Source organism: Streptomyces sp. NPDC107454 (genome assembly GCF_055582885.1).
Genome location: NZ_JBVJPA010000021.1, coordinates 145,229 through 195,629, shown reverse-complemented (window position 1 = coordinate 195,629; position 50,401 = coordinate 145,229). Strand labels below are relative to the sequence as shown.

Below are 50,401 nucleotides of genomic sequence, written 5' to 3'. Positions count from 1 at the left end.
AGGGGGGACCCTGTGGGAGAGTAGGACGCCGCCGAACTAATTGTAGGGAGAACCCCCGTACCGGGAAATCGGTACGGGGGTTTTCTGCGTTCAGGATCATCTTTTTGGGGCCTCTCGGGTCGAGAGGCCCCCTTTTTTGTACCCGTTTACAGCCGTCCCGCCGCTTTGAGCGCCAGATACGCATCCGCGAGGGCCGGCGCCAGGTTGTCCGGAATCGCGTCGACGACGGTTACTCCATGGCGCTGGAGTTGTTCGGCCGTGCGATGGCGTTCTGTCTGGGCCTGGGCCGCGGCTGCCGCTTCGTACACCGCCTCGGCGCTTCCCCGAGCCGTAGCCATGTGCGCGATATGGGGGTCGGCCACTGAGGCCACGAGAACTGTGTGGCGGTGGGTGAGACCGGAGAGTACGGGGAGCAGGCCCTCTTCGATGGGGGCCGCGTCGAGGCTGGTCAGCAACACGATCAGGGAACGGCGAGGGGCCGTACGGAGGGCCGTGGCGGTGAGGCCGCGGGCGTCCGTTTCGACGAGCTCCGGCTCCAGGGTCGCCATCGCGTTGACCAGGGAAGGGAGCACGTCGCCGGCCGAGCGGCCCTGGACCAGGGCGCGTACTCGGCGGTCATAGGCGAGGAGGTCCACGCGGTCGCCGGCCCGGGAGGCCAGAGCAGCCAGGAGGAGTGCCGCGTCCATGGAAGCGTCGAGACGCGGGGCGTCGCCCACGCGACCGGCGGAGGTTCGGCCCGTGTCGAGGACCAGGAGGATGTGGCGGTCGCGCTCGGGACGCCAGGTGCGTACGGCGACCGTGGTCTGGCGGGCCGTGGCGCGCCAGTCGATGGAACGGGTGTCGTCGCCGGGGACGTACTCGCGCAGGCTGTCGAATTCCGTGCCCTCGCCGCGGGTCAGGACGCTGGTGCGGCCGTCGAGTTCGCGGAGGCGGGCCAGTTTGGAGGGGAGGTGCTTGCGGCTGGTGAAGGGTGGCAGGACTCGTACGGTCCAGGGCACCTGGTGGCTGCCTTGGCGGGAGAAGAGACCGAGGGGGCCGTACGAGCGGATGGTGACGCGGTCGGCCTGGCGGTCGCCTCGGCGGGTGGGGCGCAGGCGGGTGGTCAGGCGTCGTCGCTCGCCGGCGGGGACCGTCAGGCGGTGGCGGGAGGCGGCCACCTCGGTGCCCGGCTCCCAGCTGCTCGGAGGCCAGGCGTCACGGAGGCGGGCGCGCAGGAGGCGGCCGGAGGGGTTGGTGACGGTCAGCGTGACATCGGCGGTTTCGCCCAGGCGTACGGAAGTGTCGCCGGAGCGGGTCAGGCCGAGGCGGCGTACGGGTGCGGCCAGGGCGGCGTCGCAGGCGCAGGCCAGGGCCAGGGGAGCGTTCACGGCGAGGATGCCCGCCCAGCTCGGCTCCCAGATGCCGACGGGGAGTGTGCCGAGGGCCGCGAGCAGGGCGGCGCGTCCGGTGAGTGCCATCAGCGGGGGACGGGGACGTGGGCGAGGATCGCGTTGATGACCGAGTCGGCCGTCACGCCCTCCATCTCGGCCTCGGGGCGGAGCTGGATGCGGTGGCGGAGGGTGGGCAGGGCCAGGGCCTTCACGTCGTCGGGGATGACGTAGTCGCGGCCGGTCAGCCAGGCCCAGGCACGGGCGGTGGCGAGGAGGGCGGTCGCGCCGCGCGGGGAGACGCCGAGGGTGAGGGACGGCGATTCGCGGGTGGCGCGGCAGATGTCGACGACGTATCCGGTGATTTCAGGGGAGACCGAGGTCTTGGCCACGGCGGCTCGGGCGGCTTCCAGGTCGGCCGCGCCCGCCACGGGACGTACGCCGGCGGCGCGCAGGTCGCGCGGGTTGAAGCCCTCGGCGTGGCGGGTGAGGACGTCGATCTCGTCCTGACGGGACGGCAGAGGGATCGTCAGTTTCAGGAGGAAGCGGTCCAGTTGGGCTTCGGGCAGAGGATACGTTCCCTCGTACTCGACAGGGTTCTGGGTCGCGGCGACCAGGAAGGGTTCCGGGAGCGGGCGGGGAGTGCCGTCGACCGTGACTTGACGCTCCTCCATCGCTTCGAGGAGGGACGACTGGGTCTTGGGCGGGGTGCGGTTGATCTCGTCGGCCAGCAGGAGGTTCGTGAAGACCGGGCCGGGCTGGAAGGAGAACTCGGCCGTGCGGGCGTCGTAGACGAGTGAGCCGGTGATGTCGCTCGGCATCAGGTCGGGAGTGAACTGGACGCGCTTGGTGTCGAGTTCGAGCGCGGATGCGAGCGCGCGGACGAGCAACGTTTTGGCGACTCCGGGGACTCCTTCTAGTAGAACGTGTCCGCGGCAGAGGAGAGCGACGACGAGGCCGGTCACGGCGGGGTCCTGGCCGACCACGGCTTTGGCGATCTCGGTGCGCAGGGCTTCCAGGGAGGAGCGGGCGGTGCCCGAATCCCCGGTGTACCCGGCGTTGTCAGTGGTCGGGGCCATCATGAACGGCGTACCTCTCTTTCGAGGGCGTCGAGTTGGTCGGCGAGGGAGATGAGGGCCGCGTCGTCGCTGGGCGGCGGGCCGAAGAGGAGGGTGTGCAGGGACTGTCCGTCGCGGTTGAGGCGGGCGGACAGGGCGGGGAGCAGTGCCTCGGGCGCGTGCGCCTGAGCGGGGGATACGCCGATGAGGGGGGCGAGTCGGGTGCGGGTGGTGGAGCGCAGAGCGGCGGCCGCGCGGTCGCGGGCGTTGGCCTTGCGGTAGAGGCGGGCGCGGCCTTCGACGGTTTCGGAGGCGCGGATCGCGACGGGGAGGCGTTCGGGTACGAGGGGGCCGAGTCGGCGTGCCCGCCAGAGGGCGGCCAGGCCTGCCGCGATGAAGAGCTGAAGGGTGCCCCAGAGCCAGCCCGAGGGGAGCAGGTCGAGGAAGGTCTTTTTGCCCGCGTCGGTGGCCGAGGTGTCGGAGAGGGAGGGGAGGTACCAGACCAAGTGGGGGCGGGAACCGAGCAGTTGGAGGGCGAGCGAGGCGTTGCCCTGCTTGTCGAGACGTTTGTTGTAGAGGATGTCGGGGGCGCCGATGACTACGGTGTCGCCGTTCCCGGTGGCCGCCGGGATGCGCAGCAGGGTGGGCAGGCCGTCGCTGGGGTAGCAGAGATCGGCGCCGGGGTCGTTGGTGCTGTAGCGGATGCCGCCGGTGTCGGCGCTGCCCGCCCGGCGGGCGGCGGCCAGGTCGCAGCCGGGGGAGAGCGTCGAGCGGAAGCTGATCGCGGGATCGGCGGTGACTCCGGGGGCGAGGGTGCCGAGGGAGGGCGAGTCGGGGGCGATCAGGATCGTGCGGCCGCCGGAGTTCTTGGTCGCCGCGCGGAGGCCGGCCTGCTGATGGTCGGTCAGCAGGTCCGGGGCGGCGACGAGGAGAGTGGTGTCGGCGCCGGCCGCGGCGCGGGCCTCGTCCAGGGTGGTGACCACGCGTGTGGAGACCCCGCGGTCGCCGAGGAGTTCGGCGGTGGCGCGGCTGCCGTAGGGGTCTGCGGAGCGTGGGTCGAGGCGGCCGTGCTGGGCGCCGGAGCGGATCGCGGCGATCGCGACGGCGGCCGCGAGCAGGATCACGACGGCGAGAACGATGCCTCGGGTGCGGGTCCACACCTGGCGGGCGGTGGGCGAGGCCGAGGTGGATGTGAGGGTGGCCTCGGTCATGAGGCGGCCCCCTGGCGGCTGTTGTGGTCCGTGCTCTGGGCGTTGCTGGTGAGTACGGGTTTGGTGCGCTCGAGGTCCCGGTCGAGTTCGGTGAGGCGGTGGTATGTGTCGGAGCCCGCGGACCGGCCGCCGTATGTGACCTCGTCGAAGTCCCGGGCGGCGGCGCGCAGTCGGTCCGTGTGGGAGGGCAGTGTGCGGCCCGCTTCGGCGGCGGCCTCGTCCGCGGTGCGGCCGGGGCGTGGGTCGAGCAGGGCGCGCTCCTCGAGGGAGCGCACGACGGCGCGCATGCGTTCCTGGACGGCTTGGTTCCAGTGGGCCTGGGCGGCGTGCGCTTCGGCGGCCGCGCGGTGTTCGGCGGCGCTGCGGGGGCGGTCGTCGAAGAGTGCGGCGGAGGAGGTGGGGGTGCGGTGCGGGGTGCCGAGGCGCCACCAGAGGGCGGCCACGACCGCCAGCACCGCCACCACGATGACGACAAGTCCGAGCGTGCCGCCGGGAGTCGCCGTGGAGGCGGCGCTGAACAGTTTGTCGACCCAGTCCCAGAAGGCGTTCAGCGCGCGTTGCACCGGGCTGGGGTCGTTCTCGTGGTACATCCGTTTGGACAGTTCGCGCTTGGCCGCCTCCCGCGCGGGGTCGCGCGGGATCGTCACCGGTGGTTCGTCGTCGCGCGGCAGCGCGAGTACGGCCGTGATGCCGGTGCGCGGCAGTGCCAGTACCGCTGTGAGAACTCCCCCCGCCGGACTCACCGCATCAGCTCCCCGGAGTGGTGCCGGGGGTGCTGGAGCCGTAGTCCTGGACACCGGCGGCGCGTGCCAGGTCGAGGTCGAGGGCCTCGCGGCGGATGCGCTGGTCGATGTAGAGGAGCACGGTGACGCCCGCGGAGATCGGGAAGGTGATCATGGAGCCGATCACCGCACCGATTCCGCTGACGATGAGGAACGTCCAGCCGGAGCTGCCGCCGCTGCCGAGGAAGCCGGCGACGCCGTCGCCGCTCAGGGCGGAGGCGATGAGCGCGAAGGGGATCACGATGATCGACGCCACGATGTTGGCGATGATCGTGGCGAGCAGCTGGATGCCGAAGACTCGCCACCAGGAGCCGCGGACGAGCTTCGCGGAGCGGCTCATCGACTTCAGGACGCCTTGCTTCTCCAGCATCAGGGCGGGCGAGGCGAGCGAGAAGCGGATCATCAGCCAGAGGGCGACGACGCCCGCGCCGAGTCCGCCGAGGACTGCGAGTGCGGCGCCCGCGCTGCTCGAGCCGGCGAGGGCGATGAGGAGGCCGGGAAGAGTACCGACGGTGATGATCGCGACGGCGATGAGCGGCAGCAGGAAGGTCAGGGCGAACAGCTTCGGCAGCCGGGGTCTGGCGTCGCGCCAGGCCTCGGCGGTGGTCACCGACTTGCCGAGCACCGCGCGGCTGGTCACGGAGGTGAGCAGGGCCGTGGCGACGATGGTGCCGAGCAGGCCGATGAGCACGACGACCCCGGAGCTCAGCAGGGTGTCGCCCAGGGCGCGGCTCAGCTCGCCGGCGGTGGCGCTCGGGTCGTTGAGGACGTCCGTGCTCGTGCTGTCGTCCAGGACCAGGCCCTGGAGCAGGATGATCGCGATCTGTGTGACGACGGCGACGGTGAGCGAGATGCCCAGGACAGTGCGCCAGTAGGTCCGCATGGTGGAGACCGCGCCGTCGAGGATCTCGCCGACGCCGAGCGGGCGCAGAGGGATCACGCCGGGCTTGGCGGCGGGCGGCGGGCCGCCCCAGTTGCCGCCCCAGCCACCGGGACCTCCTGGGCCTCCGTAGCCACGGCCGGGTCCTCCCCAGCCGCCGTAGCCGCCGCCCTGGCCTCCGTAGCCGCCCGCGCCAGGGGGCTGCTGGCCGCCCCAGCCGGGGCCGGGGGGCGGTGGCGGCGGGGCCTGGCCGGGGCCCTGTGGGCTGGGAGCGGACCACTGGCCGGGCGGGGGCTGCTCCTTGGACCACTTCGAGGGCGGCTCCGGCTGGTTCGCGCCACCTCGGTCCGCGGGCTGCTCCGGGGGCTCGGGGGCGCCGGAGTTGTCCGGCTCCTGCCCGTCGGAGGGGGCAGATCCGGGCGAGGCCCAGCCCGGAGTGTCTTTCATCGTCGCTCCTTCACGGTGCCCGTCCGCGGTCGCGGTGGCAGGTTGGCAGCCATCGTGCCACGGTGTGCCTGGCATGGGACCGGCCCCCGTATGGGGTGGACACCTTCAATTGTCCGCCTGCTACGGGGCAGACTGGGCGGATGGCTGATCAGTACGCGCAATTCCGCGAGGGCGACGGGCTACTGGAGATACCGGCGATCCGCTGGGACGAGCCGCCGGAAGGGCCGGTGCTGGTCCTTCTCGACCAGACACGGTTGCCGGCCGAGGAAGTCGAGTTGGTGTGCACGGACGCCCCCGCACTGGTGGAGGCGATTCGCACGCTGGCCGTGCGAGGGGCGCCGTTGCTGGGTATCGCCGGGGCGTACGGAGTCGCGCTCGCCGCCGTGCGCGGCTTCGACGTGGACGATGCCGCCCGGGCGCTGGCGGGCGCCCGGCCCACCGCGGTGAACCTCGCTGTCGGTGTGCGCCGGGCGCAGACGGCGTATCGTGCCGCGCTCTCCGGCGGCGGTGATCAGCGGCAGGCCGCCGGGGCGGCGCTTGAAGCGGCGCGGGCGTTGCACCGGGAGGATGCCGCGGCCAGTGCTCGGATGGCCGAGCACGGGTTGGCGCTGCTCGACGAGCTGTTGCCGGGTGGCGGGCACCGGATTCTGACGCATTGCAACACCGGAGCGCTGGTGTCCGGCGGGGAGGGCACGGCCTTCGCGGTGGCTCTCGCGGCGCATCGGGCGGGGCAGCTGCGGAGGCTCTGGGTGGACGAAACGCGTCCGTTGCTGCAAGGTGCTCGCCTGACGGCTTACGAGGCGGCGCGCAACGGAATGGCGTACACCTTGCTCACGGACAACGCGGCGGGATCACTGTTCGCGGCGGGGGAGGTGGACGCGGTGCTCATCGGGGCCGATCGGATCGCTGCCGACGGTTCGGTGGCGAACAAGGTGGGGAGCTATCCGCTCGCGGTGCTGGCCCGGTATCACCATGTGCCATTCATCGTGGTGGCGCCGGTGACGACGGTGGACCCGGACACCCCGGACGGAGCATCCATCGAGGTCGAGCAGCGTCCCGGTCACGAAGTGACCGAGGTCACAGCACCCCAGGTGCCTGTGGCAGGAGTGGAAGCGGGAGGCGGGATACCGGTGGCACCCCTGGGGACCCAGGCGTACAACCCGGCATTCGATGTGACGCCGCCCGAGTTGGTGACGGCGATCGTGACCGAAGAGGGCGCTGTGTCGCCCGTGACAGCAGAGGCACTCGCTGAGCTGTGTGGCAGGTCACGCCAGGTAACGATTTAGTTAATGGGATGATGTCGTTTATGAAGGGACGAGTCCTTGTCGTCGATGACGACACCGCACTGGCCGAGATGCTCGGCATTGTGTTGCGTGGTGAAGGTTTTGAGCCGTCTTTCGTAGCCGACGGCGACAAGGCGCTGGCCGCTTTCCGTGAGACCAAGCCCGATCTGGTGCTCCTGGACCTGATGCTTCCCGGCCGGGACGGTATCGAGGTGTGCCGCCTGATCAGGGCGGAATCCGGAGTGCCGATCGTGATGCTCACCGCGAAGAGCGACACCGTCGATGTCGTGGTCGGCCTCGAGTCCGGCGCCGACGACTACATCGTGAAGCCGTTCAAGCCAAAGGAGCTGGTGGCGCGGATCAGGGCGCGGCTGCGTCGTTCCGAGGAACCGGCGCCCGAGCAGCTGGCCATCGGCGATCTTGTGATCGATGTGGCCGGTCACTCTGTGAAGCGGGACGGGCAGTCGATCGCCCTGACGCCGCTGGAGTTCGATCTGCTCGTGGCACTGGCCCGCAAGCCGTGGCAGGTGTTCACGCGTGAGGTGCTCCTCGAGCAGGTGTGGGGCTACCGGCACGCGGCGGACACCCGACTGGTCAACGTCCATGTCCAGCGGTTGCGCTCCAAGGTCGAGAAGGACCCGGAGCGGCCGGAGATCGTGGTGACCGTCCGTGGTGTCGGTTACAAGGCCGGACCGAGCTGACATGTCCCGGGACAGTGCCGCTTCGGCGCCCGGTGAGTCGGGGGTCCGTTCGGGGCGGCCTGTCGGCCGGAAGGTGACGGGCTCCCGCTGGGGACGTTTCTTGGAGGGCGGGCTGCTGCAGGGCGGAGTCCAGGGCAGCCCGGTGCTTCGGTTGTTCATGCGCTGGGTGCGCCGCCCGTTGCTGCCCGTGATGCGGCTGTGGCGGCGCAACATCCAGCTCAAGATCGTCGTCACGACGCTGCTGATGTCGCTGGGTGTCGTGCTGCTGCTCGGCTTCGTGGTCATCGGGCAGGTGCGCAACGGTCTGCTGGACGCCAAGGTCAAGGCCTCGCAGAGTCAGGCCACGGGTGGCTTCTCGGTGGCCAAGCAGAAGGCGGACGCGGCTGCCACGGCCAATGGCGACGACGGTTCGAGTGCGGACGGCCGTCCGTCCAAGAACGTCAGCCAGTGGATGAACGACCTCGTCGTCTCCCTTTCCAGTGGCGGCCAGGGCGCCTTCGACGTGGTGACGCTCAGCTCCACCGTGGCCGGCAACGGCGGTGCCGGGCGGGGTCCGCGTTCCTCGGGTGACGTCGATCCGACAGTGAGCATCCCGGAGGACCTGCGCGCCCGCGTCGACAGCAACACCATGGCGGCCCAGAGCTACACCAGGGTCGTCTACAAGGACGGCACGGAGTCGCAGGCCGCGCTGGTCATCGGCAAGCAGGTCCTCGACCCCAATGGAGACGCGTACCAGCTCTACTACCTCTTCCCGCTGACGCAGGAGGAGAAGTCGCTGAGCCTGGTCAAGGGGACGCTCGCCACGGCCGGACTGTTCGTCGTGGTGCTTCTGGGGGCCATCGCCTGGCTCGTGGTGCGCCAGGTCGTCACTCCGGTGCGGATGGCGGCCGGGATCGCCGAGCGGCTCTCCGCCGGGCGCCTGCAGGAACGGATGAAGGTCACCGGCGAGGACGACATCGCGCGGCTCGGCGAGGCTTTCAACAAGATGGCGCAGAACCTTCAGCTGAAGATCCAGCAGCTGGAGGACCTGTCGCGGATGCAGCGACGGTTCGTGTCCGACGTGTCGCACGAGCTGCGTACGCCGCTCACGACCGTCCGGATGGCGGCCGACGTCATCCATGACGCGCGCGTGGACTTCGATCCGGTGACCGCTCGGTCGGCCGAGCTGCTCGCCGATCAGCTGGACCGGTTCGAGACGCTGCTCGCGGACCTGCTGGAGATCAGCCGGTTCGACGCGGGTGCGGCGGCGCTGGAGGCCGAGGCGATAGACCTCCGGGAAGTCGTACGGCGTGTCGTCAGCGGCGCCGAGCCGCTCGCCGAGCGCAAGGGCTCGCAGATACGTGTCGTCGGCGATCAGCAGCCGGTGGTCGCCGAGGCGGATGCCCGGCGGGTGGAGCGGGTGCTGCGCAATCTCGTCGTCAACGCCGTGGAGCACGGCGACGGCAAGGAAGTGGTGGTCAAGCTCGCCTCAGCGGGCGGGGCGGTCGCCATTGCGGTGCGTGACTACGGCGTCGGCCTCAAGCCCGGAGAGGCGACCCGGGTCTTCAGCCGCTTCTGGCGTGCCGACCCGGCACGAGCGCGTACCACCGGTGGTACGGGGCTCGGGCTGTCCATCGCCCTGGAGGACGCCCGGCTGCACGGCGGCTGGCTGCAGGCGTGGGGTGAGCCGGGCGGCGGTTCGCAGTTCCGGCTGACGCTGCCGCGTACCGCGGACGAGCCGCTGCGTGGGTCTCCGATACCTCTGGAGCCCATGGACTCGCGGCGTAATCGTGGACTTAATGACGCGGGACTGCCCTCCGGCGGCGGCGACAAGCTCGCCACGGTGCCGATGCAGGCCGCGGGTGGGAAGGCGGCACCGCCCATGCAGCGGACGTCCGTGGTGCCGCGACTGGCCGGGGCGTCGCCCACGGCCGATCCGACGGCGCTGCCGGGCAACGGTGCGCGTGTGGTGCCGAGGCCCTCCGGGGCCGTGCGGCGGCCGGACGACATGCCCGTCGCGGGTGGGGAGCGGAGCGTGCAGGAGCGTGGCCGGGACGGCGGCGGGCCTGAAGAACTCGGACAAGCAGAGCCCGAGGAACTCGGGCAAGGGGAGGCATTTCGTGGTCGCTGACCGCGAGGGGAGCGGCCGTCGGCGTCCCGCGCGCGTGGGGGTGTACATCGGCTGCGGCGCACTGCTGCTGACCGGGTGTGCCTCGATGCCGGACAGCGGGGATCTGCGCGGGGTCGAGTCCACGCCGAGGCAGGACTCGCAGGTCCGCGTCTTCGCGCTGCCGCCCCGCGAGGACGCCCCGCCGGCGGAGATCGTGCAGGGCTTCCTGGAGGCACTGACCAGTGACGACGCGCAGTACGAGACGGCGCGCAAATATCTGACGGCGGGCGCCCGCAAAACGTGGGATCCGTACCGCTCCACGACCGTCCTCGCGGACGGGCCCAACCCCGAGTCGGAGCACTCGGGCACCAGGGAGGGCGACGACTCGTACACGCTCTCCGGCAGCAAGGTCGCCACGGTGGACGAGCAGCACGCGTACGCGCCGGACGCCGGTTCGTACCGGACGACGGTGCACCTCACGCTGCAGAAGGACACCAAGCAGTGGCGCATCGACGCGCTGCCGCAGGGCGTGGTGATGGGCAACTCCGACTTCCAGCGCAACTACGTGTCCGTCAACAAGTACTACTTTGCCTCGAATGTGCCCTCCGGTTCGGGCGGACCGCTCGGGACCGTCGCCGATCCCGTCTATGTGCGGGACAAGGTGGACCCGATGACGGAGATGGTCCGGTCGCTCCTGAAGGGGCCCACACGCTGGCTGGATCCGGTGGTGACGTCGAGCTTCCCGTCCGACACGGAGCTGAAGAAGGGCGTCACGTCGCTGTCGCCCGACGACCGCAACAGGGTGACGGTCCCGCTGAGCAAGAAGGCCGACCGGGTCGGAGAGACCCAGTGCAACAAGATGGCCACCCAACTCCTCTTCACGCTCCAGGACCTGACGCCCACGGGCGTCGACGAGGTGGAGCTGCAGCGGTCGAACGGTTCGCAGTTGTGCGTGGTCACCGAGAACCGGGCGGAGACCGTCGCTTCGCACGGCACGGCCAAGCGCCCTGAGTACGAGTACTTCATCGATGCCAAGCAGCGGCTCGTGCGGCTGCCCAGCGGCAATAGTGACAAGCAGCCCGAGCCGGTACCCGGTGCGCTGGGAGTGGGCGACAAGAAGCTGCGGTCGGCCGCGGTGTCGCGGACCGAGGACAGCGCGGCCGGCGTGTCGGCCGACGGGAGTTCGCTGTACGTCGGATCGCTGGTGTCGGGCGCCTCGCTGGGGGACGCGGTGCTGCACAGCCAGGGGACGAAGGCGGACGACCGGCTGACGACGCCCAGTTGGGACGGACAGGGCGACCTGTGGGTGGCCGACCGCGACCCGAAGAACCCGCGACTGCTCCTGCTGGAGAAGGGCGCGGGTACTCCGCTGGCGGTCACCGCGCCGGGTATCGACGGGCGTGTCCAGGCGGTGCGGGTGGCCGCCGACGGGGCGCGGATTGCGCTGATCGTCCAGAAGGACGGCAAGAGCTCGCTGCAGATCGGGCGCATCCAGCGCGACACCAAGACCGGCGGGCGGCCCCTCATCTCGATCCTCGAGCTGCGCTCCGCGGCGCCGCAGCTGGAGGAGGTCACCGCCATGTCGTGGGCCGGCGACAGCCGGCTCGTCGTCGTCGGGCGCGAGTCCGGCGGGGTGCAGCAGATGCGCTACGTCCAGGTCGACGGCTCCACTCCGGTGGGCGCCGCGCCCTCCGCGCTGACGGGGGTGAAGGAGGTCGCCGCGTCCGAGGACGAACGGCTGCCGCTGGTGGCGCACTCGGAGGAGGACGGGATCGTGCGGCTGTCCTCCGGGGAGCAGTGGCAGAAGATCGTCAAGGACGGCACGGCACCGGTTTATCCCGGATAGCGGCCTCTTTCTTCCGGTTTCCTCCGGGTACCGACTTGCCGGGCCTCCCTTTTCGGGCAGGCCCGGCTGCCGTATGGGGTGGATCTGGCCATCGTACGAGGCGGACCTGGCCGTTGTACGGGGTGGATCTGGCCGCCATTGCGGGCTGGGTCACCCGGACGGGTGATGGCCGTGGAGTTGTCCACAGGCGGTTGTCCACAGGGGTGGCCGGTCGGCCCGCGCATTGGCACAGTGGTGGGCATGCGGGGGTGGTGGCAGGACCTCACCGATCTGGTGCTGCCGGCCGAGTGCGGAGGCTGCGGAATGCCTCGCACGGTGCTCTGCCCGGAGTGCCGTGCCGCCCTGAGCGGGGCCGCACCGCGCCGGGTGCGACCGGATCCGGAGCCGCCCGGGCTGCCGGTCGTGCACGCGGCGGCCCCATACGAGGACGAGGTGCGCGCGACGCTCCTCGCCCACAAGGAACGGGGGGTACTGACACTTGCGAGACCTTTGGGGACGGCCCTGGCGGGGGCTGTACGGGCAGGGCTGGGGCACCTGTGCCTCCCGGTCCCGGAGGAGCTGTCCACGGCCCGGGACGGGTGCCTGAGGGGCGGCAACGGGCAGCTGCGGCTCGGGGGTGGTCCGGGGCGCGTGCCGCTTTCCGGCACAGGTTCTCTGCTGCTTGTTCCCCTGCCGTCCTCGCGGCAGGCGGTGCGGGCGCGGGGCCAGGATCCGGCGCGGCGGATCGCGCTCGCGGCGGCGGGGGAGTTGCGGCGCACGGGGACACCGGCCCGGGTGCTGGCCGTGCTGCGGCAGCGGCGCGCCGTGGCCGACCAGGCGGGGCTCAACTCGCGGCAGCGACTGGACAATCTCGCGGGCGCCCTGGAGGTGGCGGCCGGAGGTGCCCGGCTGTTGGCGAGCGGGGGCCGGGTCGTACTCGTAGACGACCTGATGACGACGGGCGCCTCGATGACGGAGGCGGCCCGTGCCGTACGGGCGGCGGTGGCGGGGATCGATCCATACCTGGACGTCGATGCATGCGTCGCGGAAGCGGGGGAAGCAACGGGGGAACGGATGACCGAGGCAACGTCAGTGGATAGCGACCGGACACAAGGAGCCCGGCGAATGGCGGGTATGAGCGGAGTCGACGACGTGGTCTGCGCGGCTGTGGTCGCGGCCTCGCCGGACTCTTTCGAAATAAACCGGAACTGACTGGGAACTTCCATCGTTGCAGGTAATGACCAGGTCAATTCACCTGAACGGAGGTACGCCGCAGTAGAGGGTGACGACATCCGTCCAGGCGAGATATGTTCGGTTGTGAGGCAATGGCGCAGGCCGTACCTCGCCCATCCGAATGTTGTGCTGCGGGTTTCTGAATCACCCGTAGCGATGGGGTGTAGATCTTGCCCATGGGGGAGGAGGAGGTGAAAGTCACCAAGTCCGAGGTTCCGGCACTCACCGGGGCCTGGTGCAAAAGGGAGACGCTCCGCCAGTGCAGCGGAGCGATCCGGGAACGGAGTTCTGCGTGGACATCGTCGTCAAGGGCCGCAAGACCGAGGTGCCCGAGCGGTTCCGCAAGCACGTGGCCGAGAAGCTGAAGCTGGAGAAGATCCAGAAGCTCGATGGCAAGGTGATCAGCCTCGACGTGGAGGTGTCCAAGGAGCCCAACCCCCGGCAGGCCGACCGTTGCGACCGAGTGGAGATCACGCTCCACTCCCGCGGTCCGGTGATCCGGGCGGAGGCGGCGGCAAGTGACCCGTATGCGGCACTCGACCTGGCGGCGGACAAACTCGAAGCCCGTCTGCGCAAGCAGCACGACAAGCGCTACACCCGCCGCGGCAACGGCCGGCTCTCGGCCGCGGAGGTCGCCGACCACGTCCCCGGCGCCGCGACGCTCAACGGGAACGGGACCGTCGTCCACGAGGACGACGCGGACAGCGTGCCGACGAAGAAGATCGGCTCCCTCGAGGTCATGGGCGAAGGCCCCCTCATCGTTCGCGAGAAGACCCACGTGGCCGCCCCGATGACGCTCGACCAGGCGCTCTACGAGATGGAGCTGGTCGGGCACGACTTCTATCTCTTCGTCGACTCCGAGACGAAGGAACCCAGTGTCGTCTACCGGCGGCACGCATATGACTACGGCGTCATCCACCTCAGCACGGACCCCATGGTCACCCAGGCCGGACCTGACGCGCCGGGCGGTGCGCTCGGCGGCTGACCCGCCCCGATGACGGCTGAGCCGGTGCCCCTGGAGCGCGCGTGCGCCCCCAGGGGCACCGGTGTGCGACCACTTCGCGACCCGCTCTGTCACCGCACTGTCGTCCGGGCATGGAATCATGGCCGAACCGGCCCCAACCGGTGGGTCGTTGCCTTGGATTGGCGATGGCACTAGAACGCAGGCCACGGCCTTCAGGGGGAGGAACGATGGCGGACAGCTTCGGACCGATGCGTGACGGGGATGCCGACGGCGGCGTCGTCGGCATAGGCCCGGACGCGGGCTCTCCACGCAAGGAGCCCATCCGGGTCCTCGTCGTGGACGACCATGCCCTCTTCCGCCGCGGCCTGGAGATCGTGCTCGCGGCCGAGGAGGACATCCAGGTCGTCGGCGAGGCGGGTGACGGGGCGGAGGCGGTCGACAAGGCGGCCGACCTGCTGCCCGACATCGTGCTGATGGACGTACGTATGCCGAAGCGGGGCGGCATCGAGGCGTGCACCTCCATCAAGGAGGTCGCTCCGAGCGCGAAGATCATCATGCTGACGATCAGCGACGAGGAAGCCGATCTCTACGACGCGATCAAGGCGGGCGCCACCGGCTATCTCCTCAAGGAGATCTCCACGGACGAGGTGGCCACGGCCATTCGCGCGGTGGCGGACGGGCAGTCGCAGATCAGCCCGTCGATGGCGTCGAAACTTCTCACCGAGTTCAAGTCGATGATTCAGCGGACGGACGAGCGCCGGCTCGTGCCCGCGCCGCGGCTCACGGATCGCGAGCTGGAGGTTCTCAAGCTCGTCGCGACCGGGATGAACAACCGGGATATCGCCAAGGAGTTGTTCATCTCCGAGAACACCGTGAAGAACCATGTACGCAACATCCTGGAGAAGCTGCAACTGCACTCCAGGATGGAGGCGGTGGTCTACGCGATGCGGGAGAAGATCCTCGAGATCCGGTGAGTCTGCGTTGCGTCTGCGTAAGGCTGGTCAGGTTGGCCGGTCGGGTCAGGCCAGTGCGCGGGTGAGTTCCTTCGCGAGGGGCTCGCGGAGGTCCGGGGCGTCCACCCGTTCCACCCGTACGTTTGTGCAGTCCACCCAGCTCGCTGCCTCCAGGAGGGCCTGGGCCACGGCAGGGACCGCCTTGGCGCCGTCCAGCGTGACCTGTTTGGCGACCAGGGTGCGGCCCTCGCGGGCGGGGTCCACGCGGCCGACGAGCCGGCCCCCGGCGAGGACCGGCATCGCGAAGTAGCCGTACACCCGCTTCGGCTTGGGCGTGTACGCCTCCAGACGGTGGGTGAAGCCGAAGATCCGCTCCGTGCGGGCCCGCTCCCAGATGAGCGAGTCGAACGGGGACAGCAGCGTCGTACGGTGGCGGCCGCGTGGCGGTGTCTCCAGGGCCGCCGGGTCCGCCCACGCGGGCTTGCCCCAGCCCTCCACCGTCACCGGGACCAGGCCCGAGTCCGCGATCACCGCGTCGACCTGCTCGCCCTTGAGACGGTGATAGTCGGCGATGTCCGCGCGCGTGCCGACGCCCAGGGACTTGCCGGCCAGGCCGACCAGGCGGCGCAGGCACTCCGTGTCGTCCAGCTCGTCATGGAGCAGGGCCTCGGGGACGGCGCGCTCGGCGAGGTCGTACACACGCTTCCAGCCGCGGCGCTCCGTGCACACCACTTCGCCGTACATCAGCGCGCGCTCCACGGCCACCTTGGTGCCCGACCAGTCCCACCACTCGCTGGTTTTCTTCGCGCCGCCCAACTCCGTGGCCGTGAGGGGGCCTTCCGTACGGAGCTGCTTGATGACCTGGTCGTAGGTGCCGTCCGGCAGGTCGTGGTTCCAGTGCGGGCGGGAGCGGTAGGCGCGGCGGCGGAAGGCGAAGTGGGGCCATTCCTCCACGGGGAGGATGCAGGCGGCGTGGGACCAGTACTCGAAGGCGTGGGTGTCGGTCCAGTAGGCCTGGTCGACGGTTGTGCGGCCTACCGCGCCCAGGCGGGCGTACGGGATGAGTTCGTGGGAGCGGGCCAGGACGGAGATCGTGTCGAGCTGGACCGCGCCGAGGTGTCGCAGGATTCCGCGGACGCCGGCCCTGCGGTCGGGGGTGCCCAGGAAGCCCTGGGCCCGTAGGGCGATGCGGCGGGCTTCTTCGGCGGAGAGGTCGGTGGTGGGACGCGGGAGGCTCGTCATGTTCCACACGGTAGGCGGTGCCACTGACAGTGGACTCGCCCCCGCCGCCCCTACCCATCCCATCCCAGGGGCTCCGCCCCAGCCCCCGCCAGGGGCTCCGCCCCCGGACCCCCGGCGGGGCTGCGCCCCTGCACCCCGCGTGGGGCTCCGCCCCTGGACCCCCGGCGGGGCTGCGCCCCTGCACCCCGCGTGGGGCTCCGCCCCTGGACCCCCGGCGGGGCTGCACCCCTGCACCCCGCGAGGGGCTCCGCCCCTGGACCTCGGTGGGGCTGCGACCCCGGACCCGGTGGGGTTGCGCCCCTGGACCCCCGGTGGGGTTGTACCCCTGCACCCTGACGGGGCTGCGCCCCTGGACTTCCGGCAGGACTGTGCCCCCGGACCCGGCAGGGCTGCGCCCCCGGACCCGGCGGGGCTGCGCCCCCGGACCCTGGCGGGGCTGCGCCCCTGCACTCCGGTGAGGCTGCACCCCTGGACCTCGGTGGGGCTCCGCCCCCGGACCCCCGGCGGGGCTCCGCCCCTGGACCTCGGTGGGGCTGTGCCCCCGGACCCGGTGGGGTTGCGCCCCTGCACCCCGGAGGGGCTCTGTCTCCGGAGCCCGGCGGGCTGCACCTCCGGACCTCGGCCGGACTGTCTCCTGCATCCCTGGAACGCCCGTGGGGCTTTGCCTTCGGGCCCCGGCTGGGGGTGTGCTTTGCGGTTGTGGCGGGGCTGCCGACTCAGGGCGCCGTGGGGTTTCGCCCTGGCCGGGCCGGGGCAGCCGCCCCCGCTCCTGCGCCCTCGGGGGCGGCAGCCCCAGGTCTCTGGGGAGCTGGATCGGGGTGAGGGGGACTGGATTTTAGTGTCGGGCGGGGCTTTATGGGGTGGAGGGCGGGGCGGGCAAGTACGGGGCCGTTGAGGCGAGGCCCAGGTCCGAGGGGAGTAGGGAGCCGATCCAGCAGTCTCGGCGTACGCCCTTGTTGTTGAGGGCGGAGCGGAGGGTGCCTTCCAGGGTGAAGCCGGCGCGTTCGGCGACCGCGCGGGAACCCTTGTTGCCGACCTCGGCGCGCCATTCCAGGCGGTCGACGGCGAGGCTCGTGAAGGCCCAGCGGGCGGCGGTGAGGGTGGCCTCGGTGATGTAGCCGTTGCCGCGGTGCTCCTTGGCCGCCCAGAAGCCGACCTCACCGACCCCCAGGGAACGCATGCTGATGGAGAGCATGCCCGTCAGGTCCCCCGACAGGAGGAAGGCGCCGAAGGTGAACATGGAGCCGTCCGCCCAGCCGTCCGGCACCATCTGATCCGTGAAGCCCGTCGCGTGCTCGCGGAGATAGGGCGAGGGGATCGTGGTCCAGCGCTGGATGTCGGGGTCCTGGACGGCTTCGTACACCGAGTCGGTGTCGTGCGAGTCCACGGCGCGCAGGAGCAGCCGGTCGGTGGTCAGCGTGACGGGGTCCATCGGCCGATTCTGCTAGGGCCACCGAAAGGGCGCCATTCCTTTGCGGCGAGTGACGGTTCGGTTACTTTTCGCAGCGCGGGCGCGGCACCTTCCGCCACCCCTGTCCGTTGTCCTAGTGGCTGTCACTGGCAGACCTCCCGGCGCGGTGGGGTCCTCGCTTACGATGGCCGTTGCTCAAGCTGTGATTTGAATCTGACATTGAACCCGACCGTCCCAGGCCCGACCGGCAAGGAGACAAACCCCCGTGTCCGTCCTCTCGAAGATCATGCGTGCAGGCGAAGGCAAGATCCTGCGCAAGCTGCACCGCATCGCGGACCAGGTCAACTCCATCGAAGAGGACTTCGTCGACCTCTCCGACGCCGAGCTGCGCGCCCTCACTGATGAGTACAAGCAGCGGTATGCGGATGGGGAGAGCCTGGACGACCTACTCCCCGAGGCCTTCGCCACCGTGCGCGAGGCCGCCAAGCGCGTCCTCGGACAGCGTCACTACGACGTGCAGATGATGGGTGGCGCCGCGCTCCACCTCGGCTACGTCGCGGAGATGAAGACCGGCGAGGGCAAGACCCTCGTCGGCACGCTGCCCGCGTATCTGAACGCCCTCTCCGGAGACGGCGTGCACCTGATCACGGTCAACGACTATCTGGCCGAGCGCGACTCCGAGATGATGGGTCGCGTCCACAAGTTCCTGGGTCTGACCGTCGGCTGCATCCTCGCCAACATGACGCCGGCCCAGCGCCGCGAGCAGTACGCGTGCGACATCACGTACGGCACGAACAACGAGTTCGGCTTCGACTACCTGCGCGACAACATGGCCTGGTCGCAGGACGAACTCGTCCAGCGAGGCCACAACTTCGCGATCGTCGACGAGGTCGACTCGATCCTCGTCGACGAGGCCCGTACGCCGCTCATCATCTCCGGCCCGGCCGACCAGGCCACCAAGTGGTACGGCGACTTCGCCAAGCTGGTCACCAGGCTGAAGAAGGGCGAGGCCGGCAACCCCCTCAAGGGCCTCGAGGAGACCGGGGACTACGAGGTCGACGAGAAGAAGCGCACCGTCGCCATCCACGAGCCCGGCGTCTCCAAGGTCGAGGACTGGCTGGGCATCGACAACCTGTACGAGTCGGTGAACACGCCGCTGGTGGGCTACCTGAACAACGCCATCAAGGCCAAGGAGCTCTTCAAGAAGGACAAGGACTACGTCGTCATCGACGGCGAAGTCATGATCGTCGACGAGCACACCGGCCGTATCCTCGCCGGCCGCCGCTACAACGAGGGCATGCACCAGGCGATCGAGGCGAAGGAAGGGGTGGACATCAAGGACGAGAACCAGACGCTCGCCACGATCACCCTGCAGAACTTCTTCCGCCTCTACGGCAAGCTCTCCGGCATGACCGGTACGGCGATGACCGAGGCCGCCGAGTTCCACCAGATCTACAAGCTCGGCGTCGTCCCGATCCCGACCAACAAGCCGATGGTCCGCAAGGACCAGTCGGACCTGATCTACCGCACCGAGGTCGCCAAGTTCGACGCGGTGGTCGACGACATCGCCGAGAAGCACGAGAAGGGCCAGCCGATCCTCGTCGGTACGACGTCGGTCGAGAAGTCCGAGTACCTTTCGCAGCAGCTCTCGAAGCGGGGCATCCAGCACGAGGTGCTGAACGCGAAGCAGCACGACCGTGAGGCCCCGATCATCGCCCAGGCCGGCCGCCGGGGCGCTGTGACCGTCGCCACGAACATGGCCGGTCGAGGCACGGACATCAAGCTCGGCGGCAACCCCGATGACCTCGCCGAGGCGGAGCTGCGTCAGCGTGGCCTCGACCCCGAGGAGCACATCGAGGAGTGGGCCGCGGCCCTCCCCGCCGCCCTGGAGAAGGCCGAGCAGGCCGTCAAGGCGGAGTTCGAAGAGGTCAAGGAGCTCGGCGGGCTCTATGTGCTGGGCACCGAGCGCCACGAGTCGCGTCGTATCGACAACCAGCTGCGCGGTCGTTCCGGCCGTCAGGGCGACCCGGGCGAGTCCCGCTTCTACCTGTCGCTCGGTGACGACCTGATGCGGCTGTTCAAGGCCCAGATGGTCGAGCGCGTGATGTCGATGGCCAACGTGCCGGACGACGTGCCGATCGAGAACAAGATGGTCACGCGCGCGATCGCCTCCGCCCAGTCGCAGGTCGAGCAGCAGAACTTCGAGACGCGCAAGAACGTTCTGAAGTACGACGAGGTGCTCAACCGGCAGCGCGAGGTCATCTACGGCGAGCGCCGCCGCGTCCTGGAGGGCGAGGACCTCCAGGAGCAGATCCAGCACTTCATGGACGACACGATCGACGCCTACATCGCGGCCGAGACCGCCGAGGGCTTCGCCGAGGAGTGGGACCTGGACCGGCTGTGGAGCGCCTTCAAGCAGCTCTACCCGGTGAAGGTCACCGTCGACGAGCTGGAGGAGGCGGCCGGTGACCGTGCCGGTCTGACCGCCGAGTTCATCTCCGAGTCCATCAAGGACGACATCCACGAGCAGTACGCGGCCCGTGAGGAGCAGCTCGGCTCCGAGATCATGCGGGAGCTGGAGCGGCGGGTCGTCCTGTCGGTCCTCGACCGCAAGTGGCGCGAGCACCTCTACGAGATGGACTATCTCCAGGAGGGCATCGGCCTGCGCGCCATGGCGCAGAAGGACCCGCTGGTCGAGTACCAGCGCGAGGGCTTCGACATGTTCTCCGCCATGATGGACGGCATCAAGGAGGAGTCCGTCGGCTACCTGTTCAACCTGGAGGTTCAGGTCGAGCAGCAGGTCGAGGAGGTCCCGGTCGAGGACGCCGCGCCGTCGCTGGAGAAGAAGGAGGACGTCGTGCCCGCGGGTGCGCGTCCCGAGATCCGCGCCAAGGGGCTCGACGCCCCGCAGCGTCCCGACCGGCTGCACTTCTCCGCGCCGACCGTGGACGGTGAGGGCGGCATCGTCGAGGGCGACTTCGCCAACGACGACGACGAGCCCGTGCGATCCGAGGCGGACGGCCTCACGCGCGCGGAGCGCCGCAAGCAGCAGAAGAGCAACGGGCGGCGCCGCAAGAAGTGACCGATCGGCTCGCGAGAGCCGATGAGAGCTGAGAAGCGGTGAAGGGCCGGACACCTGTGGGTGTCCGGCCCTTTGCGTTGCTCAGGGGGGTTCAGGGGCCCGTAGGAGTTGCCGGCGAGGTGTTCACGGATTCGGGGGGGCTCAGTCGTCGTCCGGGCGGGGCATGCGGGGGCCGCCCAGTTCCACCGCCGTGCAGCGCCAGCGGAGATCGGGGCCCTGTTCCAGACGGAAGGCCATCGCGCGCAGCCGGTCACCCGCGCCGATGCGGGCGAAGGCCTCGATCGCGCCGGGCCGTGGCACGTAGTAGCCGATGTCGCGGACGACCGGGCGGGTGCCACGGGTGCGCAGGGGGCCGCGCTCGGCGAGCCAGGCCAGCTCGTCGTAGGCCCGGCCCGCGGTGTGGCGCAGCATGCAGTGGACCGGGCGTTGGCCGCTGAGCACGGCGAGGAGGCGGTCGGCGAAGAGGTCGGTGGGACGGGGCTGCGGCGGCGCTGAGGACGGCGCTGAGGGCGGTGGCGACGCCCGTGGGGGGTCGGCCGGTGGGGGCAGGAGGAGGGTGCGGGATGCGTCCTCCGCCGGGGGCGTTTGCGGTGCGGGCGCCTGAGGCGGGCTGTCTCCCGGGGCCGGGCGGGGTGCGCCCGCGCCCGGGGTGCGCGGTGGGGTGGTGCCGGGGCGGCGGGTGTCGTGGCGGCCGGGTGGGCGGGTGCCCGGGCGGCGCTTCGTCCTGGTCATCACCTTGTTCATGCGTCGTCCCCGTTCAGCGTCGTCCCCGCTCGCCGCGACCGGTCGATACCGGGCGGTAACTTCGTGTTGGGGATCTTCTACGAGGCGGGAGCGGGTCCCCGCAAGGACGCAGGGCGCGCGCCGCGGCGGCGGGAAGGTTCACCTATCAGAGTGAGCGGGAGAGGCGGTGGGCCCGGCGGGGAAGGGATGTTCCGGGTGAATCGCGGGACGTGGGTTGACGCCGTACGGGGGAGGGACCGGGACCCGAAAGGGGACGCCCGCACGTATCCTGAAGGCCTTCCCGGGAGGCGCGGGACCGCCCCTTTCAGGAGCCCTCCGACCCGGGAAACCCACCCGACTACGAAAGCGGCCAGCCATGCGCGTCTACGTCCCCCTGACCCTCTCCGGTCTCGCCGAGGCGTACAAGACGGGGGAGCTGGCGGCGGGACCGGTCGTCGCGTACGCCGTCACGCCCGCGTTGCGCGAGTGGTACCTCTCCGACGACATCGAGGAGCTCGAGTACGCGGCGCTGAACCGGGCCGCGCTGGCCTCGCTGCGGCTGCTCGCGGGGGAGCCGGGGGCCGTGCGGCGGCGGGTGGTCGTCGCGGTCGACGTTCCCGACCGGGCCGCGGTCGCCGATCCCGACCGGGGGCTCGATCCGGTGGCGCTCGGTGAGGTGCGGGTGTCGGGGCCCGTGGCCCTGTCCAAGGCGGCCGCGGTGCACGTCGACGCCGATGACGCCAGGGAGGACGTCTCGGCCGCCGTGGACGCGCTCGGGGCGGCCGACCACGGGGACGACGACGCGCAGTTCATCGTGGACGGGGCCGAGGACCACGAGTTGTTGTGGTTCGCGACGCAGGAGATTCCCAACCTGGTGGGGCTGGAGGACTGAGCCTGCCCCGAGGGGCGTTGTCAGTGCGGACGGGTAGTTTCTTGGTATGGGGAAGCAGGGCGCAGCAGCGCACATCGTGTGGGACTGGAACGGGACGCTGTTCCACGACAACGCCGCGATCATCGGGGCGACGAACGCGGCATTCGCCGAGTTGGGGCTGGCGCCGCTCACGCTCGAGCGGTACCGGGAGTTGTACTGCGTGCCGGTGCCGAAGTTCTACGAGCGGCTGATGGGGCGGCTGCCGACCGATGCCGAGTGGGAGGTCATGGACGACACCTTCCATCGGTACTACGCGGAGCACCGTGTGACGTGCGAGCTCACCGAGGGGGCGTCGACGTTGCTCGCGGACTGGCGGTCGGCGGGGCGCAGCCAGTCGCTGTTGAGCATGTATGTGCACGAGGAACTGGTGCCGCTGGTCAGGGGGTTCGGGATCGAGCCGCACTTCGTGCGAGTGGAGGGGCGGGTCGGGCCGTCCGGCGGCAGCAAGGCCGAGCACATGGTGCGGCACATAGGCTCGCTCGCGGGCGTGGACCCGGAGCGCACGGTGGTGATCGGGGACGCCGCCGACGACGCGGTGGCCGCGCTGCACGTGGGGGCGCGGGCCGTGCTCTACACCGGCGGTTCGCACAGTCGCGCCAGCCTCGAAGGGGTCGGCGTGCCCGTGGTGGACAGCCTGGAGGAGGCGGTCGAGGAGGCCGAGCGACTGATGGCGGCGTAGGCCTGTCGTCCGAGCTCGCCGCGCGGAGTGTGCGGCGACGCGCGGGGTGTGCGACGGCGCCCTGGATGCGCGGTGGCCCTCGTCGGCGGGGCAGCCGCGTACCCGGCTCACACCTCCCACGTCACCGCCCCCGCGTCGTTCAGCCCACCGGCGCCTTCGCCCTCAGCACCCTGAGGAACTCGCGCATCCAGGCCGGGTGGTCCGGCCAGGCGCGGGCGGACACGAGGGTGCCGTCGACCACGGCCTCCGCGTCCTGGAAGGTCGCTCCGGCGGCCTGCATGTCCAGTTCCAGTGCCGGGTAGGCGGTGACGCGGCGGCCGCTCAGGGCGTCGGCGGCGGCCGTGAGGAGCGGGCCGTGGCAGATCTGGGCCACGGGCTTGTCGGCGTCGAAGAAGGACTTGAGGATCTTGCGGAGTTCGGGGTCGTTGCGGAGGTACTCGGGCGCGCGGCCGCCCGGGATCACCACCGCGGCGTACTGACCGGGGTCGACCTCCGAGAACGCGAGGTCGGCGGGCCAGGTGTAGCCGGGCTTCTCCGTGTACGTGTCGAAACCGGGTTCGAAGTCGTGGACCACGAAGCGGAGCTGCTTGCGGGTGGGGGCCGCGATATGGACCTCGTAGCCCTCCTCGCGCAGGCGCTGGTAGGGGTACAGGACCTCCAGTGATTCCGCCGCGTCGCCGGTGACCATCAGGATCTTCGGTGTCATGTCGGTGCCGCTCCCTTCGGTGGAGCTTCGGTGGAGCTTCAGCGGGCCCCAGCTCTATTCCGCCTCTGCCCCACCGTCCTCGTCAACGTGGTGCCGCAGGAGAGGGTTACCGGAGGACTGCACGTTCCCGTCCCTTTCGTCCCTGTGCATACTGTCAAAGTTCCACCCCCGGTTTTGTACACATACGGCTCATGACGGGCCCCGGGTAGGGAGCGATAGCCTGGTGGCGTGATCAGCGCGATATCTCGCGGGGGCCCAGTTGCCCCTGCCTCGCGCCCGGAGCGCACGGACGACATCCGTGACCGGGCGGCGATCGCTGGTCTTCACGGGCGGGACGGAGCGGCGACCGCGGCAAGCACCAGCGGAAACGCGGGCGCAAGCGGAATCCCGAGCGTTCTCCGTAGGCCGCGGACACCCCGGGGACGGACGACGCAGAGATCAGCGTCACAGTCGCCGAGGGTGCCGAGAATGGCCGATATCCCCCCGCCCATCTCTCCATGCGGCATAGCGTCGGACCAGACCGGACACCCCGCGTCACGGCGTTACGTCGGAGAAGAGACCGTACTTCCTTCTACGTCACGCAACGGCGCGCGACAGGAGCCAGAGGACAATGCAGACCAAGCTGGACGAAGCCAAGGCCGAGCTGCTCGAGAGGGCTGCCCGGGTAGCTGAGAACAGCCCGGTCGGGGGGCACCTACCGACTGGGACGACGAGCGAGGGCACTCCGGACAAGGACACCGTGCTCGCGTTCCTCCAGCGCTACTACCTGCACACAGCCCCGGAGGACCTGACCGACCGTGACCCGGTCGATGTCTTCGGAGCCGCTTTCTCCCACTACCGACTGGCCGAGAATCGCCCCCAGGGCACGGCCAATGTCCGAGTGCACACGCCCACCGTCGAGGAGAACGGCTGGACCTGCAGCCACTCCGTCGTCGAGGTCGTGACCGACGACATGCCCTTCCTCGTCGACTCGGTCACCAACGAGCTGTCCCGGCAGGGCCGCGGCATCCACCTCGTCATCCACCCGCAGTTCGTCGTACGGCGCGATCTGACCGGTGAGCTCATCGAGGTGCTCCCCGGCCGGCCCACCCTCGAGGATCTGCCGCACGACGCGCACGTCGAGTCCTGGATCCACGTCGAGATCGACCGCGAGACCGACCGTGCCGACCTGAAGCAGATCACCGCCGATCTGCTGCGCGTCCTGTCCGACGTCCGCGAGGCCGTCGAGGACTGGGAGAAGATGCGCGACGCCGCGCTGCGCATCGCCGAGGAACTGCCCACCGAGCCGACCGCCGACGACCTGCGCGACCTGGAGGTCGAGGAGGCCCGTGAGCTGCTGCGCTGGCTCTCGGACGACCACTTCACCTTCCTGGGGTTCCGCGAGTACGAGCTGCACGACGACGACTCGCTGGCCGCCGTCCCCGGCACCGGACTCGGCATCCTGCGCTCCGACCCGCAGCACGGCGGTGACGACAGCCACCCGGTCAGCCCGTCCTTCGAGCGGCTGCCCGCCGACGCCCGCGCCAAGGCCCGTGAGCACAAGCTGCTCGTCCTCACCAAGGCCAACAGCCGCGCCACCGTGCACCGGCCGTCCTACCTCGACTACATCGGTGTGAAGAAGTTCGACGCCGAGGGCAACGTCGTCGGTGAGCGGCGCTTCCTGGGCCTGTTCTCCTCGGCCGCGTACACCGAGTCCGTGCGCCGCGTCCCCGTGGTCCGCCGCAAGGTCGAGGAGGTCCTCAAGGGCGCGGGCTTCTCGCCCAACAGCCACGACGGCCGCGACCTGCTCCAGATCCTGGAGACCTACCCCCGCGACGAGCTCTTCCAGACGCCCGCCGACGAGCTGCGCGCCATCGTCACCAGCGTCCTCTACCTCCAGGAGCGGCGCCGGCTGCGCCTCTACCTGCGCCAGGACGAGTACGGCCGCTACTACTCGGCCCTCGTCTACCTCCCGCGCGACCGCTACACCACCGGGGTGCGCCTCAGGATCATCGACATCCTGAAGGAAGAGCTGAACGGCACCAGCGTCGACTTCACCGCCTGGAACACCGAGTCGATCCTCTCCCGACTGCACTTCGTGGTCCGGGTCCCGCAGGGCACCGAGCTGACGCAGCTCAGCGACGCGGACAAGGACAGGCTCGAGGTGCGACTCGTCGAGGCCGCCCGCTCCTGGGCCGACGGTTTCGCCGAGGCGCTGAACGCGGAGTGCGGCGAGGAGCGCGCGGCCGAGCTGCTGCGCCGCTACGGCAGCGCCTTCCCCGAGGGCTACAAGGCCGACCACACCCCGCGTGCCGCGGTCGCCGACCTGGTCCACCTGGAGAAGCTCACCCGCGACCGGAGCAAGGACTTCGCGCTCAGCCTGTACGAGCCGGTCGGTGCCGGTCCCGGCGAGCGCCGCTTCAAGATCTACCGCACCGGCGAGCAGGTCTCCCTCTCGGCGGTCCTGCCGGCCCTCAACCGCATGGGCGTCGAGGTCACCGACGAGCGCCCGTACGAGCTGCGCTGCTCGGACCGTACGACGGCCTGGATCTACGACTTCGGGCTGCGCCTGCCCAAGTCCCTGAACGGCAACGGCGACTACCTCGGCGACGACGGCCGTGAGCGCTTCCAGGAGGCCTTCGCCGCCACCTGGACCGGCGAGGCCGAGAACGACGGCTTCAACGCCCTCGTGCTGAGCGCCGGGCTGACCTGGCGGCAGGCGATGGTGCTGCGCGCCTACGCCAAGTACCTGCGCCAGGCGGGCTCCACCTTCAGCCAGGACTACATGGAGGACACCCTCCGAAACAATGTCCACACCACCCGGCTGCTTGTCTCGCTCTTCGAGGCGCGGATGTCGCCGGAGCGCCAGCACGCCGGTGTCGAGCTGACCGACGCGCTGATGGAGGAGCTGGACGCCGCTCTCGACCAGGTGGCCAGCCTGGACGAGGACCGGATCCTGCGCTCCTTCCTCACCCTCATCAAGGCGACCCTGCGCACCAACTTCTTCCAGGAGGCGTTGGGCGCCAAGCCGCACGAGTACGTCTCCATGAAGTTCGACCCGCAGGCCATCCCGGACCTCCCGGCGCCGCGACCGGCGTACGAGATCTGGGTGTACTCGCCGAAGGTGGAGGGCGTGCACCTGCGCTTCGGCAAGGTCGCGCGCGGTGGTCTGCGCTGGTCCGACCGGCGTGAGGACTTCCGGACGGAGATCCTGGGCCTGGTCAAGGCGCAGATGGTGAAGAACACCGTCATCGTGCCCGTCGGCGCCAAGGGCGGCTTCGTCGCCAAGCAGCTGCCCGACCCGTCCGTGGACCGCGACGCCTGGCTCGCGGAGGGCATCCGCAGCTACCGGACCTTCATCTCGGCGCTGCTCGACATCACCGACAACCTGGTCGCCGGTGCGGTCGTGCCCCCGGTGGACGTGGTCCGGCACGACGGGGAGGACACCTATCTCGTCGTCGCCGCCGACAAGGGCACCGCGACCTTCTCCGACATCGCCAACGAGGTCGCCGAGAGCTACAACTTCTGGCTCGGGGACGCCTTCGCCTCCGGCGGCTCCGCCGGGTACGACCACAAGAAGATGGGCATCACCGCGCGCGGTGCCTGGGAGTCCGTGAAGCGGCACTTCCGGGAGCTGGGCGTCAACACCCAGACCGAGGACTTCACCGTCGTCGGCGTCGGTGACATGTCCGGTGACGTGTTCGGCAACGGCATGCTGCTCTCCGAGCACATCCGCGTGGTCGCCGCCTTCGACCACCGGCACATCTTCCTCGACCCGACCCCGGACGCGGAGACCTCGTACGCCGAGCGGCGTCGCCTCTTCGAGCTGCCGCGCTCGTCCTGGGCCGACTACAACACCGAGCTGATCTCGGCCGGCGGTGGAGTCTTCCCGCGGACCGCCAAGGCGATCCCGGTCAACGCGCACGTCCGCGAGGCCCTCGGCATCGAGGCCGGTGTCGCCAAGATGACCCCGGCCGACCTGATGAGGGCGATCCTCAAGGCGCCGGTCGACCTGCTGTGGAACGGCGGCATCGGTACGTACGTCAAGGCGTCCGCCGAGTCGCACGCGGACGTCGGCGACAAGGCCAACGACGCCATCCGCGTCGACGGCGCCGACCTGCGCGTCAAGGTCGTCGGCGAGGGCGGCAACCTCGGTCTGACCCAGCTGGGCCGGATCGAGTTCGCGCAGCACGGCGGCAAGATCAACACCGACGCCATCGACAACAGCGCGGGCGTGGACACCTCCGACCACGAGGTGAACATCAAGATCCTGCTCAACGCGGTCGTGACCAACGGCGATCAGACGGTCAAGCAGCGCAACAAGCTGCTCGCCGAGATGACCGACGAGGTCGGCGCCCTGGTCCTGCGCAACAACTACGCGCAGAACGTGGCGATCGCCAACGCGCTGGCCCAGTCGCCGAGCATGCTCCACGCCCAGCAGCGCTTCCTGCGCTTCCTGGTCAGGGAGGGCCACCTCGACCGGGCGCTGGAGTTCCTGCCCAACGAGCGGCAGATCCGTGAGCGGCTCAACTCCGGGCAGGGCCTGACCGGTCCTGAGACGGCCGTGCTCCTCGCGTACACGAAGATCACGGTCTCCGACGAGCTGCTCTCCACCTCGCTGCCCGACGACCCGTACCTGCAGAGCCTGCTGTTCGCGTACTTCCCCACCGCGCTGCGTGAGAAGTTCCGCGAGCAGATCGAGGCGCACGCGCTGCGCCGCGAGATCGTGACGACCGTCCTGGTCAACGACACGGTCAACACGGGTGGTACGAGCTTCCTGCACCGCCTCCGTGAGGAGACGGGCGCGTCCCTGGAGGAGATCGTCCGGGCGCAGACCGCGGCCCGCGCGATCTTCGAGTCGAGCAAGGTGTGGGACGCGGTGGAGGCGCTCGACAATGTCGTCGCCGCCGATGTCCAGACCAGGATCCGGCTGCACTCGCGCCGTCTCGTCGAGCGCGGCACGCGCTGGCTGCTCAACAACCGGCCGCAGCCGCTCCAGCTCGCCGAGAACATCTCCTTCTTCAGCGAGGGGGTCGCGCAGGTCTGGGGCGAGCTGCCCAAGCTGCTGCGCGGTGCGGACCTGGAGTGGTACCAGCAGATCTTCGAGGAGCTGACGGGCGCCGGCGTCCCCGAGGAGCTGGCCACGCACGTGGCCGGGTTCTCCTCGGCCTTCCCGACGCTGGACATCGTCGCGGTGGCCGACCGCATGGGCAAGAACCCGATGGCCGTCGCCGAGGTGTACTACGACCTCGCCGACCGCCTGAACATCACCCAGCTCATGGACCGCATCATCGAGCTCCCGCGTGCCGACCGCTGGCAGTCGATGGCCCGCGCCTCGATCCGCGAGGACCTGTACGCGGCCCACGCGGCGCTCACCGCGGACGTGCTCGCCGTCGGCAACGGCACCTCGACCCCGGAGCAGCGCTTCAAGGCCTGGGAGGAGAAGAACGCGGCGATCCTGGGCCGCGCCCGCACCACCCTGGAGGAGATCCAGACCTCGGACTCGTTCGACCTGGCGAACCTGTCGGTGGCGATGCGCACGATGCGGACGCTTCTGCGGACGCACTCGTAGCGCACCTCTGAGTGCGCTCGGCTCACTCGTGAGCGCACTTGTTTCACTCGATCGGATGTACGTCGAGGGGGCAGCCCCGGCCGGGAAGGCCGGGGCTGCCCCTGTTTGTGCAGGTAGGCGCAAGCGCCTCGGCCGCCCTCTTGCCTCGCTCTTGCGGATCTCTCGGGAAAACCGGAACTGGAATTTACCTATTGCTGATAAAAGGGACAATCGTGACTGTGAATCTCTCCGAGGGGCGGGCCCGTGTCGGCCGACAGGCCTCCGCACCGCCCCAGCCCGCACCAGCCGCCACTCCTCCCGGGGCGATCGAAAGGACCCGGCGGATCGTCCTCGAAGTGGTGAAGTTCGGGGCCGTCGGCGGTAGCGGTATCGCAGTCAACTTCCTGGTCTTCAACCTTCTCCTGCACGGCCTGAAGTGGGCCCCGATGGCCGCCACGGTCATCGCCAGCTGTGTCGCCATGGGCAGCAACTACCTCGGCTTCCGCTTCTTCGCCTACCGTGACCGGGCCTCGCGTACCCGACGCCAGATCGCCCTGTTCTTCGCCTTCAGCGGCATCGGTGTCATCATGGAGAGCGCGCTGTTCTACATCGGCTATCACGGCCTGGGCATGGACACCCCGCTCGGCTCCAACCTGGCCAAGGCGCTGTCGATCGTGCTGGCCTCGGCGTTCCGTTTCCTCGTGTACCGCACCTGGGTGTTCGAACAGGTGAGACACAGCCGCTAGACAGCCGCTCGCAACCCTTTGCGGGCGATCGGCATCTACCTGGGTGATACGCAAATGGACTAGATCGCCTAGGTTGAACCATCAGGAATGTCTAGCATTAATAGGATGAGTGTGGATCACCCCTGCCCGCCAGCAGAAACAGCAGCCTTGCCCGCCGTGTCCGTGGTCGTGATCGTCTACAACGACGCGTCCCGGCTGACGACGGCCGTGCGCTCCGTTCTCGACCAGACCCTGCGCGGTGTCGAGGTCGTCATCGTCGACGACCGCAGTACGGACGGCTCGTACGACGTGGCACAGCGACTGGCCGCCGCGCACCCGGACCGCGTCCGGGCCTTCAGGCTGCCCGAGAACAGCGGCGGCTGCGGCGCCCCCCGCAACCACGGCATCCAGCAGGCCCGCGGCGACTACGTCCTCTTCCTCGACAGTGACGACGTCCTGGAGCGCAACGCCTGCCGCAACATGCTGGAGGCCGCCGAGTCCACCGGCGCTGACCTCGTCTCGGGCCTGTGCGTGCGTGTGCACGTCGACTCGCGTACCGGCAAGGAGGTCAAGTGGTACCCCTGGCTGTACGACCGCACGCGCACCCTGGAGTCCATCTCCGAGCTGCCCGACCTGCTGGTCTTCGACACCCTGTCGACGAACAAGTGCTATCGCAGGCAGTTCCTGCTCGATGAGGGCCTCGAGTTCCCGGTCGGGATCCACTACGAGGACCTGCTGTTCTCCGCACAGGCCTACGTGGCCGCCCAGCGCATCACGCTCATCCCGAACCGGGTGTACGACTGGCGGATCGTGGACAAACCGGCGACGTCGACCGTCAAGTCCATCAGCAACCGGCGTGACGAGATCGCCAACTTCACGCACCGCATGGAGATCCACCGCCGGGTCGACCAGCTCCTCGCCGACCACGGCCTGCTGGAGCTGAAGTTCGCCAAGGACGTCAAGTGGCTCAAGCACGACCTGGTGCTGCACCTGCGCGAGCTGCCCTTCCGTGACGAGACCTACCGCCAGGAGTTCGCGCAGATCGCGCGCACCTACCTGGAGTCGATCGACCGCATCGCCTTCGACGAGGTCGAGCCGATCCACGCCATCTGCGCGTACCTCCTCCACGAGGCCGACTGGGACAACCTGCTGCCCGCCGTGGACACGCTCAGCAACCGCGACAAGATCTCCTCGCCGCTCGTCGAGCACGAGGGGCGCGTGTACTGGTGCGCCGAGCACATCGAGGACGACGCCTTCGCCCGGCACGTCCTGGACGTCACCGAGCTCGGTTACCACACCAAGCCGGTCGAGAAGATGTTCCTGCGCAACGCGCTGACCGGATACGCGGAGACCGACGGCACCGTCCGGCTGGCCGGGCGCATCACCAACCCGCTCGGCGTGATCCCGCCCGATGCCCGGCTCTCCGCGCAGCTGGAGTTCTACGCCCGTCGTCCGGGCGTGCGCTTCCAGACCTTCCGCTTCCCCGTGGCCACCGTGCGGCACGAGGGCGGGGCCATCGCCTGGGAGGCCTCGGCCGACCTCGCCAAGGGCCTGCGTCCGCTCGGCATCGTGGACGCGGTCTGGGACGTACGTCTCCACCTCGCCGTCGCCGGTGAGGGCGAAGGCGCGAGGACGGTCCGCACCACGACCCGGCTCACGGCCTCCGAGCCCGAGCTGGCCCAGGGGCACCTGCCCGTCCGCCCCCGCCTGACCCGGCTGGTCGCCGACCGCATCGAGCCCGAGGTCTCCTCCCGCGGCCACCTCTCCTTCCGGCTCGTCCCGGACAAGAAGGCCAACGAACTCGTCCAGCGCGGTGTGCAGGGCCCGACCGGGCGGCTCGCCAAGACCGGCTACCGCAAGGTCAAGGCGCTGCGCAAGGAACTCGCCTCCGGCGACACCAAGCTCCGCGTCTACCACGACGTGTTCAGCCGCCTGCCCGTCAAGAAGGGCCTCGTCGTCTTCGAGAGCCACCTGGGCCGGCAGTACAGCGACAGCCCCAAGGCCATCTACGAGGAGATGCGCCGCCAGGGCATCGACTTCGAGGCCGTGTGGGCCTACGCGGACAGTCCCCAGGGCTTCCCGGACGACGCCACCCTCGTACGCCGCTGGTCGCTGCCGTACCTCAAGGCGCTCGCCCAGGCCGAGTACTGGGTCGACAACCAGAGCTACCCGCTGAAGGTCACCAAGCGGCCCGAGACGACGTACATCCAGACCTGGCACGGTTCGGCGCTCAAGCGGATGGGCTTCGACGAGCCGGAGTGGAAGCTCAAGTCCCGTGAGGAGCAGGCCGAGCAGCAGCGCACCCTCGACCGCTTCGACCGCTTCCTGATCCGCTCCGAGCACGACGTGCGCACCCTCGCGCGGGCGTTCCGGCTCCAGGAGCGGACGCTGCTGCGGGTGGGCTACCCGCGCAACGACGCGCTCGTCCAGGCCAAGGAGCGCGAGGAGGCCACCGGGCAGCGGGAGCGCGGCGCGCTGGCGGCCGAGTTCGGCATCCCGGAGGACAAGCAGATCCTGCTGTACGCGCCGACCTTCCGTCAGCGCGGCGGCAAGCGCCGGTTCGAGCTGCCCTTCGACGTGGAGCGCTTCGCCGACACCTTCGGCGACCGCTATGTCCTCCTGGTCCGCTCGCACTACCTCAACCACGTCGTGCTGCCGCCGTCCGTGCGCGGCCGGGTCATCGACGTGACGGACTACCACGACATGACCCCGCTGCTGGCGCTCGCCGACGCTCTGATCACCGACTACTCGTCCGTGATGTTCGACTACTCCCTCCTCGACCGCCCGATGTTCTTCTTCACGTACGACTACGACGAGTACGTGCACGAAGGCCGCGGAACCTACTTCGACCTGCTGGAGAGGGCCCCCGGCCCGGTCGTCCGCACCGAGGACGAGCTGCACGCGGTCCTGGACTCGCTGGAGGATCAGAAGGTGAAGTATGCGGCCCCGCGCGAGCGGTTCGTCGCCGACTTCGGCGAGTTCGACCAGGGCAACGCCGCGCAGAGCATCGTCGACCAGTTCTTCTCCCAGTGGAGGCGCGCGTGACCGCGTACAGCGAGCGGGACGTCTTCTTCGTCTCCAACAGCGTCGACGAGCTCGGCGGCGTGACCAGCTGGTCGCACCAGATGGCCCGGCTGTTCACCGAGCGCGGCCACCGCGTGCACGTCATCGGCATCACCGAGCCCGCGGTCGTCCAGGAGCTCGGCGAACTCCCGTACCCCACCACGACGTTGTACGAGGTCCACCCGCCGCGCGTGGGCTCCGCGCGCGGCATCAAGGGGCGGCTGAACGTCACCGAGCGCAGGCTGCGTGCCGAACGGGCGGCGGGCATGCGCGAGCAGGCCGCCAAGCTGACCCGGCTGTTCCGGGCCACGCGCCCCGGTGCCGTCGTGATCGTCACGCAGGTGTGGGCGATGGAGTGGGTGGAGCTCGCCGACACCACGGGCCTGACCGTCATCGGCATGAGCCACGAGTCCTTCGCGTACTCGAAGGCGACCTCGCGCTTCGGACGGGTGCAGAAGCACTACAAGGACGTCGACCGGATGCTCGCGCTCACCCGCGAGGACGCCGACCTGTGGATCCGCCAGGGCCTCGACAACGCGTCCTTCATGCCGAACCCGATCCCCTTCATGCCCGAGGTGCCCTCCTCGCGCACCGAGAACGTCGTCGTCAGCGTCGGCCGGCTCTCGGACCAGAAGGGCATCGACATGCTCCTCGACACCTGGGCCGAGGTGGCGCCCCGCCATCCCGACTGGACCTTGCGGATCTTCGGCTCCGGCGAGGACGAGGAGATCCTCAAGAAACAGTGCACCGCCCTCGGCCTCGACGACTCCGTCGAGTGGATGGGCCGCACCAGCGACGTACCCGGCGCCCTGCGCGGTGGTTCCGTCTTCGTCCTGTCCTCCCGCGGCGAGGGCTTCCCCCTCGCCCTCATGGAGGCCATGGCGACCGCCCTCCCGTGTGCCGCCTTCGACTGCGCTCCCGGCGTCCACGAGATCGTCCAGGACGGCGAGGACGGTCTCCTGGCGGCCCTGGGCAACACCGGGGAACTGGCCCGCCGCCTCGACACCCTGATGTCCGACAAGGACCTGCGCGACCGCATGGGCGAGGCGGCCCGCGTCAACATCCAGCGCTACACGACGGACGAGATCGTCCGCAGGTGGGAAGACCTGTTCACCTTCTTGGAGAGGTAGAAGTGAATTCGGTGGGCCGGTCGATTCCGGCCCACCGAGGCGCGCCCCAAAGGGGCGCGGGGAACTGCGCGCTCAGCCACGTACAACCCGCAGCCGGCAGCACACGGTTCCCCGCACCCCCCTGAGTCGCCCCTACTTCCCCGTGAACTTCTCGTACTCCGCGAGCACATCCTCCGTGGGCCCGTCCAAGCGAAGCTCCCCCCGCTCCAGCCACAGCACCCGGTCGCACGTGTCCCGGATCGACTTGTTGTTGTGGCTCACCAGGAACACGGTGCCCGCGTGCTTGCGCAACTCCCGGATCCGCTCCTCGGAGCGCTTCTGGAAGGAGCGGTCCCCCGTGGCGAGGGCCTCGTCGATCATCAGCACGTCGTGGTCCTTGGCCGCCGCGATGGAGAACCGCAGCCGCGCCGCCATCCCGGAGGAGTACGTCCGCATCGGCAGGGTGATGAAGTCGCCCTTCTCGTTGATGCCGGAGAAGTCGACGATCTCCTGGTAGCGCTCCTTGACCTGCTCGCGGGACATGCCCATGGCGAGCCCGCCGAGGTAGACGTTCCGTTCGCCCGTGAGGTCGCTCATCAGGGCCGCGTTGACGCCGAGCAGCGAGGGCTGACCGTCGGTGTAGATCTTGCCGTTCTCCACGGGAAGGAGGCCGGCGACCGCCTTGAGCAGGGTGGACTTGCCCGACCCGTTGGTGCCGATCAGCCCGATGGCCTCGCCGCGGTAGGCGGTGAAGGACACGTCCTTGACGGCGTGCACCTTGCGTACGCCCGCGGCCTTCTCGGCCTGCCCCCGCCGCAGCATGCGGTTGAGCGCGGCGGTGGCGCTGCCCCGCCCCGCCCCCGTGCCGTTGACCCGGTAGACGATGTCCACGTGGTCGGCGACGACGGTGGGGACGAGCGCGTCGGCGCTGCCGGCCGCATCCTGGGGCCGGGCGTCCTGCATGAGGGTGTCAGCCATGTCAGCCACGTCCGTACGTCTCCTCGGCCTTCCAGAAGTAGATGAAGCCGCCGACTCCGGCGAGCAGCGCCCAGCCGATCGCCAGCGCCCACACGTGGTGCGGCAGCTGGTGGGCCTTGAAGCTGTCGATCAGCGCGTAGCGCGTCAGGTCGATGTAAACGGCGGCCGGGTTGCTCTCCAGCGCGACCATCGCCCAGTGCGGCATGTGGCTGTGCTTGAGCGTCGAGGCGATGCTCCACATGACACCGGAGACGTACATCCAGGTGCGCAGCACGAACGGCATGAGCTGTGCGATGTCCGGCGTCTTGGCGCCCATCCGCGCCATGATCATCGCCACGCCCGCGTTGAAGACGAACTGCAGCGTCAGGATCGGCACGACGAGCAGCCACGACGCGCTCACGGGAATGCCGAAGCAGAGCAGGATGACGACCAGCGCGGCCATCGAGAACAGCAGCTGCTGGAGCTGCTGGATGGCGTACGACACCGGCAGCGCGGCCCGCGGGAAGTGCAGGGCCCGGACCAGGCCGAGGCTGCCGGAGATCGCCCGGGTGCCCGCCATGATCGAGCTCTGTGTGAAGGTCCAGATGAAGACGCCGGTGACCAGGAACGGCACGAAGTCGGGCACGCCGTGCTTGGTGCCGAGCAGCACACCGAAGATGAAGTAGTAGACCGCCGCGTTCAGCAGCGGGTTCGCCACCTGCCAGACCTGGCCGAGCTTCGCCTGGCTGTACTGGGCGGTGAGCTTGGCGGTGGCGAAGGCGGTGATGAAGTGACGCCGTGCCCAGAGCTGGCGGACGTATTCAGGCAGGGTCGGGCGGGCGCCACTGACCGTGAGGCCGTACTGGGCGGCGAGCGCCGCGGGATCGTCGGTGGGGGGAACCGACGTCGGCGGTGTGTGGAGGACCTGGCTCACATCCGCTGCTTTCGCTCGGGGGGTGGGATGCGCGGGCCGTCCTTGACGTTTCTTAACTGTGGCTTTGCCAGCTGCTTACGTCGGGACGGGACCGTATCGTCGCAACGCGAGACTATGGCTTCTCGACGTCGGAACGCAACCGTTTCGTCGTAACGCCCTATGCTGGAAGGCATGACGACGAACGCCGACACCACGAGTGCCGCCGCGAACGCGGGGAGTGCTGCCGGGAAGGCCCCGCGTCGTAGGGCTCCCGCGGGGGCGGCCGTGCTGCGCGAGGACGTGACCGAGGCGATCCGGGCCGCCGTCTTCGAGGAGCTCGCGGCCGTCGGCTACGCCCGGATGTCCATCGAGGGCATCGCGCGCCGCGCGGGCGTTGGCAAGACGGCGGTGTACCGGCGATGGCGTTCGAAACTGCACCTGGTGCTCGACCTGGTCTCCGCCATCGCGATCCAGGGACTGCCCGCCCCCGACACGGGCTCCCTGGAGGGCGACCTGCGGCTGTTGTACGAGGTCACCTCCCGCGCGCTGCGCCACCCCGTGGCCGGCCAGATCATCCCGGACCTCCAGGCGGAGGCGGCCCGCAACCCCGACATCGCGGACGCCATGCAGAAGGCGCTGCGGGAAGGCCAGCAGGGAGTGGCGAGCGGGATCGTCGCGGCGGCGGCCGGGCGGGGCGAGGTGCGCGAGGGAATCGACCAGGAACTCGCGCTCGACCTCATGTCGGGCCCGCTGTACTGGCGGGCGGTGGTGGTCCGCGGGCCCAAGCTGCCGAAGGGGTACCTGGCGAGCCTGGCCCGGGCCACGGCGGCGGCGCTGCGGGCGTTGTGAGGGCGCCGGTCCGCAGGGCGGCGGGTTCCGTCACCTGCCGAAGGGCGCTCGGACGGCGTGCTGTCCCACCTTGCGGCCCTTGAGAAGGGCGCTGCCCGCGCCGAGGGAGACGACTCCCATGCCGACCGCGGCGACGACGAGGTCGAACAGAAACAGGAACAGGAACAGGAACAGGAACCAGAGGGCCGGCTTCGACGACAGGAGCGCTCTCCCGAACCCCTGGTGCAGTGGGCTGCACCTCACCCGGTCACCTGTTCGCCCGCGGGGGCTGACGTTCGCCTAACCTGTGGCCATGCGAGAGACGGTGCGGCAGGCCGCGCGGGCCACGGCCGGCCTCGTCATGTCCGCCGCGCTGGCCTTCGGCACGATCCTCTTCATCACCGTGCTGCTGATCACGGCCACGCTGACGCTCGCGGTCGTCGGCGCCGGGCTGCTGCCCGAGACGGTGCTGCTGATCCGGCGGATCGCCGGGGCCAAGCGGAACCTGGTGGCCCGGTGGACGGGCAAGGTGATCCCCGAGGCCTACCAGCCCATCGAGGGTCCGCTGCGGCAACGACTGCGCACGGCGGTCCGCGGCCCCGGCACGCTCGGCGACTTCCGCTGGATGGTCTCCCACTACGTCTACGGCTTCCTCGGACTGCTCGCCGTCCCGCTGTGGCTGCTGGGCCTGCCCGTCGACGGCGTACGACAGGGGCTGCTCGGCCGCTCCCCGCTCGTCCTGCCGCTGATCGGCCTGCTCGCGGACCTCGACGCCGCCTGGTCCACCGCCCTGCTCAAGCCCTCACCGGAGGCGCTGCTCGCCGTCCGGATCGAGGAGCTGACCGAGACCCGGGCCGGTGCGATCGCCGCGCACGGCGCCGAACTGCGCCGCATCGAGCGCGACCTGCACGACGGCACACAGGCCCGGCTGGTCTCCCTGTCGATGCGCATCGGTATCGCCAAACGGGCCTACGAACGCGACCCGGAGACCGCGCTCAGACTTCTCGAGGACGCGCAGAGCCAGGCCGAGGAGGCGCTGACCGAGCTGCGCCACGTCGTCCGCGGCATCCACCCGCCGATCCTCACCGACCGGGGACTGGCCGGCGCCGTACGGGCGCTCGCCGCGAGCAGCGGGCTGGACGTCACCGTCGTCGTGGACGGCCTGGAGGACGGGGCGCGGAGCGGGTCCCGGGCCCCGGCGGCGGTCGAGGCGGCGGCGTACTTCGTGGTCGCCGAGTCGCTGACGAACGCGGCCAAGCACAGCGGATCCGAGCGCGCCGAGGTACGGCTGGTCCGCAACCGGGGCGGGCTGAGCGTCCGGGTCGCCGACGAGGGACAGGGCGGAGCCGACCAGGGGGGTGGCTCCGGACTGCTCGGTATGCAGCGACGCGTGGCCGCGCTCGACGGGACCCTGCTGATGACCAGCCCCGTCGGGGGGCCGACCGTGATCGAGGTGGAGCTGCCGTGCGTGTGGTGACCGGGACAGTGGAGACGAGGCCGCCGTGCGTGTGGTGATCGCCGAGGACAACGCCCTCCTGCGGGAGGGGATGGTGCTGCTGCTGACCTCCGCCGGGCACGAGGTCGTGGCCGTCGCGGGCAGCGGCCCCGAGGTGCTGCCCGCCCTCCTGGAGCACCGGCCGGACATCGCCGTGCTCGACGTCCGGATGCCGCCGGGCTTCCGCGACGAGGGCCTGCGCGCTGCCCTGGAGGCACGCAAGGAGATGCCCGGTCTGCCGGTGCTCGTGCTCTCCCAGTACGTCGAGGAGTCGTACGCCGCCGAGCTGCTCGGCGGCGGTGCGAGCGGGGTCGGCTATCTGCTCAAGGATCGGGTGGGCCGGGTGGACGAGTTCCTCGACGCGCTCGACCGGGTCGCGACGGGCGGTACGGCTCTCGACCCCGAGGTCGTCACCGAGCTGCTCACCCGGCGCCGTGACGATCCGGTCGACACGCTCACGCCCCGCGAGCGCGAGGTTCTGAAGCTGATGGCCGAAGGCCGCGACAACACGACCATCGCCAAGACGCTGGTCGTCACGGAACGGGCCGTCAGCAAGCACATCGGCAATGTCTTCCTGAAGCTGGGCCTGCCGCCGAGCGACAGCGGCCACCGCCGGGTGCTCGCGGTCCTGGCGTACCTCAACAGGGACTCGTGAGCCGTACCCGGTACACACCGGGTACCCGTCGGTACCCGTCGGTTCCCGGCGGCCGGCACTCACCCCGCCAGCCGCCGGGCCAGCCCGACGAGTTCGGCCGCCCTCAGCACCCGCCCGCCGAACCCCGGCAACGGCACGTGCAGCGCCGCCACCCACGGCCCCGGAATCCCGTCCACCCCGTGGACGGCTCCGGCCAGCCCACCCGTGACGGCGGCTACGGTGTCCGTGTCGCCGCCGAGATCGACGGCGGCCCGCACGGCGTCCTCGTAGGAGCCCGTGCTCCGCACCGCCCACAGGGCGGACCCGAGACAGGGCCACACCGCCCCGTTGAACTCTGTCGCCTGATCGGGGTGCCAGGCGTCGGCGAGAACGACGGCGTACCGGGCCCGATGGTCGGGATGCACGGCCTCCAGGACGTCCGGTACGGCGGTGACCGGATGGCCGCCGTCGAGCGCGACCCGGATCAACTCGTGGAAGATCGCGGTGCCTTCCCACGCCGCGCGGTCGCCGTGGGTGAGTGCGGCGATGCGGCGGCCGGCCTCCATGGTGGCGTCCCGGCCCTGCCGCGCGAAGTACACGGCGGACGTGGCCGCCCGCATCAACGCCCCGTTCCCGGCGGCCCGTTGGCTGACCTGGAAGTGCAGGGCGGCGGCGAGGTCCCAGGGGTCGTTGCCGGTGAGCACGGCTTCGGTCTGCAGGCCGATGTCCTTGGGGTCGGCGGCGGCCCAGCGCCGGAATCTGCGGAAGATGTCGGGGAGTTCGAGGGCGTCGTGGTCCGTCAGGGACTCGCCGACCAGCACCGCCATCTGGGTGTCGTCGGTCGCCTCGCCCGGGTCCCAGCCGCCCCCTCCGCACATTTCCCCGCCCTGCCCGGCGGTGGGGAAGCGGGCCGAGAACGCTCCCTCGGGCCCGAACTCGAAGGGCGCGCCGAGGGCGTCTCCCACGGCGGAGCCGAGAACGGTGGCGACGGCGCGTTCTTGAGGGCGGGGCATGGGGTCAGCGCGGTGCGGGGGAGTCCGGGGCGCAGCCGCGGAGGGTGTGGGCGATGACGTGTTCCAGGTCCCTGTCCAGGGTGGCGCTGGGCAGGGTGACGCTGACCGCGAGCCGCGCGAAGCCGTTGAGGGTGCTGAAGATCGGGATGGCGATTGCTTCCAGGGGGCCTTCGCGCACCTCGCCCCGGCCCTGGGCCTCCGTGATGAGTTCCGCGGCCAGGCCCCCCATGCTCTGGGCGGCCTCGACCAGGGCCTCGGACGCCGCCGGGTCGTGCTTGACGGCGAACATGAGGTCCAGGAGTTCCGCGTTGGCGGTGGCGAAGCCCACGTAGGTGCGGGCCAGGGCGCCGAGCCGGTCGGCGAAGGACTCGCCCGCGGTCTCCTGCGACGCGTTCAGGGTGGCCAGGAGCCGTTCGAAGCCGGCCAGGGCCAGCGCGTCCAGCAGGGCCTGCTTGTCCTTGAAGTGCCGGCTCGGGGCCGCGTGGCTGACGCCCAGGTCGCGGGCCAGTTCGCGCAGGGACAGGGCGCCGGGGCCCTTCTCCTCGAGCGTTTCCTCGGCGCGGGTCAGCAGTGCGGCGCGCAGGTCTCCATGGTGGTAGCGGCGAGGGCGGGTCTGCATGCCCGACAGTCTATCCGGTATGTAACCGGCGACTACATTGTTGGCGCTGTCAGCTTTGTTGGCATCGTCATCATTGTTGTCGTTGACATCATTGTTGTCGGCGTCTACATTCAGGGCATGGCTACCAAGCACTCGGCTGATCAGAACAGCAAGTGGAACGCGGGCGACATCGGTGACCAGCGCGGCCGTACGGCCGTGGTCACCGGCGCCAACAGCGGGCTCGGCATCGCCACCGTCGACGCCCTCGCCCGGGCCGGCGCCCATGTCGTCCTCGCCGTACGGGACCCGGAGCGCGGGGAGGCCGCCGCCCGCACGGTCAACGGAAGCGTCGAGGTGCGCCGACTGGACCTCGCGGACCTCGCGTCCGTGCGTGAGTTCGCCGCGTCCTGGCGGGGCGGACTCGATCTGCTGATCAACAACGCGGGCGTCATGAACATCCCCGAGGCCGCCACGAAGGACGGCTTCGAGATGCAGTTCGGGACCAACCACCTGGGGCACTTCGCCCTGACGAACCTGCTGCTGCCGTACCTCACCGACCGGGTGGTCACCGTGTCCTCGGGGGCGCACAAGATGCCCGGCACCCCCCGCATCCACTTCGAGAACCTGAACCTGACCGGCGAGTACTCGCCCGTCGCCGCCTACAGCCAGTCCAAGCTCGCCAATCTCCTGTTCACCCTGGAACTCCAGAGCCGGCTGGCCGCCGCGGGTTCGTCCGTGCGGGCCCTCGCCGCGCACCCCGGCTGGGCCGCCACCGGTCTCCAGGGCCGGGACGCCAGCGTGCTGCGGCGCACGCTGATGGCGGTGGGCAACCGGTTCATCGCCCAGGACAACAAGGCCGGCGCCCTGCCCACGCTGTACGCCGCGACGCAGGACCTGCCCGGCGCCAGCTATGTGGGACCCGACGGGCTCGGCGAGATGCGCGGCGCGCCGACACTGGTCGGGCGCTCGGCCGCGGCCAGCGACCCGGTGTCCGCGGTCCGCCTGTGGGCGGCCTCCGAGGAACTGACCGGCGTCACCTTTCCCCTGCTGGAATCCGAGCAGAGCCAGAGCCGGACCCCGCAGGCCGTCTCCGTCTGAGGCCGGTCCGCCGGACAGGGCCTGGGCCGGCAGGCGCTACGAGCGCGCCGCGCCGGGGTGCAGCCGTACCCACCCCGCCCATGCCGACGTGATCATGTCCTGCACGTCGTACTTCGCCTTCCAGCCCAGTTCCACCGCGATGCGGTCGGCGGAGGCGACGACGCGCGCCGGGTCGCCGGGGCGGCGCGGTGTGGTCACCGCGGGACGGTCGTAGCCGGTGATCGCGTTGATCCGGTCGATCATCTCGCGGACGGAAACGCCTTCCCCGCGGCCGATGTTGAGGGTCAGGTCCCGCCCGGGCGAGGCCTCCAGGGCGCGGGCCGCGGCCACGTGGGCCTCCGCCAGGTCCACCACGTGGATGTAGTCCCGAACGCACGTCCCGTCGGGCGTCGGGTAGTCGTCACCGAAGATGCGCGGGGGCGCGTCCTCCGTGAGCTTCTCGAAGACCATGGGGACGAGGTTGAAGACACCGACGTCGGCGAGTTCGGGGGTCGCCGCCCCCGCCACGTTGAAGTAGCGCAGCGACGCCGTGGACAGGCCCGTGGCGCGGCCCGTCGCACGGACCAGCCACTCGCCCGCCAGCTTCGTCTCGCCGTAGGGGCTCATGGGTGCGCAGGGGGTCTCCTCCGTCACCAGGTTGACGTCCGGCATGCCGTAGACCGCGGCGGAGGACGAGAACACGAAGGAGCCGACGGACGTCGCCGTCACCGCCTCCAGGAGAACCCGCAGGCCCTCGACGTTCTCGCGGTAGTAGTGCAGCGGGAGGTCGACGGACTCGCCGACCTGCTTCTTCGCCGCGAGGTGGACCACGCCGGTGATCGCGTGCTCCTCGATCGTGCGGGCCAGCAGTTCGGCGTCCAGCGTCGAGCCGACCACCAGCGGTACGTCGGAGGGGACCCGCTCGGCGATGCCCGTGGACAGGTCGTCGTAGACCACGGCCTGCTCGCCCGCGTCCCGCATCGCGCGCACCACGTGCGCCCCGATGTAGCCGGCGCCGCCGGTGATCAGCCAGGTCATGAACGGTCGTCCCCTCGGGAGTGTGATCGGTGTGAGGTCGGTGTGAGGTCGGTGTGAGTCAGTGGGAGCTCGGGGTGAGATCGATGTGCCGTTGTGACATCAGTGAAGCAGGCGCTTGAGCCGACGGCGCACCACGTCGGTCAACCCGCGCAGTCCGGGCGCCAGACGCACGGCCAGCGACCCCGCGTGGGTGCGGTACGGCTGCACCAGCAGGACGCCGTACCGCAGGTTCGGGACCGCGCGGCGGCGCAGCAGGCCCCCGCCGCCGACCGCGTGCGCGGTGACGTCCCGGCTCGAACCGTCACGGTAGTGAACCCGCAGCCGCAGGTCCCAGGTGCCCGAGCCCAGCGCCGACAGGTCCACCGGCAGCTCGCCCGACCAGGTGGACCGGTCCGCGTCCTGGGTCAGCTCGACCGGCAGGCTCAGCCCGATCCGCTCCTCGTCCCGGTGCGTGAACTCCACGTCCGCCGAGGCCGGGCCGGCCTCCGCGAGCCGTCCGTACAGGTCGTGCAGGCGCAGCCGCAGCCGTGCCGCACGCGCGCGGGGACGCAGTTCCGCGTCGACCGCCGCGGGCAGCACATGCGCGGGGCGTTGCAGGTAGTGGTCCAGCGTGACCTGGGGAAGGTCGTCCGACCAGACGGGCGTGCCGTCGGCGGCGCGGGCGTACGGCGGGCGCAACCGGGCCGGGCGGGCGGCGAGTTCCTTGAGGCGCGGCAGGTCGCGGGGCTCTTCGGAGGCGAGCACGACACGGGCGATCAGCCGGCCGGGGGCGGTCGGGTTGACGGTGAAGTCGCTTGCGTCGAACGTCGACAGGTACGTGCGCGTGAGCTCCCACCAAGCCCGCCGGTAGTCGGCGTCGCGCAGCTCCAACTCACGGGCGTACATGCGCAGTTCATGGTCGAGGAACTTCGCGTTGGCGGCCCGGGCGAGCTGCTTCTCGCCGGCGCTGAGCAGGATCTCGTAGGCGGTGTGGTGCGCCTTGGTGCGGGAGCGCCAGTTCTCGATGTCCGCGCGGTCCAGCGAGATCGACAACTGCTGGGCGCCGCGCCGCACATGCCACACGTACACCGTGTCGGGGATCAGCGCGATGCGCGGCCCGGCGGCCAGCACGCGCGCGGTGAACACGAAGTCCTCGTACGGGTGACGGCCCTCGGGGAAGCGGATCGCGTGTTCACGAAGGAAGTCGGTTCGGTACAGCTTGTTGACGCACAGCGTGTCGTGGACCAGACGGGGCCGCTGCGTCGGGTGGGGGATCAGCGCGGGCTTCGCGTAGAGGTCGCGTTCCCAGGGGACCTCGCGGCCCGAGGGCAGTTCGCGGCGTACGCACAGACCCGCCGCGACCTCCGTGCGCTGTTCCCGCGCCGCTTCGAGCAGCGCGTCCACGGCGCCCGGCGGCAGCACGTCGTCGCTGTCCAGGAACATCACGTACGGGGCGGTCGCCGCGTCGATCCCGTCGTTGCGGGGGCTCCCGCAGCCGCCGCTGTTCTCCGGGCGGCGTATGACCTTCACGCGCGGCTCATCGGCGGCGAGGCGGTCGAGGAGGTCGGCGCTGCCGTCGGTCGAGCGGTCGTCGACGGCCAGCACCTCCCGGACGGCCGGGCCCTGAGCGAGTGCCGAACGCACCGCGTCCGTCACGTGGTCGGCGTCGTTGTAACCGATGACGACGACACAGACCTGCGAGTGGTGAGGTTTCATAGGATCCACGGGCCGAAATCGTAGGGCTTGACAGTAATTATCCGTTAAGAGGTACTTAGTAGCCGGTCCGGAAGACGACAGGAATCGAGTGGGGGTTCCGATTCCGCCTGTCGTTTTTCGGCCGATCCACCACGAGCACGGGAAGTCCGGAGTGCCAGAGCCGGGTGAAGGACAGCACCGCCGCGACCGCCAGCAGACCGTTGCGGATGAGCATGAGCAAACAGCCCGTCCAGGTGCTGTCGATGACCTCCCCGTACAGGGCAGGGTAGGCGACGGAGCTTACCGCCGTCGCCGCGACGACGAGCACCGCCACCGGGCGCTGTGTGGTGTGCCGCGATGTCAGGCACACGGCGGCCAGACCGAGCAGCCACACCATGTACTGGGGGCTGATCACCCGGCTGGTCACCGTGAACATCAGCACGGCGGCGAGTGCGGCGTCGTACGGGGTCGCCGCCGTCCAGTGGCGTGCGCGCACCCGCCACAGCAGCAGCAGCGCGAAGGAGACGGCCGTCAGGGCGAGCGAGAGGGTCGCGACGGTCTGGACGTGCGGGCCCACGAACTCCATCGCGCCGTACTGATAGCGCACGCTGCCGGGCCAGCCCGCGTGGCGCGCGAAGCCGAGCACCGTGCCGCCGAGCGACTCGATCTGCACGCCCCGGCCACCCTGCTGGCGCAGGAAGTCGAAGGGGTCGCTGAAGGCCGTCGCGAGGGCGGTGAGCAGGGTGACCGCCGTGAGCGCCGCGGACGTCCAGGCCTCCCGGGTCGTACGGCCCCGGGGTGTGCCGATGAGGACGAGCGCGGGCCAGACCTTCACCAGGGCGCCGAGCGCGGCGAACGCGCCGCCCGCGCGCGGGGAGCGCTTCATCGCCAGCAGGGAGACGACGGCGAACGCCGTGACCTGTACGTCGTAGCGGGCGAGCGGGATGTGCAGCAGCAACGGCAGGCCCAGCGTCCACAGTGCCGCGCCGCGCAGGCTGCGGCCGGGTCTGCTGCCCGCGCGTGCCAGGGCCAGCACGATCACGGCGTCCGCGACCAGCGTCAGGGCCACGAAGGCGTGCGGGTAGGTCAGGCCCGGCAGCAGTCCGGGCGAGAGCAGTACGGGGCCCGCGCCCGGCGGGTACTGCCACAGCCGGTCACCCGCCGGATAGGCGCCGTGCGACAGGGTCTCGTACCAGCGGAAATAGAGGTGACTCACCTCGCGGGAGACCCCGCCGCCGCCCAGCACGGAGAGGTCGTCGTGCGCGAGCAGCCACAGCATCAGCGCGCGGGTCGCCATCCAGGCGGCGGCGAGGGGGAGCAGACGGGATCGGCCTCGGGGGCTCAGGTAAGCGCTCATCAAGCCCGGATCGTAAGCTCTCGGATGCCTCACAAGAACCGATACGCCATCAAAGGTTAACGAAGGTCAGTTAATAGTAAGAAATGGGACATGGGGGAAGCGTGTTAGTGAAACAGTCCGGCGCCGGCCGCCGGCAGGCTCCGGATGTCCCGGGGGCCTCGGCCGAGCCCGTGGCGCGGGTCGTCGCCGTGGTGCTGCCCGTGCTCGTCATGCTCACGCTCGGGCTCTGGAGGCTCGACCGCGGGGGCATGTGGCGCGACGAGGCGGCCACCTACCAGGTCGCGCGGCGCTCGGTTCCGCAGATCTGGCATCTGTTGCACCACGTCGACGCGGTGCACGGTCTGTACTACCTCTTCATGCATTTCGTCCTCCTCCCCGCCCCCGGCGAGGTCGCCCTGCGCCTGCCCTCGGTCGTCGGCGCCGCCGCGACCGCGGGTCTCGTCGCCGCCCTCGGGATCCGTCTGTGCAACCCCCGCGTCGGCCTCTGGGCAGGACTGCTGTACGCGGTCACACCCCTGACCGGGCACTTCGCCCAGGAAGGCCGCTCGTACGCCCTGGTCGCGGCCGGGGCGACGGCGGCGACCCTGCTCCTCGTGCGGGCCCTGCGCGGGGGCAGGGGCTGGTGGGCCTACGGCGTGACCGTCGCCGTCACCTGCCTGCTGCACGAGTTCGCCGTATTCCTCCTGCTCGCGCACGGGACGACCCTGGTGCTGACGCGGATGCCGTGGCGGGTGTGGTGGCGATGGGGCATCGCGGCGGGGGCCACGTTGCTCGTCATGGCGCCGCTCGCGCTCGTCTCCCACCGGCAGTCGGCGCAGGTGGCATGGCTGGCGGTGCCGAACCGCAAGAGCGTGGACAACCTGATGCACGCGTTCCTCAGTCAGGCCCAACTGGTGTTCGTGCCCTATGTGTTCCTGATTGCACTCTCCCTGTGGCGCCCGTTCCCGCGACGAGGCGAGCTGAACCTCGTGTCGGTCGCCCTGCCGCTGCTGCTGGTCCCGCCGGCGGTCCTGATCGCGGTCTCCCGCTTCCGGCCGCTGTACGACGAGCGGTATGTGCTCTACGCGCTGGCGGGGGCACCGCTGCTGGCCGCGGCGGGGGCGGAGCGGCTGACCGGGTGGGTGTCCCGGCTGCCCGGCGCCGCGGCTCCCCGCCTCGTCGCCCTCGCCGGTGTCCTCGCCATCTCCCTCGCCCTCGCCGTCCAGCTCCCGCTGCTCCGCAAGGACCGCGACCCCGCGCACCGTCCCGACAACCTCGCCGCCGTCTCCGCCGCCGCCGGTCGCGAACTACGGCCCGGTGACCCGGTGTTGTACCTGCCGTCGCTCACACGTCGCTCGGCGCTGGCCTACCCGGCGGGCTTCCGCGGGGTGCGCGACGTCGCCCTGAAGACGTCCGCCTTGGCGTCCGGGACGCTGTACGGGACGGAAGTGGGCCCGCGCGAACTGCGCAGCCGGCTCGAGCGGCTCGACCGGGTGTGGCTGGTGTGCGAACCGTTCGTGTTCCGGCCGCACTGGCATCCGGACACCCAGGTCGCGACCGAGGCGACCAAACGCGCCGTACTCGCCAAGGAATTCACCCTGCGCGAGCAGGTCGTCCGCAGGGGTGTCACCCTTCGCCTGTATGTACGCCACCGCTAGGACCGTCCGGCGTACCTATGCCGCAGCCGGGACCTGTCCGGCGGATCGGACCCTAGGAGACGTCCGCGCCGACCGCGGCCAGGGCCGCGGGGTCGAGCGTCGCCGCGTCCAGCGCCGCCGTGAGCCGGTCGAGCCGCGCCTGCAGCTCCCGGATCTCCTCGATGTCCGCGCCCGTCGCCGCGGCGATCCGGCGCGGCACGAGCAGCGCACGCTCGCGCAGGGCCGTGCCCTCGTCCGTGAGGTGGACGTGCACGGAGCGCTCGTCCACCGCACTGCGCTCCCGTCGCACCAGGCCGGCCGCCTCCAGCCGCTTGAGCAGCGGGGACAGCGTCCCGGAGTCGAGCCGCAGATGCTCGCCGACCTTCTTCACGGGCAGCTCGCCGTGCTCCCACAGCACCAGCATCACCAGGTACTGGGGGTAGGTGAGCCCGAGGTCCTTGAGGACCACCCGGTACACGCCCCCGAAGGCGCGTGAGGCGGCGTTCAGGGAGAAGCAGATCTGCTGGTCGAGACGGAGGTAGTCCCCGTCGGACGGGGCCTGGGTGCTCGGGGTCGGCATGGCGGTCATGGCTCCATGATAGCTCTTGCCCATCATTAAGTTGTGCACAATTGAATTGCGTGCTCTAATTGAGGCCGTGAGGCGGTCGGACCGGCCGCCCCGGCAAGACCTTGACTTGAGAGGGATGGTCCCCATGGACGCGCTCTACACCGCTGTCGCCACCGCCACCCACGGCCGTGACGGCCGCGCCGTCAGCTCCGACAACAAGCTCGACATCCAGCTGGCGATTCCGGTGGAGATGGGCGGCAGCGGAAAGGGCACCAACCCCGAGCAGCTGTTCGCCGCCGGTTACGCCGCCTGTTTCGCCAGCGCCCTCGGTGTCGTCGGCCGCATGGCGAAGGTCGACGTCAGCGACGCCGCGGTGACCGGCGAGGTGACCATCGGCAAGCAGGGCGAGGGCTTCGCCCTGGCCGTCACGCTCCGCATCGAGCTGCCCGAGTCCGTGGACGAGGCCACCGGCCGCAAGCTGGTCGAGCAGGCCCACCAGGTCTGCCCCTACTCCAACGCCACCCGCGGCAACATCCCGGTCGAGCTCGTCATCGAGTAGTTCGCGAGCGAGTGACCCAGAGGCTGTGACGCCACTCGGTACCCGCGCCCCGTCAGGGGCGCGGGGCTGTGGCATGCGCGGCTCCGCCGCGTCCACTGCGCGGAGCGACCCTCGCGAGGACCTCGCCCGTGCGCCGGCTCCAGTCCACCACCGTCGCCTCCTCCGGCACCCGGCTCCACCGCGTCAGCAGCAGCCACCGCACGTGATACCGCCGCACCACCGCGGAGCGCCGCGCCGGCGTCGACGCGGGGTCGAGGTACCCCCGGACGGCCGCGAGCCGCCGCACCCGCTCCCGTTCGTCCAGTCCCGCGTCCGGCCACACGGGCGCGGCCAGGTTCGGGCCGTAGCCCGGGATCAGACGGGCGGCGTAGTACCCGTCGGCGATCACCACCTCGCCGGGCTTGATGTGCCGTGCCGCCCAGTCGTACGAGGGCCAGCGCGGCGGCTGGTCGAAACTCACCGGATCGAGTGAACGCGGTACGACGGCACCGGCCTGCACCGTGAGGAAGCCGACGCCGGCGCCGACGGCCGCCACCGCCCCCAGCGCCCGCCGCCACACCGGCCACGGCCGCGCCGCCGCCAGCTCGATCGCGAGCGCGAACTGCGGTGCCACGAGCGCGAGTCCCAGGATCCTGCCGTAGGTGTAGTGCCCGCTGGCCCAGCCGTACGCCACCACCAGGCAGTCCAGTGCGAACATCAGCACCAGGGGGTCCCGCCGGGAGCGCCGTGCGCGCAGCCATAGTGCCGGTACCCCGATCAGCGCCAGCCAGAAGTGTCCGGGCACCCCCTCGTACAGCCGCCGGTGCATCGCGTCCATGCTGTGGTCCCCGGGCAGCGTGAGGACGTCGAAGTACGGCCAGAGATGGGCGACCATCAGCGCCGCCGCCCCCGTGATCGCCCACCGGGCCGCCACGGCCGCCCGCCATCCCCGCTGCCACCCGGCCACGAACGCCACCGCCCCGAGCGCCGCCGCCGACGCGGTGATCGGATGGACGAGCAGGATCAGACCGTAGAGGACGCCGAGCCCCTTGTACCCGGACAGGCTCCGCAGCCCGCTCGGGCCGACGAACCGGACCGGGCCGCCGATCCCTCCCGCGAGCGTGCCCGTGAGCGCCCAGGCCCAGAAGGTGAGCCCGATGGCGAACGTCGACGGATAGCCGAGGTTGCCCGTCATCGACATCAGCCCGAGGTACCCGCTCGACCAGGCACGCTCGGTGCCCCACAGCAGCACCATCGCGAGCAGCGCGCACACCGGTGCCCAGGGCCGGCGGGGCGCCAGGACGCGCACGAAGCGGCCGATCCCCGTCAGCAGCACCAGCAGGTTCAGCGGCGTCGAGAGCCGGACCACCTCCCAGCCCGCGAGCCCCGTCAGCCGGGCGAAGGCGCCCTGGGCCACGGTGTACGGAGAGTAGAAGGGGCTGCCCTCGCCCGGCAGGTCCGCCGTCGGATGGGCCGGATGCAGGAGGTTGGCCTTGAGGCGCTCGACGACCGCCGCGTGCTGGCCGAAGTCGCAGCACATCGGCACCCGCCAGGAGGCGAGGCACAGCACCAGCCAGAACAGTCCGCCGAAGACCTGATAGGGCGTGGGGTGCCAGGGGGTGCCGCCGCGCAGCGCGGTCGCGCCGCGGGCGGTCCGCCGGACGGGGAGGTCGACCTCGGTCTGAGCTGTTCGGGTCATTTGTCGTATATGCCCACCGAGGCCGACGGCTTTGCCGAACTTCACCTCATCGAGCGACTCGTCGAGGCACGGTGTCGAGCCCCCACACCCGCGGCCGTACGACCTGTTCCAGCAGCAGCGGAAGTCCCACCACCGGCAGCAGCCACGCCAGCACGATCAGCCGGTCGCCGTAGATGTTGATGTCGGGGTGCCCGGCCTGGTTGAGGACGCCGGTGAGCGCGCCCGCGACCAAGAACACCCCGAAGGCCGGACGCTGCCGCAGCGCGCCCCAGGCCCCGGCCAGCAGGGCCGTCGGGAAGAACGGCTGCCGGAGCTCGCGACGCAGCCACTCCACCCAGAAGTTGACCTCCAGGTCGAGGAAATCCGACCACGGACGGCTGCGGTCGGGCCGGGAGAAGTGGG

40 protein-coding genes (1 of these 40 only partly in view) are annotated in these 50,401 nt (G+C 70.4%); 20 read left to right on the top strand and 20 right to left on the bottom strand.

The genetic code is table 11. The features are described from left to right. Positions 1-146: 146 nt before the first annotated feature. From ACZ69M_RS42080 to ACZ69M_RS42060, 5 genes are read right to left on the bottom strand one after another with little or no spacing between them, the layout of a single operon-like run. Positions 147-1,457 (bottom strand): DUF58 domain-containing protein, encoded by a 1,311-nt coding sequence (locus ACZ69M_RS42080; RefSeq protein WP_470058447.1) that lies wholly within the window; start codon positions 1,455-1,457, stop codon positions 147-149. Then, positions 1,457-2,449: an AAA family ATPase gene (locus ACZ69M_RS42075; RefSeq protein ID WP_470058446.1), complete on the bottom strand. Its 993-nt coding sequence runs from the start codon at positions 2,447-2,449 to the stop codon at positions 1,457-1,459. Before ACZ69M_RS42075 ends, ACZ69M_RS42080 begins: the two co-directional genes overlap by 1 nt. Then, positions 2,446-3,636 carry a DUF4350 domain-containing protein gene (locus tag ACZ69M_RS42070; protein WP_470058444.1) on the bottom strand — a complete coding sequence of 397 codons (1,191 nt, stop codon included), beginning with the start codon at positions 3,634-3,636 and terminating at the stop codon, positions 2,446-2,448. Before ACZ69M_RS42070 ends, ACZ69M_RS42075 begins: the two co-directional genes overlap by 4 nt. Further along, positions 3,633-4,379 (bottom strand): DUF4129 domain-containing protein, encoded by a 747-nt coding sequence (locus ACZ69M_RS42065; RefSeq protein WP_470058442.1) that lies wholly within the window; start codon positions 4,377-4,379, stop codon positions 3,633-3,635. Before ACZ69M_RS42065 ends, ACZ69M_RS42070 begins: the two co-directional genes overlap by 4 nt. A 4-nt stretch (positions 4,380-4,383) precedes the next feature. Beyond that, entirely contained in the window at positions 4,384-5,745 is a 1,362-nt protein-coding gene (locus ACZ69M_RS42060; RefSeq protein WP_470058440.1) for a DUF3824 domain-containing protein, read from the bottom strand. Between the two features lie 140 nt (positions 5,746-5,885). Here ACZ69M_RS42060 and mtnA point away from each other — a divergent pair, with 140 nt between their 5' ends. From mtnA to ACZ69M_RS42025, 7 genes are all read left to right on the top strand, one after another. Next, positions 5,886-7,031 carry an S-methyl-5-thioribose-1-phosphate isomerase gene (mtnA, locus tag ACZ69M_RS42055; RefSeq protein ID WP_470058438.1) on the top strand — a complete coding sequence of 382 codons (1,146 nt, stop codon included), beginning with the start codon at positions 5,886-5,888 and terminating at the stop codon, positions 7,029-7,031. A gap of 8 nt (positions 7,032-7,039) precedes the next feature. Beyond that, positions 7,040-7,729, top strand: coding sequence for a two-component system response regulator MtrA (gene mtrA, locus ACZ69M_RS42050; RefSeq protein ID WP_015659998.1), 690 nt, complete (start codon positions 7,040-7,042; stop codon positions 7,727-7,729). 1 nt (position 7,730) lies between these two features. Continuing rightward, positions 7,731-9,839, top strand: coding sequence for an MtrAB system histidine kinase MtrB (gene mtrB, locus ACZ69M_RS42045; protein ID WP_470058436.1), 2,109 nt, complete (start codon positions 7,731-7,733; stop codon positions 9,837-9,839). Further along, a complete protein-coding gene (locus ACZ69M_RS42040) occupies positions 9,829-11,664 on the top strand; it encodes an LpqB family beta-propeller domain-containing protein (RefSeq protein WP_470058435.1) in 1,836 nt (611 codons plus the stop codon). The genes mtrB and ACZ69M_RS42040 overlap by 11 nt, the downstream gene beginning before the upstream one ends. Before the next feature lie 240 nt (positions 11,665-11,904). After that, a complete protein-coding gene (locus tag ACZ69M_RS42035; protein WP_470058433.1) occupies positions 11,905-12,855 on the top strand; it encodes a ComF family protein in 951 nt (316 codons plus the stop codon). 313 nt (positions 12,856-13,168) lie between these two features. Beyond that, a complete protein-coding gene (hpf, locus tag ACZ69M_RS42030) occupies positions 13,169-13,861 on the top strand; it encodes a ribosome hibernation-promoting factor, HPF/YfiA family (RefSeq protein WP_403695216.1) in 693 nt (230 codons plus the stop codon). 206 nt (positions 13,862-14,067) lie between these two features. Then, positions 14,068-14,814 (top strand): response regulator transcription factor, encoded by a 747-nt coding sequence (locus ACZ69M_RS42025; protein ID WP_351703078.1) that lies wholly within the window; start codon positions 14,068-14,070, stop codon positions 14,812-14,814. A 45-nt stretch (positions 14,815-14,859) separates the two neighbouring features. On the opposite strand, the gene ACZ69M_RS42020 is transcribed toward ACZ69M_RS42025, so the two are convergent. Together ACZ69M_RS42020 and ACZ69M_RS42015 are read right to left on the bottom strand one after the other, a co-directional pair. Continuing rightward, on the bottom strand, positions 14,860-16,035 hold the full coding sequence (locus tag ACZ69M_RS42020; RefSeq protein WP_470058431.1) for a winged helix-turn-helix domain-containing protein: 1,176 nt from the start codon (positions 16,033-16,035) through the stop codon (positions 14,860-14,862). A gap of 853 nt (positions 16,036-16,888) precedes the next feature. Continuing rightward, positions 16,889-17,467, bottom strand: coding sequence for a GNAT family N-acetyltransferase (locus tag ACZ69M_RS42015; RefSeq protein WP_470058430.1), 579 nt, complete (start codon positions 17,465-17,467; stop codon positions 16,889-16,891). A gap of 244 nt (positions 17,468-17,711) precedes the next feature. Between ACZ69M_RS42015 and secA the strand changes: the two genes are divergently transcribed. Then, positions 17,712-20,528 (top strand): preprotein translocase subunit SecA, encoded by a 2,817-nt coding sequence (gene secA / locus ACZ69M_RS42010; protein WP_470058428.1) that lies wholly within the window; start codon positions 17,712-17,714, stop codon positions 20,526-20,528. A gap of 141 nt (positions 20,529-20,669) precedes the next feature. Here the strand turns inward: secA and ACZ69M_RS42005 are convergent, their stop codons facing one another. After that, a complete protein-coding gene (locus ACZ69M_RS42005) occupies positions 20,670-21,272 on the bottom strand; it encodes an Rv3235 family protein (protein WP_470058426.1) in 603 nt (200 codons plus the stop codon). A gap of 355 nt (positions 21,273-21,627) precedes the next feature. Here ACZ69M_RS42005 and ACZ69M_RS42000 point away from each other — a divergent pair, with 355 nt between their 5' ends. Next, entirely contained in the window at positions 21,628-22,143 is a 516-nt protein-coding gene (locus ACZ69M_RS42000; RefSeq protein WP_470058424.1) for a DUF6912 family protein, read from the top strand. A gap of 46 nt (positions 22,144-22,189) precedes the next feature. Then, positions 22,190-22,861, top strand: coding sequence for an HAD family hydrolase (locus ACZ69M_RS41995; RefSeq protein WP_470058423.1), 672 nt, complete (start codon positions 22,190-22,192; stop codon positions 22,859-22,861). Between the two features lie 139 nt (positions 22,862-23,000). Here ACZ69M_RS41995 and ACZ69M_RS41990 read toward each other — a convergent pair whose 3' ends face one another. Then, the gene (locus ACZ69M_RS41990; protein WP_075029015.1) at positions 23,001-23,567 is read right to left on the bottom strand and encodes a DJ-1/PfpI family protein; all 567 of its coding nucleotides are present in this window, start codon (positions 23,565-23,567) and stop codon (positions 23,001-23,003) included. Positions 23,568-24,177: 610 nt separating this feature from the next. On the opposite strand from ACZ69M_RS41990, the gene ACZ69M_RS41985 reads away from it, so the two are divergent. From ACZ69M_RS41985 to ACZ69M_RS41970, 4 genes are all read left to right on the top strand, one after another. Further along, positions 24,178-29,118: an NAD-glutamate dehydrogenase gene (locus ACZ69M_RS41985; protein WP_470058421.1), complete on the top strand. Its 4,941-nt coding sequence runs from the start codon at positions 24,178-24,180 to the stop codon at positions 29,116-29,118. A 218-nt stretch (positions 29,119-29,336) separates the two neighbouring features. Then, positions 29,337-29,843 carry a GtrA family protein gene (locus ACZ69M_RS41980; protein ID WP_470058419.1) on the top strand — a complete coding sequence of 169 codons (507 nt, stop codon included), beginning with the start codon at positions 29,337-29,339 and terminating at the stop codon, positions 29,841-29,843. A gap of 105 nt (positions 29,844-29,948) precedes the next feature. Then, a complete protein-coding gene (locus tag ACZ69M_RS41975) occupies positions 29,949-32,867 on the top strand; it encodes a bifunctional glycosyltransferase/CDP-glycerol:glycerophosphate glycerophosphotransferase (RefSeq protein ID WP_470058417.1) in 2,919 nt (972 codons plus the stop codon). Beyond that, a complete protein-coding gene (locus ACZ69M_RS41970; protein ID WP_470058415.1) occupies positions 32,864-34,015 on the top strand; it encodes a glycosyltransferase in 1,152 nt (383 codons plus the stop codon). The genes ACZ69M_RS41975 and ACZ69M_RS41970 overlap by 4 nt, the downstream gene beginning before the upstream one ends. A gap of 132 nt (positions 34,016-34,147) precedes the next feature. Here ACZ69M_RS41970 and ACZ69M_RS41965 read toward each other — a convergent pair whose 3' ends face one another. Beyond that, positions 34,148-34,957: an ABC transporter ATP-binding protein gene (locus ACZ69M_RS41965; RefSeq protein ID WP_403695834.1), complete on the bottom strand. Its 810-nt coding sequence runs from the start codon at positions 34,955-34,957 to the stop codon at positions 34,148-34,150. Positions 34,958-34,973: 16 nt separating this feature from the next. After that, positions 34,974-35,885 carry an ABC transporter permease gene (locus ACZ69M_RS41960; protein WP_470058413.1) on the bottom strand — a complete coding sequence of 304 codons (912 nt, stop codon included), beginning with the start codon at positions 35,883-35,885 and terminating at the stop codon, positions 34,974-34,976. 171 nt (positions 35,886-36,056) lie between these two features. Between ACZ69M_RS41960 and ACZ69M_RS41955 the strand changes: the two genes are divergently transcribed. Beyond that, positions 36,057-36,713, top strand: coding sequence for a TetR/AcrR family transcriptional regulator (locus ACZ69M_RS41955; RefSeq protein WP_470058412.1), 657 nt, complete (start codon positions 36,057-36,059; stop codon positions 36,711-36,713). Between the two features lie 30 nt (positions 36,714-36,743). Here the strand turns inward: ACZ69M_RS41955 and ACZ69M_RS41950 are convergent, their stop codons facing one another. Further along, on the bottom strand, positions 36,744-36,956 hold the full coding sequence (locus tag ACZ69M_RS41950) for a hypothetical protein (RefSeq protein ID WP_470058410.1): 213 nt from the start codon (positions 36,954-36,956) through the stop codon (positions 36,744-36,746). A 49-nt stretch (positions 36,957-37,005) separates the two neighbouring features. Here ACZ69M_RS41950 and ACZ69M_RS41945 point away from each other — a divergent pair, with 49 nt between their 5' ends. Beyond that, positions 37,006-38,169: a sensor histidine kinase gene (locus tag ACZ69M_RS41945; RefSeq protein WP_470058408.1), complete on the top strand. Its 1,164-nt coding sequence runs from the start codon at positions 37,006-37,008 to the stop codon at positions 38,167-38,169. 25 nt (positions 38,170-38,194) lie between these two features. Beyond that, positions 38,195-38,842 (top strand): response regulator transcription factor, encoded by a 648-nt coding sequence (locus ACZ69M_RS41940; protein WP_352048961.1) that lies wholly within the window; start codon positions 38,195-38,197, stop codon positions 38,840-38,842. A gap of 59 nt (positions 38,843-38,901) precedes the next feature. Here ACZ69M_RS41940 and ACZ69M_RS41935 read toward each other — a convergent pair whose 3' ends face one another. Together ACZ69M_RS41935 and ACZ69M_RS41930 are read right to left on the bottom strand one after the other, a co-directional pair. Next, positions 38,902-39,834 carry an ADP-ribosylglycohydrolase family protein gene (locus ACZ69M_RS41935; RefSeq protein WP_470058405.1) on the bottom strand — a complete coding sequence of 311 codons (933 nt, stop codon included), beginning with the start codon at positions 39,832-39,834 and terminating at the stop codon, positions 38,902-38,904. Between the two features lie 4 nt (positions 39,835-39,838). Then, the gene (locus ACZ69M_RS41930; protein ID WP_470058403.1) at positions 39,839-40,453 is read right to left on the bottom strand and encodes a TetR/AcrR family transcriptional regulator; all 615 of its coding nucleotides are present in this window, start codon (positions 40,451-40,453) and stop codon (positions 39,839-39,841) included. A gap of 117 nt (positions 40,454-40,570) precedes the next feature. Here ACZ69M_RS41930 and ACZ69M_RS41925 point away from each other — a divergent pair, with 117 nt between their 5' ends. Then, entirely contained in the window at positions 40,571-41,530 is a 960-nt protein-coding gene (locus ACZ69M_RS41925) for an oxidoreductase (protein WP_470058401.1), read from the top strand. Positions 41,531-41,566: 36 nt separating this feature from the next. On the opposite strand, the gene galE is transcribed toward ACZ69M_RS41925, so the two are convergent. The 3 genes from galE to ACZ69M_RS41910 all read right to left on the bottom strand — a co-directional run bounded on the left by galE (position 41,567) and on the right by ACZ69M_RS41910 (position 45,578). Then, on the bottom strand, positions 41,567-42,547 hold the full coding sequence (gene galE / locus ACZ69M_RS41920; protein WP_351703035.1) for a UDP-glucose 4-epimerase GalE: 981 nt from the start codon (positions 42,545-42,547) through the stop codon (positions 41,567-41,569). A gap of 99 nt (positions 42,548-42,646) precedes the next feature. Further along, positions 42,647-44,242: a glycosyltransferase family 2 protein gene (locus tag ACZ69M_RS41915; protein ID WP_470058457.1), complete on the bottom strand. Its 1,596-nt coding sequence runs from the start codon at positions 44,240-44,242 to the stop codon at positions 42,647-42,649. 55 nt (positions 44,243-44,297) lie between these two features. Further along, positions 44,298-45,578, bottom strand: a complete 1,281-nt coding sequence (locus tag ACZ69M_RS41910; protein ID WP_470058399.1) for a glycosyltransferase 87 family protein — start codon at positions 45,576-45,578, stop codon at positions 44,298-44,300. Between the two features lie 107 nt (positions 45,579-45,685). On the opposite strand from ACZ69M_RS41910, the gene ACZ69M_RS41905 reads away from it, so the two are divergent. Then, on the top strand, positions 45,686-47,215 hold the full coding sequence (locus ACZ69M_RS41905) for a glycosyltransferase family 39 protein (RefSeq protein ID WP_470058397.1): 1,530 nt from the start codon (positions 45,686-45,688) through the stop codon (positions 47,213-47,215). A 52-nt stretch (positions 47,216-47,267) separates the two neighbouring features. Here ACZ69M_RS41905 and ACZ69M_RS41900 read toward each other — a convergent pair whose 3' ends face one another. Then, on the bottom strand, positions 47,268-47,783 hold the full coding sequence (locus ACZ69M_RS41900) for a MarR family winged helix-turn-helix transcriptional regulator (RefSeq protein WP_470058395.1): 516 nt from the start codon (positions 47,781-47,783) through the stop codon (positions 47,268-47,270). A 124-nt stretch (positions 47,784-47,907) separates the two neighbouring features. On the opposite strand from ACZ69M_RS41900, the gene ACZ69M_RS41895 reads away from it, so the two are divergent. Then, positions 47,908-48,321, top strand: coding sequence for an organic hydroperoxide resistance protein (locus ACZ69M_RS41895; protein ID WP_470058394.1), 414 nt, complete (start codon positions 47,908-47,910; stop codon positions 48,319-48,321). A gap of 52 nt (positions 48,322-48,373) precedes the next feature. On the opposite strand, the gene ACZ69M_RS41890 is transcribed toward ACZ69M_RS41895, so the two are convergent. Both ACZ69M_RS41890 and ACZ69M_RS41885 read right to left on the bottom strand, forming a co-directional pair. After that, positions 48,374-49,999, bottom strand: coding sequence for a hypothetical protein (locus ACZ69M_RS41890; protein ID WP_470058392.1), 1,626 nt, complete (start codon positions 49,997-49,999; stop codon positions 48,374-48,376). Positions 50,000-50,045: 46 nt separating this feature from the next. Beyond that, positions 50,046-50,401, bottom strand: partial view of a hypothetical protein gene (locus ACZ69M_RS41885; protein ID WP_470058455.1) — the 3' portion only. It continues 901 nt past the right edge of the window; only the last 356 of its 1,257 coding nucleotides appear in the window; its start codon lies beyond the right edge, outside the window; it ends in the stop codon at positions 50,046-50,048.

Coding starts and splice junctions, on each gene's coding strand:
- ACZ69M_RS41975 (WP_470058417.1), top strand. CDS start 29,949: ATGAGTGTGGATCACCCCTGCCCGCCAGCAGAAACAGCAGCCTTGCCC.
- ACZ69M_RS41925 (WP_470058401.1), top strand. CDS start 40,571: ATGGCTACCAAGCACTCGGCTGATCAGAACAGCAAGTGGAACGCGGGC.
- ACZ69M_RS41915 (WP_470058457.1), bottom strand. CDS start 44,242: ATGAAACCTCACCACTCGCAGGTCTGTGTCGTCGTCATCGGTTACAAC.
- ACZ69M_RS41895 (WP_470058394.1), top strand. CDS start 47,908: ATGGACGCGCTCTACACCGCTGTCGCCACCGCCACCCACGGCCGTGAC.
- ACZ69M_RS42000 (WP_470058424.1), top strand. CDS start 21,628: ATGCGCGTCTACGTCCCCCTGACCCTCTCCGGTCTCGCCGAGGCGTAC.
- ACZ69M_RS42015 (WP_470058430.1), bottom strand. CDS start 17,467: ATGGACCCCGTCACGCTGACCACCGACCGGCTGCTCCTGCGCGCCGTG.
- ACZ69M_RS41965 (WP_403695834.1), bottom strand. CDS start 34,957: ATGCAGGACGCCCGGCCCCAGGATGCGGCCGGCAGCGCCGACGCGCTC.
- mtrB (WP_470058436.1), top strand. CDS start 7,731: ATGTCCCGGGACAGTGCCGCTTCGGCGCCCGGTGAGTCGGGGGTCCGT.
- ACZ69M_RS42060 (WP_470058440.1), bottom strand. CDS start 5,745: ATGAAAGACACTCCGGGCTGGGCCTCGCCCGGATCTGCCCCCTCCGAC.
- ACZ69M_RS42070 (WP_470058444.1), bottom strand. CDS start 3,636: ATGACCGAGGCCACCCTCACATCCACCTCGGCCTCGCCCACCGCCCGC.
- ACZ69M_RS41900 (WP_470058395.1), bottom strand. CDS start 47,783: ATGACCGCCATGCCGACCCCGAGCACCCAGGCCCCGTCCGACGGGGAC.
- ACZ69M_RS41990 (WP_075029015.1), bottom strand. CDS start 23,567: ATGACACCGAAGATCCTGATGGTCACCGGCGACGCGGCGGAATCACTG.
- galE (WP_351703035.1), bottom strand. CDS start 42,547: ATGACCTGGCTGATCACCGGCGGCGCCGGCTACATCGGGGCGCACGTG.
- ACZ69M_RS41995 (WP_470058423.1), top strand. CDS start 22,190: ATGGGGAAGCAGGGCGCAGCAGCGCACATCGTGTGGGACTGGAACGGG.
- ACZ69M_RS42075 (WP_470058446.1), bottom strand. CDS start 2,449: ATGATGGCCCCGACCACTGACAACGCCGGGTACACCGGGGATTCGGGC.
- ACZ69M_RS41910 (WP_470058399.1), bottom strand. CDS start 45,578: ATGAGCGCTTACCTGAGCCCCCGAGGCCGATCCCGTCTGCTCCCCCTC.
- ACZ69M_RS41955 (WP_470058412.1), top strand. CDS start 36,057: ATGACGACGAACGCCGACACCACGAGTGCCGCCGCGAACGCGGGGAGT.
- mtrA (WP_015659998.1), top strand. CDS start 7,040: ATGATGTCGTTTATGAAGGGACGAGTCCTTGTCGTCGATGACGACACC.
- mtnA (WP_470058438.1), top strand. CDS start 5,886: ATGGCTGATCAGTACGCGCAATTCCGCGAGGGCGACGGGCTACTGGAG.
- ACZ69M_RS41890 (WP_470058392.1), bottom strand. CDS start 49,999: ATGACCCGAACAGCTCAGACCGAGGTCGACCTCCCCGTCCGGCGGACC.
- ACZ69M_RS42080 (WP_470058447.1), bottom strand. CDS start 1,457: ATGGCACTCACCGGACGCGCCGCCCTGCTCGCGGCCCTCGGCACACTC.
- ACZ69M_RS41935 (WP_470058405.1), bottom strand. CDS start 39,834: ATGCCCCGCCCTCAAGAACGCGCCGTCGCCACCGTTCTCGGCTCCGCC.
- ACZ69M_RS42035 (WP_470058433.1), top strand. CDS start 11,905: ATGCGGGGGTGGTGGCAGGACCTCACCGATCTGGTGCTGCCGGCCGAG.
- ACZ69M_RS41930 (WP_470058403.1), bottom strand. CDS start 40,453: ATGCAGACCCGCCCTCGCCGCTACCACCATGGAGACCTGCGCGCCGCA.
- ACZ69M_RS41985 (WP_470058421.1), top strand. CDS start 24,178: ATGCAGACCAAGCTGGACGAAGCCAAGGCCGAGCTGCTCGAGAGGGCT.
- ACZ69M_RS42005 (WP_470058426.1), bottom strand. CDS start 21,272: ATGAACAAGGTGATGACCAGGACGAAGCGCCGCCCGGGCACCCGCCCA.
- ACZ69M_RS42025 (WP_351703078.1), top strand. CDS start 14,068: ATGGCGGACAGCTTCGGACCGATGCGTGACGGGGATGCCGACGGCGGC.
- ACZ69M_RS42020 (WP_470058431.1), bottom strand. CDS start 16,035: ATGACGAGCCTCCCGCGTCCCACCACCGACCTCTCCGCCGAAGAAGCC.
- ACZ69M_RS41945 (WP_470058408.1), top strand. CDS start 37,006: ATGCGAGAGACGGTGCGGCAGGCCGCGCGGGCCACGGCCGGCCTCGTC.